40 protein-coding genes, 1 tRNA gene, 2 rRNA genes and 2 pseudogenes (2 of these 45 only partly in view) are annotated in these 45,518 nt (G+C 58.4%); 21 read left to right on the forward strand and 24 right to left on the reverse strand.

Annotation, left to right across the window (positions count from 1 at the left end; translation table 11 throughout):
- The 5 genes in view from R5N89_RS09610 to rfbD are tightly spaced (at most 47 nt apart) and all read left to right on the forward strand, a layout consistent with a single transcriptional unit that may run on beyond the window.
- Positions 1 to 478, forward strand: the 3' portion of a protein-coding gene (locus tag R5N89_RS09610) for an acyltransferase (RefSeq protein WP_110569139.1). It extends 698 nt beyond the left edge of the window; the window shows 478 of its 1,176 coding nt (coding positions 699–1,176); its start codon lies beyond the left edge, outside the window; the stop codon is at positions 476 to 478.
- On the forward strand, positions 462 to 1,820 hold the full coding sequence (locus tag R5N89_RS09615; RefSeq protein ID WP_244192172.1) for a polysaccharide polymerase: 1,359 nt from the start codon (positions 462 to 464) through the stop codon (positions 1,818 to 1,820). Before R5N89_RS09610 ends, R5N89_RS09615 begins: the two co-directional genes overlap by 17 nt.
- On the forward strand, positions 1,817 to 2,845 hold the full coding sequence (locus R5N89_RS09620) for a glycoside hydrolase family 5 protein (RefSeq protein ID WP_208624684.1): 1,029 nt from the start codon (positions 1,817 to 1,819) through the stop codon (positions 2,843 to 2,845). The genes R5N89_RS09615 and R5N89_RS09620 overlap by 4 nt, the downstream gene beginning before the upstream one ends.
- 43 nt (positions 2,846 to 2,888) lie before the next feature.
- A complete protein-coding gene (gene rfbC / locus R5N89_RS09625; protein WP_110569140.1) occupies positions 2,889 to 3,446 on the forward strand; it encodes a dTDP-4-dehydrorhamnose 3,5-epimerase in 558 nt (185 codons plus the stop codon).
- A 47-nt stretch (positions 3,447 to 3,493) separates the two neighbouring features.
- The gene (gene rfbD, locus R5N89_RS09630; RefSeq protein WP_110569141.1) at positions 3,494 to 4,378 is read left to right on the forward strand and encodes a dTDP-4-dehydrorhamnose reductase; all 885 of its coding nucleotides are present in this window, start codon (positions 3,494 to 3,496) and stop codon (positions 4,376 to 4,378) included.
- Between the two features lie 92 nt (positions 4,379 to 4,470).
- On the opposite strand, the gene R5N89_RS09635 is transcribed toward rfbD, so the two are convergent.
- Complete coding sequence (locus tag R5N89_RS09635) at positions 4,471 to 5,352, reverse strand: hypothetical protein (protein ID WP_244192173.1); 882 nt, start codon at positions 5,350 to 5,352, stop codon at positions 4,471 to 4,473.
- 359 nt (positions 5,353 to 5,711) lie between these two features.
- Here R5N89_RS09635 and R5N89_RS09640 point away from each other — a divergent pair, with 359 nt between their 5' ends.
- Both R5N89_RS09640 and R5N89_RS09645 read left to right on the forward strand, forming a co-directional pair.
- Positions 5,712 to 6,869, forward strand: coding sequence for a DegT/DnrJ/EryC1/StrS family aminotransferase (locus tag R5N89_RS09640; RefSeq protein WP_244192174.1), 1,158 nt, complete (start codon positions 5,712 to 5,714; stop codon positions 6,867 to 6,869).
- A gap of 44 nt (positions 6,870 to 6,913) precedes the next feature.
- Positions 6,914 to 8,296, forward strand: coding sequence for an aminotransferase DegT (locus tag R5N89_RS09645; protein ID WP_208624685.1), 1,383 nt, complete (start codon positions 6,914 to 6,916; stop codon positions 8,294 to 8,296).
- A gap of 62 nt (positions 8,297 to 8,358) precedes the next feature.
- Here R5N89_RS09645 and R5N89_RS09650 read toward each other — a convergent pair whose 3' ends face one another.
- From R5N89_RS09650 to R5N89_RS09675, 6 genes are all read right to left on the reverse strand, one after another.
- Positions 8,359 to 9,726: a sugar porter family MFS transporter gene (locus tag R5N89_RS09650; RefSeq protein WP_110569143.1), complete on the reverse strand. Its 1,368-nt coding sequence runs from the start codon at positions 9,724 to 9,726 to the stop codon at positions 8,359 to 8,361.
- A 55-nt stretch (positions 9,727 to 9,781) separates the two neighbouring features.
- A complete protein-coding gene (locus R5N89_RS09655) occupies positions 9,782 to 10,918 on the reverse strand; it encodes an L-dopachrome tautomerase-related protein (RefSeq protein ID WP_110569144.1) in 1,137 nt (378 codons plus the stop codon).
- 97 nt (positions 10,919 to 11,015) lie between these two features.
- Positions 11,016 to 12,485 carry a xylulokinase gene (gene xylB / locus R5N89_RS09660; RefSeq protein WP_110569145.1) on the reverse strand — a complete coding sequence of 490 codons (1,470 nt, stop codon included), beginning with the start codon at positions 12,483 to 12,485 and terminating at the stop codon, positions 11,016 to 11,018.
- A 298-nt stretch (positions 12,486 to 12,783) separates the two neighbouring features.
- The gene (locus R5N89_RS09665) at positions 12,784 to 13,926 is read right to left on the reverse strand and encodes an acetoin dehydrogenase dihydrolipoyllysine-residue acetyltransferase subunit (RefSeq protein ID WP_110569146.1); all 1,143 of its coding nucleotides are present in this window, start codon (positions 13,924 to 13,926) and stop codon (positions 12,784 to 12,786) included.
- Between the two features lies 1 nt (position 13,927).
- Positions 13,928 to 14,956 carry an alpha-ketoacid dehydrogenase subunit beta gene (locus tag R5N89_RS09670; protein WP_110569147.1) on the reverse strand — a complete coding sequence of 343 codons (1,029 nt, stop codon included), beginning with the start codon at positions 14,954 to 14,956 and terminating at the stop codon, positions 13,928 to 13,930.
- Positions 14,957 to 14,986: 30 nt separating this feature from the next.
- Entirely contained in the window at positions 14,987 to 15,952 is a 966-nt protein-coding gene (locus tag R5N89_RS09675) for a thiamine pyrophosphate-dependent dehydrogenase E1 component subunit alpha (protein ID WP_110569148.1), read from the reverse strand.
- Between the two features lie 214 nt (positions 15,953 to 16,166).
- On the opposite strand from R5N89_RS09675, the gene R5N89_RS09680 reads away from it, so the two are divergent.
- Positions 16,167 to 17,126 carry a helix-turn-helix domain-containing protein gene (locus R5N89_RS09680; protein ID WP_110569149.1) on the forward strand — a complete coding sequence of 320 codons (960 nt, stop codon included), beginning with the start codon at positions 16,167 to 16,169 and terminating at the stop codon, positions 17,124 to 17,126.
- A gap of 36 nt (positions 17,127 to 17,162) precedes the next feature.
- Here R5N89_RS09680 and msrQ read toward each other — a convergent pair whose 3' ends face one another.
- From msrQ to exbB, 6 genes are all read right to left on the reverse strand, one after another.
- The gene (msrQ, locus tag R5N89_RS09685; protein WP_110569150.1) at positions 17,163 to 17,795 is read right to left on the reverse strand and encodes a protein-methionine-sulfoxide reductase heme-binding subunit MsrQ; all 633 of its coding nucleotides are present in this window, start codon (positions 17,793 to 17,795) and stop codon (positions 17,163 to 17,165) included.
- Positions 17,796 to 17,797: 2 nt separating this feature from the next.
- On the reverse strand, positions 17,798 to 18,742 hold the full coding sequence (gene msrP / locus R5N89_RS09690) for a protein-methionine-sulfoxide reductase catalytic subunit MsrP (protein WP_110569151.1): 945 nt from the start codon (positions 18,740 to 18,742) through the stop codon (positions 17,798 to 17,800).
- A 112-nt stretch (positions 18,743 to 18,854) separates the two neighbouring features.
- The gene (locus R5N89_RS09695; RefSeq protein WP_265001317.1) at positions 18,855 to 18,977 is read right to left on the reverse strand and encodes a hypothetical protein; all 123 of its coding nucleotides are present in this window, start codon (positions 18,975 to 18,977) and stop codon (positions 18,855 to 18,857) included.
- Between the two features lie 212 nt (positions 18,978 to 19,189).
- Positions 19,190 to 20,071 carry an energy transducer TonB gene (locus tag R5N89_RS09700; protein WP_110569152.1) on the reverse strand — a complete coding sequence of 294 codons (882 nt, stop codon included), beginning with the start codon at positions 20,069 to 20,071 and terminating at the stop codon, positions 19,190 to 19,192.
- Entirely contained in the window at positions 20,071 to 20,505 is a 435-nt protein-coding gene (gene exbD, locus R5N89_RS09705) for a TonB system transport protein ExbD (RefSeq protein WP_110569175.1), read from the reverse strand. The genes R5N89_RS09700 and exbD overlap by 1 nt, the downstream gene beginning before the upstream one ends.
- 17 nt (positions 20,506 to 20,522) lie before the next feature.
- On the reverse strand, positions 20,523 to 21,263 hold the full coding sequence (exbB, locus tag R5N89_RS09710) for a tonB-system energizer ExbB (protein WP_110569153.1): 741 nt from the start codon (positions 21,261 to 21,263) through the stop codon (positions 20,523 to 20,525).
- Positions 21,264 to 21,726: 463 nt separating this feature from the next.
- Here exbB and R5N89_RS09715 point away from each other — a divergent pair, with 463 nt between their 5' ends.
- The 4 genes from R5N89_RS09715 to R5N89_RS09730 all read left to right on the forward strand — a co-directional run bounded on the left by R5N89_RS09715 (position 21,727) and on the right by R5N89_RS09730 (position 26,009).
- Entirely contained in the window at positions 21,727 to 24,030 is a 2,304-nt protein-coding gene (locus R5N89_RS09715) for a TonB-dependent siderophore receptor (RefSeq protein ID WP_208624686.1), read from the forward strand.
- 77 nt (positions 24,031 to 24,107) lie between these two features.
- Entirely contained in the window at positions 24,108 to 24,791 is a 684-nt protein-coding gene (locus tag R5N89_RS09720; protein ID WP_110569155.1) for a tetratricopeptide repeat protein, read from the forward strand.
- Positions 24,788 to 25,294: a hypothetical protein gene (locus R5N89_RS09725; protein ID WP_110569156.1), complete on the forward strand. Its 507-nt coding sequence runs from the start codon at positions 24,788 to 24,790 to the stop codon at positions 25,292 to 25,294. Before R5N89_RS09720 ends, R5N89_RS09725 begins: the two co-directional genes overlap by 4 nt.
- A gap of 31 nt (positions 25,295 to 25,325) precedes the next feature.
- Complete coding sequence (locus tag R5N89_RS09730) at positions 25,326 to 26,009, forward strand: Fe2+-dependent dioxygenase (protein ID WP_110569157.1); 684 nt, start codon at positions 25,326 to 25,328, stop codon at positions 26,007 to 26,009.
- A gap of 238 nt (positions 26,010 to 26,247) precedes the next feature.
- On the opposite strand, the gene istB (R5N89_RS09735) is transcribed toward R5N89_RS09730, so the two are convergent.
- On the reverse strand, positions 26,248 to 27,027 hold the full coding sequence (istB, locus tag R5N89_RS09735) for an IS21-like element helper ATPase IstB (RefSeq protein WP_110570286.1): 780 nt from the start codon (positions 27,025 to 27,027) through the stop codon (positions 26,248 to 26,250).
- Entirely contained in the window at positions 27,017 to 28,540 is a 1,524-nt protein-coding gene (istA, locus tag R5N89_RS09740; RefSeq protein ID WP_110570287.1) for an IS21 family transposase, read from the reverse strand. The genes istB (R5N89_RS09735) and istA (R5N89_RS09740) overlap by 11 nt, the downstream gene beginning before the upstream one ends.
- Before the next feature lie 112 nt (positions 28,541 to 28,652).
- On the opposite strand from istA (R5N89_RS09740), the pseudogene R5N89_RS09745 reads away from it, so the two are divergent.
- Positions 28,653 to 29,126: pseudogene (locus tag R5N89_RS09745) on the forward strand (efflux RND transporter permease subunit); the annotation flags it as partial.
- A 17-nt stretch (positions 29,127 to 29,143) separates the two neighbouring features.
- Here the strand turns inward: R5N89_RS09745 and R5N89_RS09750 are convergent.
- Positions 29,144 to 31,480, reverse strand: a complete 2,337-nt coding sequence (locus R5N89_RS09750; protein ID WP_110570260.1) for a Z1 domain-containing protein — start codon at positions 31,478 to 31,480, stop codon at positions 29,144 to 29,146.
- A 278-nt stretch (positions 31,481 to 31,758) separates the two neighbouring features.
- On the opposite strand from R5N89_RS09750, the gene R5N89_RS09755 reads away from it, so the two are divergent.
- Genes R5N89_RS09755 through R5N89_RS09775 form a run of 5 tightly spaced genes read left to right on the forward strand, consistent with a single transcriptional unit; the run spans position 31,759 to position 35,263 of the window.
- Positions 31,759 to 31,938, forward strand: a complete 180-nt coding sequence (locus tag R5N89_RS09755; RefSeq protein WP_244192318.1) for a hypothetical protein — start codon at positions 31,759 to 31,761, stop codon at positions 31,936 to 31,938.
- The gene (locus R5N89_RS09760) at positions 31,931 to 33,079 is read left to right on the forward strand and encodes a DNA cytosine methyltransferase (protein ID WP_110570265.1); all 1,149 of its coding nucleotides are present in this window, start codon (positions 31,931 to 31,933) and stop codon (positions 33,077 to 33,079) included. Before R5N89_RS09755 ends, R5N89_RS09760 begins: the two co-directional genes overlap by 8 nt.
- Positions 33,076 to 33,939 (forward strand): hypothetical protein, encoded by an 864-nt coding sequence (locus tag R5N89_RS09765; protein WP_110570264.1) that lies wholly within the window; start codon positions 33,076 to 33,078, stop codon positions 33,937 to 33,939. Before R5N89_RS09760 ends, R5N89_RS09765 begins: the two co-directional genes overlap by 4 nt.
- The gene (locus R5N89_RS09770; protein WP_110570263.1) at positions 33,936 to 34,868 is read left to right on the forward strand and encodes a DUF4928 family protein; all 933 of its coding nucleotides are present in this window, start codon (positions 33,936 to 33,938) and stop codon (positions 34,866 to 34,868) included. Before R5N89_RS09765 ends, R5N89_RS09770 begins: the two co-directional genes overlap by 4 nt.
- A gap of 26 nt (positions 34,869 to 34,894) precedes the next feature.
- Positions 34,895 to 35,263, forward strand: coding sequence for a very short patch repair endonuclease (locus R5N89_RS09775; protein WP_354680714.1), 369 nt, complete (start codon positions 34,895 to 34,897; stop codon positions 35,261 to 35,263).
- 180 nt (positions 35,264 to 35,443) lie between these two features.
- Here the strand turns inward: R5N89_RS09775 and R5N89_RS09780 are convergent, their stop codons facing one another.
- Both R5N89_RS09780 and R5N89_RS09785 read right to left on the reverse strand, forming a co-directional pair.
- A complete protein-coding gene (locus R5N89_RS09780) occupies positions 35,444 to 35,962 on the reverse strand; it encodes a site-specific integrase (protein ID WP_354680677.1) in 519 nt (172 codons plus the stop codon).
- 91 nt (positions 35,963 to 36,053) lie between these two features.
- Positions 36,054 to 36,368 (reverse strand): annotated as a pseudogene (locus R5N89_RS09785) (transposase); the annotation flags it as partial.
- Between the two features lie 105 nt (positions 36,369 to 36,473).
- Here R5N89_RS09785 and istA (R5N89_RS09790) point away from each other — a divergent pair.
- The 3 genes from istA (R5N89_RS09790) to R5N89_RS09800 all read left to right on the forward strand — a co-directional run bounded on the left by istA (R5N89_RS09790) (position 36,474) and on the right by R5N89_RS09800 (position 39,819).
- Complete coding sequence (gene istA / locus R5N89_RS09790) at positions 36,474 to 37,997, forward strand: IS21 family transposase (protein WP_110570287.1); 1,524 nt, start codon at positions 36,474 to 36,476, stop codon at positions 37,995 to 37,997.
- Positions 37,987 to 38,766: an IS21-like element helper ATPase IstB gene (istB, locus tag R5N89_RS09795; RefSeq protein WP_110570286.1), complete on the forward strand. Its 780-nt coding sequence runs from the start codon at positions 37,987 to 37,989 to the stop codon at positions 38,764 to 38,766. Before istA (R5N89_RS09790) ends, istB (R5N89_RS09795) begins: the two co-directional genes overlap by 11 nt.
- A gap of 183 nt (positions 38,767 to 38,949) precedes the next feature.
- A complete protein-coding gene (locus R5N89_RS09800) occupies positions 38,950 to 39,819 on the forward strand; it encodes a hypothetical protein (protein ID WP_208624746.1) in 870 nt (289 codons plus the stop codon).
- Positions 39,820 to 40,042: 223 nt separating this feature from the next.
- Here the strand turns inward: R5N89_RS09800 and R5N89_RS09805 are convergent, their stop codons facing one another.
- From R5N89_RS09805 to R5N89_RS09830, 6 genes are all read right to left on the reverse strand, one after another.
- Complete coding sequence (locus tag R5N89_RS09805; RefSeq protein ID WP_146220242.1) at positions 40,043 to 41,131, reverse strand: hypothetical protein; 1,089 nt, start codon at positions 41,129 to 41,131, stop codon at positions 40,043 to 40,045.
- A 268-nt stretch (positions 41,132 to 41,399) separates the two neighbouring features.
- The gene (locus R5N89_RS09810; protein WP_035362675.1) at positions 41,400 to 41,741 is read right to left on the reverse strand and encodes a hypothetical protein; all 342 of its coding nucleotides are present in this window, start codon (positions 41,739 to 41,741) and stop codon (positions 41,400 to 41,402) included.
- A gap of 297 nt (positions 41,742 to 42,038) precedes the next feature.
- The gene (locus R5N89_RS09815; protein WP_244192317.1) at positions 42,039 to 44,267 is read right to left on the reverse strand and encodes an ATP-dependent RecD-like DNA helicase; all 2,229 of its coding nucleotides are present in this window, start codon (positions 44,265 to 44,267) and stop codon (positions 42,039 to 42,041) included.
- Between the two features lie 202 nt (positions 44,268 to 44,469).
- Positions 44,470 to 44,546, reverse strand: a tRNA-Met gene (locus R5N89_RS09820).
- A 20-nt stretch (positions 44,547 to 44,566) separates the two neighbouring features.
- A 5S ribosomal RNA gene (rrf, locus tag R5N89_RS09825) occupies positions 44,567 to 44,682 on the reverse strand.
- 116 nt (positions 44,683 to 44,798) lie between these two features.
- Positions 44,799 to 45,518, reverse strand: a 23S ribosomal RNA gene (locus R5N89_RS09830); it runs 2,021 nt beyond the window's last position.

A 45,518-nucleotide genomic window follows, 5' to 3' on the forward strand; every position in this document is an offset into this window, starting at 1 on the left:
ACTGTATGCGCTGGTGGCACTCATCGTGCTGCTGTATGACCGCTACGCGCTGGCGGGCCTGCACCTGCCCGAGCGCATTGCCGACATGATCGACACCCTGGCCGCCTTTGTCGTGATCCGCGACCTGTATGCATCGGGGCGGCAGTACCGCATCCTGCTCAGCAGGCCGGTCATTGTGGTGGGGGAACTGTCCTATGGCATCTACCTCATGCACCTGCCGGTCATGCTGATCGTGTTCACGATCGCAGGCCACCGCATGGGCACGGCCACGCTGCTGGCCCACCCGTCGATGACGCAGTTCACGCTTGGTGTCGTGACGGCGGTGCTGACCACGGCGCTGGCGGGGTTCACCTACCGCGTGCTTGAACTGCCGCTGCACAATATCGGGCGCAGGCTGGGTCGGAGCATCCTCGATGTAGCGCCAGCCCGCCCCCTCCCCACCACGCAGGATGCGGATACCCATGCCTCACGGATCTGATACATTCTCTTTCCTGCCAGCCAGCGCGCCTGCATTCCGGGCAGCCCCCGAGGTCAGCGCGCGTGCGCCCGCGCTGTCGCGGGCCGATGGCATATCGTGGCTGGTGGTGGCGGGCGCCGTGTTCAACCTGGTGCTGTGCTTCATCAACACCCGGCATGTCGTCACCGTTCATAATTCGGAAATCGTGCTGTGCGAGCTGTTCATCATTTTTCTCGCCTTCCTTGAGGTCCGCAACACAATCTCGCCCGCCGTGGTGCGCATTACCGGGGTGATGGTGTGTTTCGAGGTGGGGGCAAAGCTCATCAATCCTGCCCTGGACATGAAGATCCTGCACGATCTAGCCATTGCCTATGTATTCTACCAGCTTGGCACGCGCTCCACCCTGCGCGCGGGCGAGCGGACGATGTGGGTGATGATGGCGATCATCCTGTTCATCGGGTTTTTCGAGCTGATGTTCACCAACCTGTTCGGCATGGTGTTCGATGTCTGGACCTATTACGTGAACAAGGGCGTCATCGCCAGCACCACGGTCAATTACAGCAACACCAACCTTTTCATCAGCGGCAATCGCGGGGCTGCGGCCTCGCGCACGTTCTTCCAGTCCATATTCGGCTCACACCGCGTATCCTCCATTTTCCTTGAGCCGGATTCGCTGGGCAATTTCTCGGCCATCGGGTTTGCATGGTGCCTGAGCACCCATCTCGGCTCGCGGCTGCGCCATGCGTGCCTGTTCTTCCTTTCGGCCCTTTGTTTCGTGCTGGCTGATTCCCGCTTCGCCTCGGGCTGCACGGTGGCGATGGTGCTGCTGCGGCTGACCCCGCTGTACCGCTCGCGCTTCGTGGTGTTCGCCATGCCGGTGGCGGTGATGCTCGGCCTGATGATCCAGGGCGCCAACCACGAGATGCCGGGCATCCTGCCCTCCATCATTGGCGACAATTTCTCGGGTCGCCTGCTGTTTTCGGGCCGGCTGCTTGACTACTGGAACCTGCCGCAATGGTTAGCGCTCGCCCCCTCGCAGGTCTATACGGCGGATACGGGCTATGCCTACATCATCAACAATCTTGGCCTGCCGCTGACCCTGTTCCTGCTGGCGCTGTTCACCATGCATCCTGCCCGCACCGAAGCCGCGGTGTCGATGAAGGCGATGATCTCGCTCTACTTCTCGACCTCGCTGTGCATCGGGGCCTCGGTTTTCACCATCAAGACGGCAGCGCTGCTGTGGTTCCTGTATGGCACGACCAATAGCGTGGCCCCGATGGCGGAGACCGTGCGCCAGGTGCCCGCGCGCCTGAAATCCTTTCGCTTCAACCGCTTCTCCCCTTCAGCGGAGCATGTGACATGACAGTTTCCCCCTCTTCCTTCCGCTGGCCTGCATGGGCAATGGGCTGCATTGCGGGGGCCGGGCTGGCAATGGCCTCCTCCACACCGGCAGCGGCGCAGACCTATCGGGGCGTGAACCTTGCAGGGGCGGCCTATTCCTCCAACAAGCTGCCGGGGCGCTATGGGTATGACTATCTTTACCCCAAGCCTGCGGAGGTGGACTATTTTACGCAGGCCGGCATGAACACCTTCCGCCTGTCGGTACTGTGGGAGCGGCTGCAACCAACGCTAAGCGGCCCGCTTGATGAAAAGGAACTCCAGCGCGTCAGCCAGTTCATTGCCTACGCGCAGGCCCATAATGCCTCGACCGTGCTCGACATCCATAATTACGGGCGTTACCGGGGGCAGGAAGTGGGCTCGCCCGACGTGCCTGACGCGGCCTTCGCCGATTTATGGGCACGGCTGGCGCAGGCTTTTGGCAACAACACGCATGTGCTGTTCGGCCTGATGAACGAACCGCAGCAGCACGCGGCCGATGACTGGAAAAGCGCCGTGCAGGCCGCGATTGACGCCATACGCAAGGCGGGCGGCCACAACCTTATTCTGGTGCCCGGCATTGGCTGGGATGGCGCGCACAGCTTTACCAAACTCAACGCTTCGGCCCTGAGCCAGCTCCATGACCCCGATAACAAGCTGCTTTATGAAGTGCATGAGTATTTCGATACCGATGCCTCGGGCACGAAACCGGGATGCATTGCCCCTGACAGGGCGGTTGACCGCCTGCGCGGCTTTACCGACTGGCTGCACGCCAACCATGCCCGCGGCTTTCTGGGTGAGTTCGGGGTCAGCCGCCAGCCCGAATGCGTGAAGCTGCTCGACCCCGTCCTGTCGCATCTGCGCGACAATGCCGATGTATGGGCCGGATGGACCTATTGGGCGGCAGGCCCGCTGTGGGGCAACTATATGTTTACCCTTGAGCCCGACCATGGTACCGACCGCCCGCAGATGACAGCCATCAGGCCCTTTCTTGCAGGCGGCACGCACTGAGCATTTATTGCAACTGCATAACCGGAATTTCAGGAGCCTGTTCATGGATATAAAGACCTTCAACATCGCGGGCATGATGCTGATTACCCCGCCCCGCTTTGGCGATGAACGCGGTTATTTTTCCGAAACTTTCAATGCGGCCCGCATGAAGGAAGCTGGCATTACCGACGCCTTCGTGCAGGACAATCACAGCCTGTCGCGCCAGCGCGGCGTAGTGCGCGGGCTGCACTGCCAGCTGCCGCCGCACGCGCAGGGCAAGCTGGTACGCTGCACGCGCGGCAGCATCTGGGATGTGGGCGTGGACATCCGCACCGGCTCGCCCACCTTTGGTCAGTGGGTGGGCGTGACCCTGTCGGAGGAAAATGGTTCCCAGCTATGGATTCCGCCTGGCTTCCTGCACGGGTTCTGCACGCTGAGCGAAAATGCCGAAGTGCAGTACAAATGCACCGATCTGTGGAATCGTGAATGCGAACGCTCCGTGCGGTGGGATGATCCGCTGCTCAACATTGAATGGCCGGTCGCCCCGGGCGCCGCCATCCTGTCGGCCAAGGATGCGGCGGCGGAAGCGTTCTCCAACGTCAATGACTGGTTTCACGTCTAGAACGCCCCTCGCCCACCCTTTCCCTCCCGCAAGAGAAAACGCTCACGATGCTCAAATCGATCCTTGTCACCGGTGGTAGCGGCCAGCTTGCCAGCGCCCTTGCCGCCCAGGGCGATGTAAAACGGGCTGGCCGCCCCGGTTTTGATTTTGAACGGCCTGACACGATTGATGCCGCCTTCCGCGCGGCAGCGCCCTCCATTGTCGTCAATGCCGCCGCCTGGACCGCCGTTGACGCCGCCGAGACCCACGAGGCGGAAGCCGAACGCGCCAACAATACCGGCCCCGCCCATCTGGCCGCCCTGTGCCATGAACGGGGCATTCCCTTCATTCATATCTCGACTGACTACGTGTTCAGCGGCGACAAGGGCAGCCCCTATGTCGAGACCGACCCGGTTGACCCGCGCTCGGTCTATGGCCGCACCAAGGCGGAAGGCGAGCAGGCCGTGCTTGATGCCCACCCTGACAGCATCATCCTGCGTACGGCCTGGGTCTATTCGCCCTATAACCGCAATTTCGTGCGCACCATGGTCAATGCCGCTGCACAGCGCCCGGTTCTGCGCGTGGTGAGCGACCAGAGCGGCAACCCCACCAGTGCCGACCAACTGGCTGATGTCATTTTCAGGATCATCGCCCGCATTGAGGAAAACGGCTGGAAAGCGGAATACGCCGGTATTTTCCATGCCGTGGGCGAAGGGGCGACAAGCTGGTACGAACTGGCCCGCACCGCCATTACGGCTGCCGCCCGCCGGGGCAACCCATTGCCCGAGATCGAGCCTATCACTACGGCGGACTGGCCCACGCCCGCCCGCAGGCCGCCCGATGCAAGGCTGGACTGCACGCGCCTCAAGCAGGTCTTTGGTTGCGCTCCCGGTCCGTGGGCACCGGAGGTGGACCGGGTTGTGGGCGAGATCATGAAGCAGGAACAGAAGTAAAAACATTTCCGCGTGCCGCCTTTTTCAAGGCGGCATTTTTCTCAGCATCCTGAAAAAAGCTTTACCAAAACTTCTTACATTTTCAGGTACGGCTACAGGCCGCCACGGGCTATGTGCAGCCGCTGGACCGCGCGCTTAAAGGCCGCGCGGTAAAGTTGGCTGCGCGATACCGCACCGGGAAAGCGCCTGAGTTCGCGCCGCAGGTGACTACCGGGCATGAAGTAATGCCGCACGAAATGCGTCTGCCGCAGCAGGCTGGCAATATAGCGCTTCTGGTCCAGAACAGGGTGCACGAAGGTATGCCCGCCTGCAGGCAGCACCAGATCGGCCTCAAGAATGGGGGGAAACCATGTATAACGCGAGACATCGCCATACCGGCCAAGCGGCACGAAACTGAACCCCGCCTTTTCTATTTCCGATGCCACGAAGGCTTCGCCCAGCGGCCAGAATTTGATTCCCGCCCCCGGTGCCGACATGGCGCGCCGCCGGGCCGCCAGATGCACAAGCGCCCTGCGGGAAAAGAAGGAAATGCAGTTAAGCGAAGCGCGTAGCTGCCCATTGGGATAGATCCCGGTATGAAACGCGGTCCAGTACCATGACAGGTCAGCCACAATGGGGTGCGCCACGAAATCGGCCCCATCGGCGATCATGTCAGCAAGCAGGCGGTTGCCGTTGCCACCGATGCAGGCATCATATTCAACAAACAGATAATACGCATAATCGGGAATGCAGGCCTGCACCTGATAATGGGTGTAATCGGCATTCCACCACAGCAGGCTGCCTTTTTCAAAACGGTTGGCAAACCCTGCTTTCACCATATCGGCATTGCAGGTGCGCAATACGTTGGGGTGCGGAATATTTCCTGCAAAGCCGCCTGTCTCATCAATGGAAATGAAAATGTCCGTATCAGGAAAAGTAGCCTGCAGGCGCTGCAACTGGCGCTGCACGAAACTGTCCCACGCATAGGTTTTCATTACAATAGCGCATGTTCGTGCAGCATTCATGTCAGTCACGTTCCCTGATTCATTCGTATTATGACCTAAATTGACCGAAGGATATTTCAGTTTTCCTATTTTTTGTGAATATATCCTATAGGATAAAACACGGACAATTTTTTTTCCGTGCATGAATTTTTATTTTCTTTTTCATTTATCGTATACTTCAGCCATACATACGATCACTTAAACGTGTGGTAAACGATATGCCCCTGTGCGCGTTAAAAATGTACATGGTATGTAATTTTCCAGACACCCCGACGGCAGATGCCATAAAGCACTGCATTCAGAACAATGCTTGTACTAATCACCGAATTCAGTAAATCGGAATGTAAAAAATGACAGAAATGTCGCTCCCGGAAATATCGTTCATCCGATCCAACATTCCGAAGATCAGCCAGTTATCCGAGAGCGTCATCGCAATGGAAAACTCGGGCATCTATACCAATTATGGCCCGATCAACCAGAAGTTCGAAAAACGCCTGGTCGAGCAGATGTTCGGTGGCGTGGGCCAGTGCGTAACGGTATGCAACGCCACCATCGGCCTCATGATGGCGCTTAAATACGTCACGCGCCACACCGACCCCGAGCGGCAGCGCTACATCATCATGCCATCCTTTACATTTGCCGCGGCAGCGCACGCCGTGCTGTGGGCAGGGTTCATACCGCTATTGTGCGATATAGACCAGCAGGACTGGATGGCATCGCATGATGCGGAACAGGCACTATTGCAACAGTACAAAGATCAGGTTGCTGCAATATTTCCCTACGCCACCTTCGGCAATGCAGCCGATCTGGCATACTATACGGAACTCGAACGGCGCACCGGCATTCCCGTCGTGATTGATGCCGCAGCCTCACTTGGCGCGCGCGATGGGCAGGGCAACGGCTTTGGCCAGGGCTCGCCGCATGCCATTATCTGTTCTCTTCACGCAACAAAAACAATGGGGATTGGCGAAGGCGGATTCATTTACGCCAACAACCCCGAGATGATCGAAGCCCTGCGGGCCATGGGCAATTTCGGTTTTGGCCAGGTCCGTCATGCCACCATGCCGGGCCTCAACTCCAAGCTGCCTGAAATCGGAGCGCTGCTGGCCCTGTCGGGGCTGGAGCAGCTTGATGCCGTGGTCGAGAAAAAATGCAGCATAGAACGACTGTATTACGACCTGCTGCCCGAATTCACGTTCCAGCGCCAGCACGGCACGCGCACGGCCTATCAGTTCCTGCCCGTGCGCCTGCCCGCGCAGTACGCGCCGCACCGCCGCGCGATACTGGAGCGCATGAAGCAAAAGCGCATCGGCACCTCCACCTATTTTTCGCCCCATCTGCATGAACAGAGCTATTTCGCCGCCAATAGCGTAGCGGGCGACCTGAGTGTGACCAGAGCACTGGCCGCATCCATCGTGTCGCTGCCGCTATGGCATGAAATGACCCCTGAAATGGTGCATTACGTATGCCGTGAATTCAGGGCCGCCTGCCATGCCCAGATATGCTGAGCCCCCGTCGTTCCCCCAACCACGGAAAAACGGACCCATGCCCCATGTCCACCCACGCGACAACGCCCATCCTCATTGCTGGTGGCGGCCCTGCGGGCATCGCCATCCTGCTTGCCGCCTCCCGCCTCGGCCAGTTGCCCCACCTGCTTGATGCGGGCGTGACCCTGGTTGAACAGGGCAGCACGATCGGCTCTGGCATGCTGGGGCGCTATGTCATCAATTCCGACAGCGCGGCCGAAACCTTTGTCGATGCCATTACAGCCAACCCCGTGCCCGAACTTGCCCGCCTGACCCACCACCCCCTGGTGGAAATGATCCGCAGCAAGGGCAGGCAGCCCCTGCCGCTACGCATCGTGGCGGATTTCCTTGATGTGGTGGGCCATGTGCTGACCGAGATCATCGCAGCCCATCCCGCCTCCCGCCTGCTCACCGGCTGGCGGCTTGAAACCCTGACCCGGCAGGCTGATGGCGGCTGGCTGGCCGATCTTGCCGCAACCCGTGGGGGGCACAGGCAGCAGGTAATTACGAGCAAGGTGGTGCTGGCCCTTGGCGCCTGCCAGCCCGAAGCACGCCTTTATACCGAGAACGTGGCGGGCCGCCCCCTGCTGCCGCGCTACGAGGGGCATATCGTGCAATCCGATGCCCTGCTGGCCCCCGAGGGCATGCACACCCTGCGCGCCATGCTGGCCGGATGCGAAAAACCCAGGATCACCATTATTGGCGGCGCGAGCAGCGCCCTGTCATCGGCCAATGTCATTCTGCGCGACATGGGCGAGCGGATCGCGCCGGGGCACCTCACACTTCTGCACCAGTCCCAACTCAAGCTGTTCTACCGCACGGCGGAGGAGGCACAGGCCGACGGGTATGCCGATTTTACGGCCAGCGACATCTGCCCGGTCAGCCAGTTCGTGCATCGCTTTGGTGGGCTGCGTTATGATTCGCGCAATCTGGCCATGCGCCTGATGGGCATTGCGGGCGCCCCGCCCGAGCCGCGCCTGCACGCGCTGCGCATGACACCGGACAATAACACGCAGATACAGCACCTTCTGGATCACTCAGATGCCATTATCGCCTGCCTGGGCTATAGCCCGAAGCGCGTGTGCGTGCAGGACACCAACGGCCAGCCCATCGCCCTTGCGGCAGACCAGCCCCAGGGCGCCCTGACGGGTGCGCATTGTGGCATTCTCGATCAGGCGGGGCATGAAATTCCGGGCCTGTTTGGCATTGGCCTGGCCTCGGGCTTCAGGCCATCGGGGGCCATGGGGGGGGAAGCCAGCTTCCGCGGGCAGGTCAACAGCCTGTGGCTGTGGCAGAACGCCATCGGGGAAAGAATACTGGCGCATATCCTGCCCCCTGCGGCCCGCGCACGTTCCTCTCCCGTGCCGACGCGGCCGTTTGACCTCGCGCGCGGGCATGTGCATCTTTAAAAAATCAATGTTTTTTCCAGAGTGCCGCCTTTTACAAAGGCGGCGTTTTTCATACCGCCAGTTCAGCGCAACCGGTCGAAGGTGCCTGCCTTGAGGGCGGTCTCGATTTCCTCAAGCGAGCGACCACGGGTTTCGGGCACGTAGCGCCATACAAACACGAAAGCCAGCACGTTCAGCCCCGCATACATCCAGAACGTGCCCGCAGCACCAAGCGCCTGCACCAAAGAGAGCGTGGTGAGCGAGATCAGCAGGTCCGCCGTCCAGTGTGTCGCGGCCACAAGGCTCATGCCCTTGCTGCGGCATGAGAGCGGATAGACCTCCGCACCGACCAGCCAGATCGCCACCGACAGGCTGCCCACGTTGAATATGGCGTAACAGACCACAGCCGCTGCCGTGATCCATGTATTGATGCCATGCGTCGCCCCCTGGGCAAACATCGCCGCCAGCACCATGAGCGATACCGCAGCCCCCGGCACCAGCCGCAGCAGCAGCCTGCGCCGCCCCCACGCATCAACCGCCCAACTGCCAAAGGCGGTGGAAATGACCATGGCCACGCCAATGGCGATCGAGGTCAGCAGCGCCGAACCCTCGCCAAACCCGACACCCGCGAAAATGGTGGGCGCGTAATACAGCACCGCGTTGATGCCGGTAATCTGGCAGAACAATGCCACACCCACCGACGCCACCACCGCAGGCCGCACCCAGGGCTGCAGCAGGGCCGACCACGGGGCCTGCTCATCATGCATGGCCACGATGGCATCGAGTTCCGCGCGCGCGGCCACCGGGTCGCGCCGCAGGCGCTGCAATACGTCAAACGCGCTTTCCAGCTTGCCTTTCATGGCCAGCCAGCGCGGGCTGCGCGGCAGGAGCGACATGCCACCAAACAGAATGACCGCCGGAATGATGCCAAGCCCGAACATGAGCCGCCATGACTGCGCGCGGAACAGGTAGCCCACAATAAACGAGACAAGAATGCCGGTCACAACAGCCAGCTGGAACAGCACGACCATCTGGCCGCGTTTTTCACGCGGGGCGATTTCCGCGATATAGACCGGCACGATCTGCGAGCACATGCCCACGGCCAGCCCCAGGATGAAACGCGCCGCGACCAGCACCTCCACCCCCGGCGCAAACGACGCCACCAGCGTGCCGACAATAAAGACAAGGGCCGCGAACATGATCATGTAGCGCCGCCCCAGCCGGTCCGACAGGGGGGCAGCCATCAGGCACCCCGCCAGCGCCCCGGCCACAATCGCCGACGTCACCACCTGCTGCCCCAGCGTGCCCAGGGCAAAGTCCGGGGTGATCTGGAGCAGGGCGGCGGAAATGATGCCCGTGTCATACCCGAACAGAAGGCCGCCGGTCGCGGCCACGCCTGCGATCAGGTTGACAATGCCGGAGCCGGAAACCGTTTGACTGTGATGCGCCATTATTATGCGTTCTTTCAGCTGTGCCGGGTCAGGGCGGGGCGGCGGGCGCCCGGGGTTATTGCAGCGGTATCTTCACCACCAGCCAGGGGCGTTCTTCCATGTCGTGCCCATCATGGAACACGGGCAGCCGCCCCCACTGGCCCACGGTCAGCCACAGCGCGTTATCCTTGATGGTCAGGCCATCGGGCGCGATCAGGCGCGGGTCATGGGCCACGACCGAAAGCTGCCCATCAGGCAGGCGGCGCAGCACGGCGTGGCGTTCGATATCGGTCAGGTAAAGGGAATTGTCCGGCCCTGTGGCCATGCCGTCCACCACGGCGTCCTCTCCTTCATCACGCACGGCATGTTCAAGCTGCGCGGGCTTGGTGGCGGGGTTGGCCAGCAGCGCGGTTGGCGCGCTGTACAGCCTGCGGCTGGACAGGGGCTGCCAGTACAGCGTGCTGGAATCAGCGCTCAGCGTCACGCCGTCAATGCCGCCCTGCCCCATGGCCGGATGCGCCATGTCATAACGCAGCATTTTGCCATCGAGTTCCATGGCGAAGCCCTGCTCGGCACTGACGGAAGGCGCGTTTTCAAGCACGCGGCGGGCATGACCGGTGGCGATATCGACCACGATGATGGCCGGGTGATCCATCTGCGAGGTATCGCTGATGAAGGCCGTGCCCTTCTCGCCATGCGTCAGGTCAACGCGCACGTCATTGACGTGGCTGTCCGTGCGCGTGGCGCCCGTATCGGGGCCGAGCGCAATGGTGGCGATGATCTGGCCACTCTTGGGGTCCAGCCCGATCAGCGCCGGGGTGGCGGGCGCTGCCTGCCCGGCCACGGTGCCTTCATCCACGATCCACAGGTGGCCCGCTGTATCCACCGTCATGCCGAGAGGAGAAATGAAACGCGCCTGCGTCGCCTCATCGGGGAAAGGAATGGCCTTGCCCTTGACCAGCTGGCCAAGGCGCGGCCCCTTGTGGTCAGCAGCACTGCGGGGGAAAGCGATGACCAGCCGCCCATCGGGCAGGGCCGCGATGCCAGAGGGCTGCATGTCGGCAAACCGGGCCACCACGGTGACATTGCCGCTGGGTGCTGCGCCATGGTCCACGCTGTCTTTGGCATGGGCGCCAACGGGCGCGAGCAGGGCCAGCAGCGCCGCCCCACAGGCATAATGATGGAAAAGACGGGAGAACAGGCGTGTTTTCATCAAACTATATCCATTTCCTTATTCTTGCCCGACATGCGTAACATGATCGTCATAGGGCCATAACCGTATTTTTCCACACCCTGACCCGCCCGTGCCCTCAGGCCGGGAGAGCGGCCATCGCCCCGCGCAGGGCGGGATAGAGCGCGCGATAACGGGCAAGCGGGGCGGCATAGGCTGCGCTCATGTCCGCATCGGGCATGAGCGTCTCCTCACGCGGTTGCGGCTGGCACACCGCGCCCACCGCCTCCGCCGTTACCGCGATCCGTGCAAGACGCGCCGCGCCAAAGGCCCCGCCCTGCGCCCCATGCGCCAAGCGGTGCAGCGACAGCCCCGTGACATTGGCAATGATCGAGACCCACAGGCGGCTGTGCGAGCCACCGCCAATCACGTCCGCTCCGGTCAGGACAGACCCGGCATCGGCCAGCGCATCGACCACATCGCGAAACGAGAAGGCAACGCCTTCAAGCACCGCCTGCGTCATGTCCGCCCGCGTGGTGGCATCCGACAGCCCGGCAAAACCACCACGGATCTGCCCATCATTATGCGGCGTGCGCTCACCTGACAGGTAGGGCAGGAACATGACGGGCGAAGGCTGCGTGATTTCGGGCGGCAGTTCGGCCAGCAGGGCGCTTTCCGTCATGCCCGTAGCACGCGCCCACCACGCCAGCGAGGACGCAGCCGAGAGCGTGACCCCCATCTGGTGCCACGTATCAGGCACGGCATGACAGAACGCATGGATACCGCCCTGCGGATGCGGGCGAAAACGGTCGGTCGTAACCCACAGCACGCCCGATGTGCCCAGCGACAGGAAGGATGACCCCGCCTGCACCGCCCCCAGCCCCACGGCACCGGCGGCATTGTCACCGGCCCCACCCGCCAGCACGGGGCGGTCCTTCATGCCCCACCGCCGGGCCAGATCGGCATGGAGCAGGCCCGCCCGTGCGGTGCCCTCCACCACTGCGGGCATGGCCTCACGCCCAAGCCCGGTGGCCGCCAGCGCCGCATCCGACCAGCGCCGCCCGCCAACATCGAGCCACAGCGAACCTGCGGCATCCGACATGTCATCAATCATCTCGCCGGTCATGCGGTAGCGCAGCCAGGCCTTGGGCAGCAGAACATGGCGGGTGGCGGCAAACACCTCCGGCTCATGTTCCGCCACCCAGATCAGCTTGGGCGCGGTAAAGCCGGGCATGGCGATATTGCCACACACCTGCCGGCTATCGGGAAAGCGACGCTCGAATTCAGCGCATTGCGCAACGCTGCGCAGGTCATTCCACAAAATGCATGGCCGCAGCACGCCCCCATCAGCGCCAAGCAGCACGGCGCCGTGCTGCTGGCCCGACAGGCCAATGCCCACGACCTGCGCCATTTCGCGCGGGTTCGCCGCCGCCAGTGCATCCATGGTGAGCACAAGCGCCTCCCACCAGTCCTGCGGGGCCTGTTCGCTCCAGCCCGGCTGGGGAGATGTCACGCGCAGGGGGTGGGCATGGCTTGCAACGACCTGCTGCCGGTCATCGACCAGCACGGCCTTGAGGGATGATGTACCCAGATCCAGTCCGACAAACATTATTGTTATTCCCGTGCCACAACTGGCATTGCAGTCGCGGCATTGCTGTTTTCTGCTTGTTCAGGACTTTACTCAAGACATACCATCCGCCTGGTGGCAAGCACCGGCCGGACACCTTATGGTGACCGGAATGCGGACTGGCACGGGAAATTAAAGTTGCCCGCCCGACGGTTGACGACGCTTTTTGAAAAAGGCTTCACCAAAAACTTTTTCAGAAATAGTTCGTGGATAAAATAAAAGTTTTTTGGGGTGCCGCCTTTTTCCCTAAAAAGGCGGCACTGTGATTGCAATACGGACTTTACGCAGTCGCCACTTCATGCCCGATGAAAGCTTCCACAACGTCATTGACGGCAGTGGCACTTTCAAGCTGCGGCATGTGCCCGATGGCGGGCAGGATGTGGCGGGTCACGCTGGCCGGCAGGCCATCGGCCTGCGCGACTGGCAGGATTTCATCCGTCTGCCCCCAGATCAGGGTCACCGGCACATCCGCGCCCGCCAGCACGGGGCGCAGGTCATCGCCCTGCTTTCCACCCGGAAAACACGCTTCCGCCACCTTGCGCAGGGCGGCTTCCGCCCCGTCGAGGCGCTTGTAGCGCAGCACGTCATCGGCCATGCGCCGCCCGATCAGCGCCTTGTCATGCACGAGGTATTTCAGCACGTCCTGCACGCCACGCACCCGGTCGGCCTCGATAAAGCCGTTGATGAAGTCCATGTTGATCTGCGGCCCCAGTCCGGCGGGCGCGATAAGGGTGAGCGACGCTACCTTCGCGGGCTGGGTCTGCGCCAGTGTCAGCGCAATGCCGCCACCCAGCGAATGGCCCATCACATGCACGCGCGAAAGATCAAGATGCGCCAGCAGTTGCGCCGTAACATCGGCAAAGAACGCCAGCGTGCCCGGACCCACATCCTTTGACGAGCCGCCATGCCCCGGCAGGTCGAACGCAATGACGCGCCGCCCGTGCGCAAGGGCTGCGTGATTGAGCATCCAGTTCTTGAGGTCGCCGCCAAAACCGTGAATGAGCACAAGCGGCGTCCCCTCGCCCGCCCCCCGGTCATGCACGCGCAGGCTGTGCGCGCCCACCTGCATCATCACCGGCTCATCGGCGGCCTCCGCCCCTTCAGATGCATCGGAGGCGGCTGCAAAATCAGCCTGAAAGCGGGTGATGAACGCATCGATGTCCGCATCAGCCACCGCCGCATCCGCCATGATGCCGATCAATGCGCCCACGGGCAGCATCTCGCCATTGGCCGCCACATGGCGGCGCAGCAGGCCGGCCACCGGGCTTTCAAAGGTATTGGTGATCTTGCTGGTCTCGATATCAACGAGTTCCTCACCCGTCGTGACCTCGGTGCCGGGCTCGACCAGCCAGCCCGCAATCTTGCCCTCCGTCATGGCAAGACCGAATTTGGGCATGGTGATGGGGGTGATGTCGGGGGTCATGTCACACTTTCTCCGTTACGCGGTAGTTCATGGTAGCGGTGACCGCAGCCTCGATCTTTTCAACGCTGGGCAGGTACAGCGTTTCCAGCACGGTGGCGAAGGGCACCGGCGTGTGCGGGGGCACCACGCGGCGGATGGGCGCGCGCAGGGTATCAAACGCCTCCTCCGCCACCAGGGCTGCAATATCGGTGGCCATGTTGCAGCGCGGGCTTGATTCATCAACAATGACCAGCCTGCCGGTGTCGGCCACGCATTCCAGTATGGTTTCGCTATCCAGCGGCGATGTGGTGCGCGGGTCGATGACCGTGCAGCCTATGCCCTTTTTGGCCAGCCTGTCGGCAGCCTCGTTAGCCATGCCCACCATGCGGCCAAAGGCCACGATGGTCACGTCATCGCCTTCGCGCGTCAGGTTGGCCTCGCCAAAGGGGATGGCGTAGGACTCATCGGGCACCTCTTCCTCCACGTCATACATCACCTTGTTTTCAAGGAAGATGACCGGATCATCATCGCGTATGGCTGAAATGAGCAGGCCCTTGGCCTCGTAGGGCGAGGACGGAATGACCACCTTCAGCCCCGGAATGTGGGTGAACAGCGGATACAGCGCCTGGCTGTGCTGGGCCGCGGCATTGAAGCCCGCGCCGTACATGGCCCGGATGACCAGCGGCGTGCGCGCCTTGCCGCCAAACATGTAGCGGAACTTGGCCGCCTGGTTCATGATCTGGTCAAGGCAGCACCCCACGAAATCGACAAACATCAGTTCCGCCACCGGGCGCAGGCCGGTCACGGCTGCGCCTGCCGCAGCGCCGATATAGGAGGCCTCGGTAATGGGGGTGTCGAGCACGCGGGTCTCGCCAAACTCCTCGTACAGTCCCTTGGTCACGCCCAGCACGCCGCCCCAGGCATCCTGCGTATTAGCCGAGCCACCACGGCCACCCGCCACGTCCTCGCCCATCAGGATGACGGTGGGGTCGCGGCGCATTTCCTGGCGCAGGGCCTCGTTGATCGCCTGGCGGAAGCTTTTCTTGCTCATTGCTTGTCTCCTTCGCGTTGGGGGGCCGGGTCAGTAGCGCACATACACATCGGCCAGCAGGTCGGCGGACTGGGGTAGCGGGTCATCCTTGGCCTGCAGCACGGCGGCCTCGATCTCGTCGGTTACGGCGGCATCGACCTCATCAAGCACGCTGTCCTCGAACAGGCCCGCCTGCGTCACGCGCTCGCGGAACAGCTTGAGGCAGTCATGGTCGCGCTTGGCCTCGGCCACTTCGCCCGGGGCGCGATAGGTCATGGCATCGCCTTCAAAATGGCCATACCAGCGCTGCAGGTGCACATGCAGCATGATCGGCCCCTTGCCCGCGCGCGCATGGGCAATGGCCTCGCCCGCAGCCTCATGCACCGCGAAGTAGTCCGAGCCATCGCATTCGATATACGGCATGCCAAAACCCGCAGCCCGCGCCTTCTGGGTGCCAGCACAGGCAAAGGAGGCCCCGGTGGCCTCGCCATAACCATTGTCTTCCACCACGAACACGGCGGGGAGCTGCCAGACGGAGGCGAGGTTGAGGCTTTCAAGCGTGGTGCCTTCATTCGAGGCGCCATCGCCATAGAACGCCACTGCCACGCCCCCATCGCGCAGGGTCTTGTGCGAGAGCGCGGCCCCACAGATCAGTGGCGGACCACCACCCACGATGCCATTGGCCCCCAGCATGCCGCAGGCAAGATCGGCTATGTGCATCGAGCCGCCCTTGCCCCGGCACACGCCGGTGCTGCGGCCATAGATCTCGGCCATCATGCCCGCCACTTCAACGCCCTTGGCAATGCAGTGGCCGTGGCCGCGATGGGTGCTGGCGATGGTGTCATTATCGGTCAGGTTGGCGCACACGCCCACGGCGGAGGCTTCCTCGCCGCAATACAGATGCACGAAGCCTGGTATCTCGCCGGTTGCAAATTCGACATGCAGACGCTCTTCAAACATCCGGATGGTGCGCATTGCCCGATACGAGCGCAGCAGCGTTTCACGCGCTATTTGCATGGGTCTTTTCCCTGTTTCTTCCCTGGTCCCGTCACGCATGCCACGCGGCATGCAACCGGGCTGTGGGCAGCACACACGCAAGCCCCCCGTGGGCGCAAGCACGCCGCCCCGGTGCTTCACGCCCATGTGACGGCGGCGGTACGAAGTGTCGCGAAACCGCGCCATGTGGCCGCGTGTTTAGCCGCCACTCCTCCCAATCTTGCAAAGAGACAGCATGCCGCACGGTTCCGGTTTCCCGCCTGCCTTTCCTGCACGGCCTGCCCCCTCCGTTATCGGAACAGGGCTTGAGGCCTCATGGCGGCGCTGCCAGCACGACTACGCGCTTGACCCCAGCACGCCCGCGCTGCCCGATGTGCTGTCGGGCACGGAACTGCGCCATGCCTGCCAGCACGCGGGCCGCATGCTGTATTTTGCGGGGCCGGAAATGACGCGCCTGCACCATGCGCTTGAACCCGTGGGCTACACCGCCCTGCTAGCCGATACCGCGGGCGTGGTACTGGCGCATAACGTGGCGGGGGCCTTGCAGCGCGGCTGCCGCCGGTGGAACCTGTGGCCCGGCGCCGTGTGGCACGAGCGCCATGCGGGCACCAACGGCATTGGTACCTGCCTTGCCGAACAACGCAGCATAAGCGTGCACCGCAATGAACACTGGCGCAGTTTCCTGCATGGGCTGACCGGCATTGCAACGCCGGTCTATGACGCGACGGGCCGCATGGCGGGCGCGCTCAATGCCAGTTCCTACCGCCCCTCGCCCGATGGCAGCCTTGGCGCGCTCATCGCATCAAACCTTCTGCAGGCCGCGCGCCAAATCGAGCAGGCTTTCTTCATGGATCTGTATCGTGGCCATACCATCATGCTGCTTGGCGCAGCACAGGAGGCATCGGCTTCCGTGCCCATGATGGCGCTCAACCGCGAGCGCCACGTAGTGGGTGCCACCCATGCCGCGCGCGCGCAGTTGGGCCTGCCGCCTGCCAGCGATGTCAGCCTGTGCCTGATGGAGGAGACCGCCCCGCGCGCCCCGTTGCGCGAGGCCCAGGCCATGGCCATCCGCACGGCCCTGGCCAGCGCGGGCGGCAAGGTGGCGGTGGCGGCAAGGATGCTGGGCATAAGCCGCTCGACCCTGCACCGTAAACTGCGTGCCTTAGCCGACACGCAGGCGACCATGCGGCCCTGACATTTCCCTACCCCGCACAAGCGACCATCCCGCGCCTTATGCCCTTGCACGCCCCATGCGGGTCCGGGCCAGGGAGACAGCGCGCCACAGCACCATGGCCATCAAGGCCGCCGCGTAGCTGACGCTGGTGGCGTTATAGGTCTTGAACGCCAGTAGAAAATGCACCGCAACCAGCACCGCAACGCCATAAACCAGCCGGTGCAACCGGCCCCAGCGCCGCCCCAGCCTGCGGATGGACCAGTCATTTGATGTGAGCGCGAGGGGCAGCAGCAGCATGAAGGCCGCAAACCCGAGCATGAGGAAGGGCCTGCGCGTGATGTCATGCCACAGCACAGCCAGATTGCCCTGCTGGTCGAGCGCCACGTAAACACTCACATGCATCAGCGCATACCAGAACGCCAGCAGCCCCAGCACGCGACGGTAGCGCAGCAGGCTGATACCGCTCACGACCCGCAGCGGCGTGACCAGCAGGGCCGCAAGCAGGAAGCGCACCGCCCACAGCCCCAGCCACCGCTCGAACACATTGACCGGGTCCGGCCCCAGCCTGTCCTGCGCGCCATACCAGAAATAGAGCGCCGCAGGCAGCAGCCCCACCGCCATCAGCGCCATTTTCTCACCACGCCATGGCAACAGCGTGCGGGTGCGCCCCGCCCCGGTCAGGCGCGGCATGCTCAGTAAAAGCTGCGCAGGTTCATGGTGCCATACAACCCGGCCACCTGCTCGCCATAGCCATTGAACATGAGGGTTTTCTTACGCCCGCCGCCAAAAAATCCGCCCGCGCCGATCACCCGTTCCGAGGCCTGGCTCCAGCGCGGGTGATCCACGTCGGGGTTGACGTTGGCGAAGAAGCCATACTCGGCGGGGTTCATCTGGTTCCATGTCGTGGGTGGCATCCTTTCCACCAGTCTGATGCGGGTAATGGACTTGATGCCCTTGAAGCCATATTTCCACGGCACGACCAGCCTGACCGGCGCGCCGTTCTGGTTGGGCAGGGTCTCGCCATACAGGCCCACGGCCAGCAGGGTGAGCGGGTGCATGGCTTCATCAAGCCGTAACCCCTCCACATACGGCCAGGCCAGGCTGTCGAGCCCACCCGTCTGGCCCGGCATCTCGGCCGGGCGCACGACCGATTCAAACGCGACATAACGCGCGCTGCCCAGCGGCTCGGCCAGAGCGAGCAGGCTGGCCAGCGGAAAGCCATCCCACGGGATGACCATCGACCACGCCTCGACACAGCGCATGCGGTAAAGCCGCTCCTCGATCGGCATAGCGGCGATCAGCGCATCAATGTCCCACACGCGCGGATGGGCCACCAACCCTTCGACCGACACGGTCCACGGCCGCGCATGAAACCGGCCGGAACGGGTTGAAGGATCAGTCTTGTCCAGCCCGAATTCATAGAAGTTGTTATAGTGGGTCACGTCTTGCAGCGGGGTGGGTTTTTCCGCCGCCTGAAAGGGGCCGGGCCGGGTGTGCAGGGGCTCGGCCAGGGCGCGTGGCGCGGCGCCGACCGCCATGCCCAGCGTTGCCCCCGCCAGCAGCCTGCGCCGCGACAGCCAGACCTCGCGCGGCGTAATCTCACCTGATGACAGACGCGGATAGGACCATCGGGCCATGCAGACCTCTCCTCATTGGGTGTTTGCAACACGTCAAACGCATCGCACCCTGCGCGGTATCCCGGCCATGCACAAGACGGGCCGCAGGACACGACCCGCCTGTTGCCTTCAGTCAGTCAGGATCAGGGCGCGGCATGGGCCGTGGCGGGTCGCCTGCGCATTTTTCCAGGCAGGACGGGCACAGGCAGGCTGACCCGGCCTGCGTGGGCACGGGGCGCACCGGCGGCAGCTTCATGCACCAGCAATCGCCATGCGGATCGCACCCGAACGGTGCCTGACAGAGGGCGCAGTAAGCCAGTTTCTCTTCCCCTTCCCCCACCGCGCAGGTTTTGCATGCCACGGACAGCGCCACGCCTGATGGAATATTTGAGTTTTGTGGCCCAAGAGCCATAGCACACCAACCGGGGCCGACAATGAAGAATGGAGAGGTGTTCTGGCCGCCCTCCCTCAACCTGCGCCATGAACTGCAAAAGACCGGTCCTGGCGCTGCTCCTCATCCAGATGGAATTCCACCGGCACGCTCAGCACGACCGGATCGCCTTTGACCTCGGCAGGGGGAACCGGCAGGGGTTCCGCCCGCCTGAGCAGGGCAAGCGTTTCCTCATCCAGCAGCGCATGGCCTGCGCTATGCCCGATGCGGGCCGAAAGGACATGGCCCTGCCGGTCCATGGAGAAATGCAGCACCGCAACGCCTTCCTGCCGCCCGGCCTGCGCTTGGGCGGGGTAGCGTTTGTAATGTTCAAGCCGTGCCAACAGCGCGGCCTGCCAGGTGGGCACGGCATGGGTGGCATGGGCCGGATCAGCCCCCGGCATGGGTGCCGCCTGCATCGCGGCTGGTGGTGCGACAAGGCTCGGCGGTGCCGTTGTTGCCGCGGCGGGGGGCTTACGGTCAGGCGGCGCGTCCCTGACGGGGGGCGTGGGCCGTTTCTTCTTTGGCGGGGGCTTGCGGTCTTCTGCCCGTGGCACGGCAACGGGCGGGTGGAGCGCGGGCGAAGGGGGCGCGCTGATCTCGGGTGGTGGCTGCGGCGTGGGATCAGGCTGCGAGAGAGACTGCATGGGGCCGGGCGGCGCATCGGTGGGGGGCATAGGGGTGGCTACGGGTTCGGGTGCCAGATCAATGGCAATGGCCGCAGGCGGGGCCTCGGGCATGGGCATGACCGTGGGCGGCTGCCGCATCACCCACCACGCAGCACCCGCCAGCGCGCCCAGAACCACCAGCAGCGATGCGCCCCATACCAGCCCGGCACGCCGGTCAGCCCGCCGCAGGCTGGCCGCGTGCCATAGGGCAAAGGAACCTGCGCCGTCATGAGGTAAAAAAACGGCGGGCATCAGGGGGCCACACTCCCCTCACCCGCATTGTGCAGGTTGACCAGGGCAACCTTCAGATAACCCGCGGTGCGAAGCCGGTCCATCACACCCATCAGCGTAGCGTAATCCACGGTTTTATCCGCCCGCAGGAAAATACGCCCGTCATGGTTGCCCTGCGTTGCGCCGGCAAGGGCTGCGGGCAGGCTGTCGGCTGTCACGTCATCCTCGCCCAGCGCCAGCCCGTGATCGGCCTTTATGGTGAGGAACACCGGCGCATCAGGGCGCGGCACGGGCTTTTCGGTCGAGGAAGGCAGATCAACGGGCACATTGACGGTGGTGAGCGGGGCCGTGACCATGAAAATCACGAGCAGCACCAGCATCACGTCAATAAAAGGCGTGACATTGATCTCATGTGCTTCATGCACACTGTCATCATCATGGCGGATACGATGCATTGCCATCACCTGCCCCCCTATTGCGCCGCCGCGCGGGCATCATGCAGGGCGTAGCCGCGCTGCACCATGCTGCCCTGCGCCGCACGCCCCAGATCACGCGAGACAAGGCGCATGACCAGCGCGGTCAGGTCGGCCACCTGCGCCCGGCACCCCGCCGACTGGCGCATGATGTGATTATAGATCACCACCGCCGGAATGGCGGCCACAAGGCCGAGGGCGGTTGCCAGCAGGGCCTCGGCAATGCCAGGAGCCACCACGGCAAGGCTCGTGGCCCTGCTGGCCGCAATGCCGGTAAACGCGGTCATGATGCCCCATACCGTGCCAAACAGCCCGATAAAGGGAGCGGTGGCGCCAATGGTGGCCAGCAGGCCGGTGCCGCGCATGAACCGGCGCCCTTCGGCGGCCTCCAGCCGTTCAAGATGGAGCACTGTGCGTTCCTTCACCCCCTCCGCATCACCCGCGATACCGTGCGAATGGCTGCGTTCGGCCTGCACCGCCACGAGCAGGGTGCGAGCAATGCGGCATGGGGGCGCGCCATCAGTTGCATCCGCCACCGATGCGCATGCCTCCAGCACGGTGGCGGCATTATGTAACTGCCTGCGGGCCAGCAGGAGTTCGACGGTTTTGGCAATCAGGATGGTCCATGTAACGAGGCTGCACGCCACGAGCACGAGCATGACGCCGCGCACCACGGAACCCGCATTCATGAACATCTCCCACGCAGAGAACGTCATGGGCGAAGGAAGGACTGGCGGCATGAATGAATCCTGGCTTTTTACTATATGGATACAATAACGGCATGTGCATTTTCTGTTCAGGCAACGCGATCATTCCTGACACACCCGAACAGCGCAGTTGTGCCCGCATGGGCATGCCGCACCAGCAGATGGCAAATTCCTGCATTTTATGCAAGTGATAATCAATATCATAAATGTTGGCGTGGTGGCCCGCGCCCCGTCCCGCCGCAGCCAGCATTGCTGTACTCCTTTGATAAGACAGGCTGCTTTACGCCACACACTGCTTGCATGACTATATAATTACATATTATTTCATATTTATTATTGATGATATTACGTTGCCCTCAAGCAACACCCAGTTCTGTTCTTTGTTATAATAATGATAATCATTTGCGTTATGTGTTGCGAGCAATTATCAACACCCTGTTTCCGCCATAATAATCAGACAACGCACCCGCCTTCAGGGTGCAGCAGGAGTGGTGAATTGAGCCAGCCAGAACTGTCCCCCACCAGAGCACAAGGGCACGGGCTTCGCGTTGCCGTGGCCCTGGGCATGTCGGTCGGCCTTGGCGCGGGGGCGGATGAAGCCCATGCCGAAGCCCCGCCCGAACCGACCGATACAGCCGACAGCACCATCAAACTCTCTGCCGTGCGCGTGGGCGGCCAGGCCCGCACGGCAGATGCCGGCATTGAAGCAGGCAACACCAACAGCGAGAGCCTGCATATCGCACGCATGCCCACCAGCGTGCGCGATACGCCGCAGACCATTACCGTCGTGCCACAGGAACTGATCAAGCAGCAGCGCGCCTTCACGCTCGACCAGGCGCTGGCCAACGTACCGGGCATCACCCTTTCCACCGGCGAGGGCGCGGGCGGCCTGAATGGCGACCAGTTCCGCATTCGCGGGCTGCAGGCGCGTCAGGATATCTATACTGATGGCCTGCGTGATTTTGGCACCTATACGCGCGATACGTTCAATACCGAGAGCGTTGAAGTCATCAAAGGCCCGTCGGGCGAGTATTTCGGCGCGGGCAATGTAGGCGGCGTCATCAACCAGAGCCAGAAGCACGCCCATGCGGGCAACAGCTACAGCTATGACCAGACTTTTGGCAGCGGGCCGCTTTTTCGTGGCGTGGGCGACATCAACTACCAGATCAATGAGGACATGGCCATTCGCATCAATGGCATGTTCAATAAACAGGATGTGGTTGACCGCGACAACGTGACATCGAACCGCTACGGCGCCGCAGTCGATTTTGGCGTAGGCCTGCGCAGCAAAACATCATGGCACCTGACATGGCAGTGGCTGAACACCAACAGCAAGCCCGATTACGGCGTGAGCATGCTCAATGTGGGCGGCATCTATCGCCCCATTACCGATTATGGCGTGGCGCGCAACACCAGCTACACCCGCAATTTCGACTTTGACCGCTCCAGTATCCACGCCCTCACCTCCGCGCTCAGATCAAACATCACGCGCTGGTTCACGCTCACCAATGACACGCGGCTGAGCCTGTACGAACGTGATTATACCGCCACCACGCCCGCTGCCTGCTCGGGGGCGTGCGCTGCCGCCATCCTGTCGGGTGGCAATTACGCCCTGCCCTATGGCGCGGGCGGCGGTGTGGCTTACCGGCAGCAGGGCTGGGGCGTGCAGAATGTCATCATGGGGCGCGCGCGTTTTGACACCGGCTTTGTCCATCATGACCTCAAGGCGGGAGTGGACATCAACTACACCAGTGATTCACGCTGGCCGGGCAGTTTCACCAACCGCGACAAAAACCAGACCATCCGCAACCCGCAATATGCCTATCCGGGCACGTCGCTCAGCTTTCCCGCATCGGGCTACGGCAATGCCAATGCACGTGACCTGGGGCTGTTCCTCGCCGACCGCATGCAACTGACCCGACAGCTTTCGCTGTTCGGCACGGCGCGGTGGGATTCGTTCAGCAGCACGTATTACAAGCAGTCAAGCGCAAACGACGGCCGCGCCGAGCAGAAATCCGACCGCTGGAGCCCCTCGGGCAGCATCATGTATTCGCCGCTGAAGGACACATCGTTCTACTTCACCTTCGCGCGCTCGTACAAGCCCGTGGGCACCGATGTTTCCTCGCTGGTCACGGTCAAGCCGCAGGTGGGCGACGTGGCGCAGAAGGGCATCAACCTCTCGCCCCAGCGCAGCGACCTGTTCGAGTTTGGCAACAAGTCAGACTTCTTTCACAAGCGGCTGGGCACCACGGTCGCCTTCTTCCAGATCAGCGAGAACAATTCGCGCTATTATGACGTGAATGGCGACATGAAAACCGGCTTTGCCGATTCCGGCAGCGGTCGCCGCATCCGTGGCGTGGAACTCAGCGCGAACGGCAAGATCACGCGCGACTGGCAGGTCTTTGCCTCCTATTCCTACATGGACGGGCACGTGACCCACAGCAACACCGGCGATAACGGCAAAACCGCGCCACAGGTGCCGCACAACAACATGTCGGTGTGGAGTTCGTATGACCTCTCGCGCCTGCTGCTGCGCCCACAGTGGGGTGACCTCAAGATTGGCGGTGGCGCACAGTATTCATCAGGCTACTGGGCCGGGCCGGACACGACCAATACAGCCCGCATGCCCTATACCTTCAACCTCAACGCCATGGTTTCGTGGGATTACAGGCACTACCATGTCTCGTTCAACGCCAACAACATCACCAACCGGCTCAACTATGCCTCCTCGTTCTCCGGGTCGCGGGCGGTGCCTTCGCCGGGGCGTTACTTCCTTGGCAGCATTGGCGTATCATTTTGATACTTCTGCATTATTGAACAGAACAATACCGTTCTGAAATGAACGAAAGCGGACAGGCCGCCCCCAGTAGCCGCCCCATGCCCCAGCAGCCCGGCGTGGTGGAGACGCAGCTCATGCTGGGGCAGATCCACCTTGATCAGGGCCGGATGGATGAAGCCTTCACCATGTTCGAGGCCGCCGCGCGCAGCAACGACCCGCGCGCGGTGAACATGCTCGGCCGCGCGCATGAGCGCGGCTGGGGCACCACGCGCGACCCGGCCACCGCAGCCCTCTATTACACCCATGCGGCGGATAGCGGGTATGGGTGGGCGCTGTTCAATCTGGCTGACCTGTATCTGGCAGGCCAGGGCGTGCGGGCCGATCCGCATCGCGCCCATGTCCTGTATGTAGCCGCCGCCCGGGCGGGAGTCGCCAAGGCCTTGAACATGCTCGGGATCATGGCGGAGCAGCGCATGGTGCCTACTGCCTCGCCTGCAAATGCACCCATGTTCTTTCATGCTGCCGCAGCGGCGGGCGACTGCTGGGGCTGCGTCAACCTCGCGCGGCTGCATCTGGCAGCAGGCCAGACAGCGCAGGCCATTCCCTGGCTGCGCAAGGCGCTGGACCATGGCTTTGGGGATGTCTTTACAGCCATTGCCACGCTTCTGGCGGCACGGCCCGCCCCCTTGCTGCACCCTCTGGCGCGTGAGGCAACAGAACGGATGAAGGCCGGATGTTTGCCCGACAGGCTTTTAACCCCGACACGATCGCATGACACATGAAACCGATGATAAAAAAATACGCCACGCCACTCATTACCGGCCTGTTCCTGGTCTCGGCCATTTCCGGCACGGCCCTGTTCTTTCACTGGATGCCGGGCATGTTCCACTCCATGCATGTCTGGCTGAGCATGGTGCTGCTGCTGCCTTTCGTGCTGCATATGTGGCGCAACTGGCCACAGTTCCTGCTTTATTTCCGCACGCCTTCCATGCTGCTGGCCTGCGGCCTGTCGCTGGTGGCGGCCATTGCCTTCATGCTGACCACGGGGCATGCGGGCGGCAACCCGGCGCGCCAGCTTTTTCCCCTCCTGACGCATGCGCCACTGAACACACTGGCCCCGGTGCTGCACATGGCGCCTGACGCGCTGGCCGAACGCCTGAGCCATGAAGGCTGCATGGTCCATTCCACTGGCGAGACGCTGGATGAAATCGCGGCCAGTTCCGGCCAGAAATCAAACGACCTCCTGCTGCGCCTGCTGCCGCATCATAACGATCACAGGCATTGAGCACGATGATCCAGCCAACGGGGAATTCCTTATGCTGATCCATATTCCCGGCGTGCTGAGCCGCCATGACGTGGCCCACTGCCGCGCGGTGCTAGGCCGCTCACAGTGGGTTGACGGACGCGTTACAGCGGGCGAGCAATCCGCCAAGGCCAAGTTCAACCTTCAGATTCCACATGACAGCCCGGAAGGGCGTGACCTGGCCGATCTGGTGCTGCAACGCCTGGGGTGCAATGCCACCTTCAACAGCGCGGCCCTGCCGCTGCGCGTGTTCCCGCCCCTGTTCAATCGCTATGATGCGGGCATGTGCTTTCACACCCATATCGACAACGCCATCCGCCCCCTGCCCGGCACGGGCCACCGCCTGCGCACCGATGTTTCATCCACGCTGTTCTTGAGCGAACTTGATGAATATGACGGCGGCGAACTGATGATACAGGACACCTATGGCACGCAGAAGGTGCGCTTCCCCGCAGGCGACATGGTGCTCTACCCCGCCACAAGCCTGCACAGCGTCAGCCCCGTTACGCGCGGGAGCCGCTGGGCGTCGTTTTTCTGGTCACAATCCATGGTGCGCAATGACGTGCAGCGCACCCTGCTCCATCAGTTCGACCAGTCCATCATTGAAACCCGCCGCTCCCTGCCTGACAACCATCCTGCCGTGCTGGGCCTGACCGCCACCTATCACAACCTGCTGCGCCAGTGGGCGGAACTGTAGCCGTAGCGTCCTGACGTGGACGTGTCACGGTTTGGTTCCGGACCGTAGGTTATCTGTTAAGCGGCATTGCTCTCATGATCCAGAGGGCTTTTCCATTGGAGTGTAGAATGCAGCCTCTGCGGGTTGTAGAAATCGTTAATGTAGCGCGTGATTGTTGATTTTCACTGAGAACTGACCCGGGTTTTTCATCAGGAATTGACCCAGCCAGATGCTATTTCAGGCATAGTGAGGCGGGCGGTCAAGAAGAGGATCTGTCCTTTTTGTTTTTTGACGCGGCGGTGCTGGCGCGGAACCTGTAGCTGTCATTTCCTGTCTCGAGGATATGACAGTGATGGGTCAGCCGATCGAGGAGCGCCGTCGTCATCTTCGGGTCACCAAAGACATCACCCCATTCACTGAAGCTGAGATTGGTTGTGATGATGACACTGGTGCGCTCGTAGAGGCGGCTGAGCAGATGGAACAGCAGGGCGCCCCCTGATGCACTGAAGGGGAGATAACCGAGTTCATCAAGGATCACGAGATCCAGGCGGAGCAGCCTGTCGGCAATCTGCCCGGCCCGGTTGGTGATCTTTTCCTGTTCGAGCGCATTGACCAGGTCGACCGTTGACCAGAAGCGCGCCTTCTTGCGGTGATGGGTGATCGCCTGGATGGCCAGCGCGGTCGCCAGGTGGGTTTTCCCGGTTCCCGGGCCACCGATCAGCACGACATTTTCAGCACGCTCGATGAAGTCCCCGCCATGGAGCTGGCGGATCATGGGCTCGTTGACCTGCGTATCGGCAAAGGAGAACCCGGACAGGTCCTTGTAGGCGGGGAACCGGGCGGTCTTTGTCTGGTAGGCGATGGAGCGGACTTCGCGTTCGGCCAGTTCCGCCTTCAGGAGCTGCGAGAGGATGGGGATGGCCGCCTCGAAGGCGGGCGCGCCCTGCTCGATGAGGTCGGCCGTGGCCTGGGCCATGCCATACATCCGCAATCCACGGAGCATGACGACAAGTGAAGCAGCAGCAGGATCATGACGCATGGCGGCTGTCCCTTCGCAGGATGTCATACCGCCCTGTATCGGCGCACGGTTCGTGTGCGAGCACCAGGGCCTGTGGGGCATCAAGCCGGGGAACCACGGTTCTCTTGGCATCGATCAGGCGATGAAGCGTATTGAGAACATGGGTCTTGGTCGCCACGCCGTCTTCAAGTGCCAGTTCAACCGCGCAGAGGACAGCCTGCTCATCATGCTGCAGCACAAGGGCCAGGATTTCAGCCATTTCCCGGTCGCCTCCAGGCCGCCTGAGCAGTTGATCCTGCAGGGTCCGGAAGGCGGCTGGCAATTCGGTAAACGGCGCGCCATTGCGCAGGGCGCCCGGTTTGCGCTGGATGACCGCCAGATAATGCCGCCAGTCATACACCGTGCGGCCTGGCACACCATGCGAACGCGTGATGATCCGGTCATGCACGCACAGAACCTGCCCTTCGGCGATAATGCGTAGCCTGTCGGGATAAACCCGCAGGCTGACCGGACGATTGGCAAAGGAGGCCGGCACGCTGTAGCGATTGCCTTCGAACTGGATCAGGCAGGTTGGTGAGACGCGCTTGGTCTGTTCGACAAACCCGTCAAAGGGCCGCCCCGGGATCATGAGGTGGGGACGTTCGCTGGCATGGACCTCGGAGACGCTGTGCGGCAATTCAGCATGCTGCAGCCGTTCCCAACAGTCCAGGCAGCGGGCTTCCAGCCAGGCGTTCAGCGCCCCCAGATCAGGAAAGGCAGGCAGATCCTGCCAGATCTGGCGCCGGGCATCCTGCACGGTCTTCTCGATCTGCCCTTTCTCCCATCCGGCTGCCGGATTGCAGAAGGTCGCCTCGAACAGATAATGGCTGGCCAGGGCCATGAAGCGCAGATTGACCTGACGTGCCTTGCCCGACCCAATCCGGTCCACGGCGGTCTTCATGTTGTCAAAAATACCCCGCCGCGGCACGCCACCGAGCACGCGGAAGGCCTCGGTAAGCGCATCGAAAAGCATCTCGTGGGTCTGCAGGGGATAGGCCCTGAGTATGAAGGCCCGGCTGAAGGACAGTTTGGTGTGGGCAACCTGCAGCTTGACGCGATGCCCGGCAATCACCGCCCAGTCCTCGCCCCAGTCGAACTGGAAGGCTTCCCCGGGCTGGAAGCACAGGGGCACGAAAACACCCCGACCCGTTGTCTGGCGTGCCTGGCGCTGTTCGTGTTTCCACTGCCGGATGAAAGCGGCCACCCGTCCGTAGGACCCATCATAACCCAGCGCCACAAGGTCTTCATGCAGTCGTCGCGCCGTGCGCCGGTTCTTGCGGGGGCGAGCGGCTTCCAGGACCAGCCATCCCCTCAGCCTGTCAGCAAACGGGTCCAGTCGGCTGGGACGTTCGGGAACCTGAAACCGTGGTTCAATACTCTGTGCCCGGAGATATTTCCGGATCGTATTGCGTGACAGTCCCGTCCGGCGTTCGATCTCGCGGATCGGAAGATGATCCCGGCAGTGCCACCGACGGATCACACTCAGAAGCTCCATGTCAATCACTCCTCAAACCCCCAGCAGATGCTGCCGGGGAGTGTGAAGGCATGGGTCAAATCTCGATGAAAATTTCCGCCCTACCCGGGTCAGTTCTCAGTGAAAATCAACAGGCATGCTCTATGAAAGCGTGTGGCACCCGCTGACCATCCTTTCCACCATTCCCTCGGCCGGGATCGGAGCCATCATGGCGCTCGACCTGTTCGGGTTGCCGTTCTCGGGCATGGCGGTGATTGCCATGCTGCTGCTGACCGGCATCTCGCTGAAGAATGCGATCCTGCTGGTGGACTTTGCCATCCATGCCGAGTGCGAACGCGGCATGACGCCACGGGACGCCATTCGTGAGGCCTGCCGGCTACGTCTGCGGCCCATTGTCATGACGACTTTCGCCGCAGCCCTTGGGGCGCTGCCGCTGGTGCTGATGGGGGGCTACGGGATGGAACTGCGCCAGCCGCTCGGTATCGCGCTGATCGGTGGCCTGCTGGTCAGCCAGGCCCAGACCATGTTCACCACACCGGCGCTCTATCTGCTGGTGACGGTGTGTGCCGACCGGCTGCAGCGCCTAAAATTGCGAAAGGTCTCATAATTTAATAAGATTTGGCTTTATTCTGCAACTTTCGTCGCAAATATGCACGGCTCTGAATCGGTAGGGGCTGCAAACAACGGCCACCAAAATTTATGCGCCGTCCAACCAAGATTTCTCCCTCCTTCTTGCTGAAGTAGTATTAATGCTGGTTTTGAGCGCGGTTCGTCTAATACCGTTTTGCGGAGAGATGTACCTAAAATAGAACGACCGGATTTGTCACCCGATCCAGCGCGCGAGAGTTTTCTGCCTGTTTCTGCCCAGACGAGAATTTGATTGTCGCTATTTTTTGCTACATCCGTATAATAATCGATCAATCCTAGCATAGCATCCCACTCAAAGTTTACAGCGTCGAAAACCATAGTTTTTTTGATGATGTTAATGATTGCGACGATAGTTTCTCGATCTACAGAAACAAAACGGCCAATATCTCGCCAATCGATATTTATTAGATGATCAAGTTTTTTTTGTAATGCAGTCATGGTTGGTCCACCTTTAGTCTGGAAATCGCTCGGAAGAAGCAGATATTCAGGTGAAACTGTAACTACATTGCTGAGTAATACTTTGTTTGGTGCGCACGGGCGAACGCGGCGATCAGTGTCTGATTGAATAAAGACTACACCGGCATCATGGGCACCTTTTCGGAACGCGTTCCGAAGCGAGTTTTCAAGAGAATTAATCGTATAAAGTCGCTCATAAACAGCGCGCGAAGTGTAAAAGCGCGTGACGGCCAGATCTTTTCGATCACGATTGCCATACATACGTGAATGTTGAAGCACTGTGTCAGCCTGCATGGTTTTCGGATTGCGGCCATAATAAAATGAGATTAAATTAGGAATAGTTATGCCACGATCGAGAATATTTCCCCCGACCCAGATGTTGTAAGGTGTGCGTAATTTTAGTTCGGCATTAGTATCAAGAAGAGCCATAACATCTGTATCTGAATTTACTTTTTCAACCACTACGTCGTCGCTCTGGAGAGCGTCAATGAAAGCATCAAAGGCTTCAGCGCGAGGCGGCATATGTCCTTTGTTTGCAGATACTGAGGAGTTCAGATCATCAAATGCTTTATTAAATAACGGACGTAGAAGATTTGGATTCTTCTCAGCTGCGCTGACAATAGACGAGAATATCCAGTCAATGACTTGATCTTGCCAGGCATGAGCTGCTCGCTGGATATCATTATGAATTACCATGGCATATTTTTTAGGTCGATCTCCAGCTTCACGCTGTTGCCATTGCCGAACACCGACTGCAACTATGAACGTAATGATAGCGCGACGTAGGCCTGCTACGTTGTCATTTTCAAGGACGTTATGTTCGCTAATACGGCGTCTATCTGCTCGACGTAGAGCATCTTGCTCTTGTTCAGTTACTTCTACGAGAAGCTTGGAGCGTGGATCTTTTGTGCCAAAGGAACCGAAATAGTCATCGCCTCCGACGTATCCAGCATGAATCGGTAATAATTTTGTAAATGCAGGACGCTTGGGCTTGAATACATAGGTCGATCCATCAGTCGTATGTTCATACCCTTCGGGTTGCAGGTATAGGGAATATGGTGTGGCAGTCACTTGCAAAAAGGCAATACCTTGCGTCATCTGACGCAGTTGGTCTATCTGATCTGCGATAGCGCCCTGGCTAATATTTTGATCACCCTTTTTTCGGACGAAACGGACGCTGGCAAGATCAGCCTCATCATCAATTAATAATACTTTACGATTATGTAGGTCGTTGTGACTACTAATAAATTCTATCAAGCGATCGAGATTTCGCGATTGTTTCTTGGCGACAATCACAATTTTTCGGCGGAGTTCGCTTCGACGAAGCGTGCCAGGAAGTTTCATGATATCAAGGACAAGAAATTCATCATCTTCAATAAACTCCTTGAAGTCCGTTTCAAGGCGCCGAACGGTTTGAGCTGAAAGAGTTTTGGTGCCCTTCGTCAGTACTACGGCCATATCGAAACCTCGGTCAAAGCCGCGCGCAATAACGCCAACAAAGCAACGTGTTTTTCCTGACTGAATTTTACCGAGCAGCATGCCCGGACGGTCTCCAGAAGTTGCCTCCGTTTCAAGGGAAGTAACCGTTTCCTCAATACACCTTGCGAGTGCTTGGTCATCATCCCGGAAACTTTTGAGGCGATCGTAATAAGTTGAAAGAATTTTTGGAGATCCTAACTTACGTTTATTGCGCCTCAACCATGCTCGAATTTGCGAACAGCGAAAGATCGGTCCAGATGCGAGCTCTTTGAGGGGAAGAGGGAAATCGGATGAACGCACTCGCCAGTTAGCTACCGCTTGAGTTGTGACCTCAGCCATTGCTGCAATTTCGTTTATGCCTACTAAGTCGTCGCTCATAATTCCCTCACATCCGTTCGTGTTCCTGTCTCTGTGAATATCACTCACACATAGGTTGTCAATATATGTGATTGTCGTTCCCAAAAAATGAAATTCTAGGGTGCGGGTAGGTAGAACTATATGTAAGGTCCGTGGAATCGAGCGCTTTGTAATAACATGAATTCAATTCTGCGCTTAATTATTGAGAACATTTGAGAAACAAAGGTCTGGACAGGGGGGGCTCATGGCGCCATCATGGCGCCATGAGCCATGCTACAGAAAATTCGGGAGTTCGCGCGATGGACCGGATCAATCTGCGTCTTTCTGCGGAGACGTTTGGTGCGATTGATGACGCACGCGCAAAAAGGGCTGGAAGAGTGTCTCGTAACACTTGGATAGCGGAAGCGATTGAAGAAAAGCTCGCGCGTGAGGTGGTGTCGTTACCAGAAGATGCCGTCAGGTCTGCAGCCAATGCCTAGTTTTTACGAATTTTTTGCTGGCGGCGGGATGGCCCGTGCGGGACTGGGGGCCGGCTGGTCGTGTCTGTTCGCCAATGATTTTGATCATAAAAAAGGTCTGAGTTATCAGGCCAACTGGGGGACAGGAGGAGAATTGCGGGTTGGGGACGTCAATGATGTCCGTGTTGAAGACTTACCTGGTGTTGCGGATCTCGTATGGGGTTCATTCCCATGCCAGGACTTGTCGTTGGCTGGAGGGGGCGCAGGTCTCAAAGGAGAGCGTTCTGGCACGTTCTATCCTTTCTGGAATGTCGTGAGAGCGCTCGTTTCAGAGGGAAGATCCCCGAAAATTATAGCTCTTGAAAATGTCATTGGCACGCTGACGTCTCATGAGGGGCAGGACTTCGACGCTATCTGTCGGACTTTTGTCGAGACCGGATATCGGTATGGAGCGCTCGTAATCAACGCCTCATTGTTTGTGCCCCAGTCACGTCCTCGCTTGTTCATGATCGGGGTGCATAATGATGTGGAAATTCATCCGTCATTGTTATCTCCTGAACCGCTTGACCCGTTTCACACCAATGGATTGAAGAGGGCTGTACAGGGAATATCAAAAAAGGCGCAAACTCAATTTTTGTGGTGGAATATCCCCACTCCATCGCATCGGCATACAACTTTCGCTGATCTGATTGAGGAAGCGCCTACTGGAGTGCCTTGGCATACAGCCAGCGAAACCGAAAGATTGATTTCGATGATGTCGGCCACCAATCTTGCCAAAGTAAATGCTGCAAAACGTGCGGGCAGGCGCATGGTGGGAGCCATCTATAGACGAACACGTCTTGATGAAAACGGGGCGAAGGTTCAGCGTGCTGAAGTGCGGTTTGATGATATCGCTGGTTGTCTTCGGACGCCGGCAGGAGGTTCAAGCCGTCAGACGATTATTGTTGTTGACGGCCGGAAGGTTCGGTCGCGGCTAATTTCCACTCGCGAAACAGCAAGGCTGATGGGGCTCGAAGATCATTACAAGCTGCCTAAGAATTATAATGAAGCTTATCACCTGACAGGGGATGGCGTAGCTGTGCCTGTCGTTCGTCATCTGGCGCAGCATATCTTGGAACCGCTACTTGGCATGGTTTCCGAAGGGAAACAGGAAGCGGCATGACAATTATTCCCTGTAAACAGAATAAGGGATTGCGCGATCAAATTGAGAGATTTGCCGAAACACTTAAAACAGAAGCGCATAAACTTGGCGACCATGGTTTAGGTGAGCGAGAGTTCTATCAGTCTGGTTTGTTCCGTGGTGCGATAGAGCGTGTCCGTGGCCAGTTTTCGGCCACTATGCGTGGCAAACGAGAGTTTGTTCAGCACGCGCTGAATCATATGGAAGACGGCGGTTTTATTGCTGGATGGGATCTGACAGATAATACGAACCGTAATGATTATATTGTTCGTCTAAATAGTGGACGTGTTGCTGTTATTGACCTTAAGGGCTGTCTTGATGGGAATAACACGAATATTTTTGAACGACCGCCACTCGCTGATGAGTTTGTAATCTGGAGTATCTGTTCCAATCCTGGTGCAGATCCTCAACGAAACGCTTGGTCGGGCATTCACACACGTCTTAGCGCTGAAATGATTGCGCGGAACCAGCGGGTGGACGGGGTGCTGTTGTGGGATATGGTTTGTGCGACAATTGGTAGACCTTGCCCAAAATCCGTAGATGGTGATCGGTTGACCAATCTTGGTCCTTTTTGTGTGCCTCCTCCGTGTATCTATCTGTTTCCTGAGAATATCCCTTCAATTTCTATTCCTTTCGTTAAAGGACGGGATATTAGAGAAGTTGAAATTCTCGCGGCCTTTAATGCTGCTTTTGGTGGATATGCCGAGGAAATCCATCATGTCGACTTTCGGATGGAAATGCGGGGAAGTGAGTTGATGCGTCAGACAGTTGTGCGACGTGCTGGCACGATAGAACAGGTCTCAGAAATGACGGCAATTCGACGAGTTGAGAAATATTTATGATGCTATCACAACGAGCAGTATTGGCGGCGTTTGACAACGATTATATCGGCTTGTCAAAAGGGTCTTTATCTCTTGCTTTGATCCTAACGAGGAATGCGGCATCGAAGCGGTTCCCGTTAGATAAAAATTCGTTCGTAACAACAAAAGGTGGGCAAGTCGCCGGATTGGGCGGTGGGGCGGTAAAGAAAATACTTAAAGACCATGGCATTGAGCGTATTCTCTCTAGTGAAGGGGGTAGAACAAGTCGAGGGAATATGGAGAGAATGAATGCATATATTGATGTTTTAAACGATCTGCATTCTCATAATTTATTGGACTTAGACGCTGCGGAGGAATATTGGGTAGAGCGTGCTCAGGCGTATTTTGACGCTCTTCCGTTTACTTTCAAACTTGATCCATCACGCTCTTTACGGGCTTGTGTAAGAGATCTTTTGGCGCAGGCCGTAGAACGTCAACGTGAGGTTTCCGGCACCATGTATGCAGGCGCTGTTATGCAGCATCTGGTCGGAGCCAAACTAGATGTGATCACAAAAGGTAGTATTCTTCATCACGGTTTTTCGGTTGCGGATGCGCCATCTAATCGCGCAGGAGATTTTTTGATCGGAGACGTGGCTATTCATGTCACAACTGCGCCTGGAGAAGCGCTTATTCGGAAATGCCAGGACAATCTTAGTTCCGGTTTACGTCCTCTTATTGTGACTACAGAAGATGGGGTAGGTGGCGCCAAAGCACTCGCCAAGCAGGTTGGAGCAGACGATCGCCTCGATATTATTGAAATCGAGCAATTTTTGGCGACCAATGTTTATGAGTGGAGTACGTTTGAACGGGATGCTAGGCAGACGGCAGTGAGGGATATTATCGAACGTTATAATAACATTATCGCTGAGTGCGAGAGTGATCCCAGCCTCAGAATTGAATTTGATGGATGAAAGTAGATCCTGTTCGCTCGCGGACTATGAGGGCAGTTAAGTCGAAGAATACGAGCCCAGAGTTGGTAGTGAGGAAGCTTATCCATGCAATGGGATATAGGTTTCGGCTTCATCGTAAAGATCTACCTGGCTCTCCAGATTTGGTTTTCCCAGGTCGAAAATTGGCTTTATTTGTGAATGGATGCTTTTGGCATGGGCATGGTTGTTTACGAGGAGCACGGATTCCGAAAAGCAACACAGAGTATTGGATAAAAAAAATTGAACGCAATCGCGTGCGAGATAAAGAGACGCTGATCGCATTGCAGAAGTTAGGTTGGCGTGTCCATGTTATATGGGAATGTGAAATTAAGGATAGGGATCGCCTTAAAGAAAATATTCAGGCGCTCATGGACTGATAGAAGGGATGGACACTTTGGAGGTATATTAGTGACGTATATTTTATATTTTAAGGTATTGTTTTCCTAATTCTATTCGTTCTGGTGCAAAGATGGCTTGATTGTTTCGTGAACGTCTGACAGAGGCTTGCACAGTCGGGGTATTATTGATCGTCTTGACACCACTTTGCGTGACGCAGGCTAATCAATCGTAGCCTCTAGTGTTTTTCTTGGTAGGGCAAGGGCAGCAGAAATTTTTAGGTCGATCCCTTTGACCGCGCGCTGGATCGGCTCTTTCTTGAGGTGGGCGTAACGTGCGGTCGATTTGAGATCCCGATGGCCCAGCAGTTTCCCGATCATGATCAGATCCTCGCCGAGTTCCAGCGCATCGGATGCAAAGGAATGGCGGAGATCATGAATGCGGACATCCTCCAGCCCGGCTTCCTTTCGGATGCGCCGCCACGGCTTCTCCAGATCGGTCAGGTGGCCACCTTCTTTCCGTCCTGTGATGACATAGGGATTACCCTCGACCCTTGGGATGCCTCCAAGCAAGCCGACCGCACTTTCGCCTAACTGAACCGTGCGGGCACCATTTTTGGTGTCCGGTAGCCTGATTACCCCTTCGTCCAGATGGACGTATTCCCATTTCAGGCGCTGGACTTCCCGCAGGCGACAGCCGGTCAGAAGCAGGAGCTGGAGCGCATTGACGGCCTCGGGCATCGTGGAGCGGGCATCATCGAGCGCTTGGCCCAGGCGCTGATGTTCTTCCGCCGTGAGGTAGCGCGTAACCGGCCGCTCTGGGCCGCCTTGATTATGCGGCCTGTCTGTGCAGTGTATTCACGGGTTTCCAGTTCCATGGCAACAGTTCGTGGAGCCGGTTGATCTTGTGCTCGTTGATACGGGCCAGGACGTCGGCGAGGTAATCGTGCGGATTAAGCCGGGAGAGTTTTGCGCTTTCGATAAGCGTCATGGCATCAGCGATGTTGTCGCCCCCGGTGTCGGATCCGGCAAAGAGATAATTTTTTCGCCCCACGCATACGGGCCGTATGGCGCGTTCGGCAGGATTGTTGTCGATGGCGACACGACCATCTTCGAGGAACAGGGTAAAGGCCTTCCACCTGTTGATTTTCACTGAGAACTGACCCGGGTAGGGCGGAAATTTTCATCGAGATTTGACCCATGCCTTCACACTCCCCGGCAGCATCTGCTGGGGGTTTGAGGAGTGATTGACATGGAGCTTCTGAGTGTGATCCGTCGGTGGCACTGCCGGGATCATCTTCCGATCCGCGAGATCGAACGCCGGACGGGACTGTCACGCAATACGATCCGGAAATATCTCCGGGCACAGAGTATTGAACCACGGTTTCAGGTTCCCGAACGTCCCAGCCGACTGGACCCGTTTGCTGACAGGCTGAGGGGATGGCTGGTCCTGGAAGCCGCTCGCCCCCGCAAGAACCGGCGCACGGCGCGACGACTGCATGAAGACCTTGTGGCGCTGGGTTATGATGGGTCCTACGGACGGGTGGCCGCTTTCATCCGGCAGTGGAAACACGAACAGCGCCAGGCACGCCAGACAACGGGTCGGGGTGTTTTCGTGCCCCTGTGCTTCCAGCCCGGGGAAGCCTTCCAGTTCGACTGGGGCGAGGACTGGGCGGTGATTGCCGGGCATCGCGTCAAGCTGCAGGTTGCCCACACCAAACTGTCCTTCAGCCGGGCCTTCATACTCAGGGCCTATCCCCTGCAGACCCACGAGATGCTTTTCGATGCGCTTACCGAGGCCTTCCGCGTGCTCGGTGGCGTGCCGCGGCGGGGTATTTTTGACAACATGAAGACCGCCGTGGACCGGATTGGGTCGGGCAAGGCACGTCAGGTCAATCTGCGCTTCATGGCCCTGGCCAGCCATTATCTGTTCGAGGCGACCTTCTGCAATCCGGCAGCCGGATGGGAGAAAGGGCAGATCGAGAAGACCGTGCAGGATGCCCGGCGCCAGATCTGGCAGGATCTGCCTGCCTTTCCTGATCTGGGGGCGCTGAACGCCTGGCTGGAAGCCCGCTGCCTGGACTGTTGGGAACGGCTGCAGCATGCTGAATTGCCGCACAGCGTCTCCGAGGTCCATGCCAGCGAACGTCCCCACCTCATGATCCCGGGGCGGCCCTTTGACGGGTTTGTCGAACAGACCAAGCGCGTCTCACCAACCTGCCTGATCCAGTTCGAAGGCAATCGCTACAGCGTGCCGGCCTCCTTTGCCAATCGTCCGGTCAGCCTGCGGGTTTATCCCGACAGGCTACGCATTATCGCCGAAGGGCAGGTTCTGTGCGTGCATGACCGGATCATCACGCGTTCGCATGGTGTGCCAGGCCGCACGGTGTATGACTGGCGGCATTATCTGGCGGTCATCCAGCGCAAACCGGGCGCCCTGCGCAATGGCGCGCCGTTTACCGAATTGCCAGCCGCCTTCCGGACCCTGCAGGATCAACTGCTCAGGCGGCCTGGAGGCGACCGGGAAATGGCTGAAATCCTGGCCCTTGTGCTGCAGCATGATGAGCAGGCTGTCCTCTGCGCGGTTGAACTGGCACTTGAAGACGGCGTGGCGACCAAGACCCATGTTCTCAATACGCTTCATCGCCTGATCGATGCCAAGAGAACCGTGGTTCCCCGGCTTGATGCCCCACAGGCCCTGGTGCTCGCACACGAACCGTGCGCCGATACAGGGCGGTATGACATCCTGCGAAGGGACAGCCGCCATGCGTCATGATCCTGCTGCTGCTTCACTTGTCGTCATGCTCCGTGGATTGCGGATGTATGGCATGGCCCAGGCCACGGCCGACCTCATCGAGCAGGGCGCGCCCGCCTTCGAGGCGGCCATCCCCATCCTCTCGCAGCTCCTGAAGGCGGAACTGGCCGAACGCGAAGTCCGCTCCATCGCCTACCAGACAAAGACCGCCCGGTTCCCCGCCTACAAGGACCTGTCCGGGTTCTCCTTTGCCGATACGCAGGTCAACGAGCCCATGATCCGCCAGCTCCATGGCGGGGACTTCATCGAGCGTGCTGAAAATGTCGTGCTGATCGGTGGCCCGGGAACCGGGAAAACCCACCTGGCGACCGCGCTGGCCATCCAGGCGATCACCCATCACCGCAAGAAGGCGCGCTTCTGGTCAACGGTCGACCTGGTCAATGCGCTCGAACAGGAAAAGATCACCAACCGGGCCGGGCAGATTGCCGACAGGCTGCTCCGCCTGGATCTCGTGATCCTTGATGAACTCGGTTATCTCCCCTTCAGTGCATCAGGGGGCGCCCTGCTGTTCCATCTGCTCAGCCGCCTCTACGAGCGCACCAGTGTCATCATCACAACCAATCTCAGCTTCAGTGAATGGGGTGATGTCTTTGGTGACCCGAAGATGACGACGGCGCTCCTCGATCGGCTGACCCATCACTGTCATATCCTCGAGACAGGAAATGACAGCTACAGGTTCCGCGCCAGCACCGCCGCGTCAAAAAACAAAAAGGACAGATCCTCTTCTTGACCGCCCGCCTCACTATGCCTGAAATAGCATCTGGCTGGGTCAATTCCTGATGAAAAACCCGGGTCAGTTCTCAGTGAAAATCAACAACCGGACATTCAAATGGATGGAAGCTATAAAGCTAAACTCAGACGTCAACTCATTGGATGATGATCTGACATTTTGATTGGATCTGCGGGGCACTTCATGACAAAGGTTACATTCGGGGGCCGACAAGCCATCAAGCTCTGCCAGATGTCTCAAAAAGACCGCCTCGCATTCTTGGCAGAAGGGCTGCCTATAATCGCTGAAAGCGCGGAAAGTTTTTGGTCAGCATCACGGCAACTCCAAGACAAACCTCGTGAGATGGGGGTGCTAGAAAACTTCGCGAATGAAGAGGCCGCCAAAGCTCTAATCTTGATTGATGCTGTGCGATGCCCTGCCAAACTCATATCGTCGAAACTAAACAAAGTGGTCGGGCATTTCTATGATCACCTGGCGCGGCTGATTTATGCTGAATCGCAGGATTGGAAGCCGATGCACATGAAGCAATTGAGGGAGTATGTCGACCAGGAGCGCAAAGCGCATTATCTCGAAGGTGACGGAGGAGAATATATCTTACCAAATTCGACAGTGGCGCGCCGGGAAAGCATTTTATATGCAGATATCGAAGCATATGAAAACGATGCTCTAGTTTGGAACATGCCGCACAGACTGCAGAATCAGTATGGATTTGACCAAAGGCCCGCAGTTTTAGACACCGTGGACGCGTTATTCGCTGTGGGCGCTTTTACTGAGACAGGCCTGAAGATCGTTTCAGAGATCTGGGGGCAGGTTGAATTTCAAGAAAGCGAAGATCACCAAGATGCCCAGACACTCACCGAATTGATGCTCAACCGCTTCATAGAGGCGGATATCCTGTTGGAGAGAGCGCACCAGAAGCATGTAAGCGCATTATACCATTCGTGGCAGATGCCGATGTATAATTTGGAATTCAAGCTGATCAATGTACCACTGGAAGAGCTTCAATTGGAGCGCGCGGCGATGGCTAGATCGGAATATGGCTGTGACCTATAAATAAAAATGTGAACAAATCATTAGTTTTGTCTGCTTTCAGCAATGGGGGAAGAGCAGACGGACGTATTAACCGAAGGCTTAAGTCGAAGCAGACACTTACTCATAATTAATATCAATATCATATAATAATTTTTATTTATGATATAATAAAATATAAAATTAATGCCATATCAATAAATATAATTTATTGTTTTTATTTATTAACAGAAATGTTTTCTCTTCCCTAAGAAGTAAAGCGGCGTTTTTCTTCAGGAGGTAGATTATCTATCATTTTTTGAAGTTGATAGGAAATATCATTCTTAGAGAAATGACTAGATTTTCTCCCATCAAAACCATCAACGGAAAATACAACAGCTTCAACATTCTGCCTTGTTTTTCCCTGACGATATTTTTTCGCATTTAAACTCAGTGCAAGCAGTGAAACACCCAAACATCCACCGAATAGAGCAATTAATACCGAAGCTGAATTTCCAATTCTAGAGAATACAATCGTATGCCTATTCGGAGCTAATTTTACCATTCCTGAAGAAATAAAAAGTTCTTTTGTTGTATCCACTTGAGGGCTACCTGTGACTCTAATATCGCTATTGTTTTTGGCATTTAGAGCTGAACGAAATTTATTCCCATCCGGTCCAAAAGTCCAAGCTGGGCCTAAAGTAATATGACCGATGCAAAGTGCAATTTTGAAAATAAATTTAGATAATATTTTATGATACTCGTCCAAGCTAAATCTGATTTCTCCCTGGAATTTACTCCCTCCCTCCTTTGGAGCGACATCAATAACAGCCTTTATATCTTCTTCTTTAGATATACTTCCATAGGGTGTTTTTAAAATGTCACCTTTTGACAAAGCCTGTTTAAGTCTTGCTTCAAGAATATATTTTACCCAATTTTCATCACCATGTATAATAAATTCTTCTTCTCCTATTTTATGTTGGATTTTCTCAAGATGGATCTTCATCTCTCCATTTTTATCAACAATCATCGTAGCATGGGGCTGAGAAGAAATATCCGTTATTTTACCGTCAATCTTAATATCAGGAACTGCCCCTCTATGACCAGTTAATTTGTATTTGTTTCTTTGCAAAGCGACTAAAAAAAGACAGCCAAATTCTTTGTCTATTCTTGCTCCTATAGTATTATTTGATTGCACTGAAACATCGCGCGTCACAAATGCATTCGATCCACCAACACTTAAAGGTATAATATGCTCAACGCTTTTTTTTAAATTTTTATCAGAATCCTCCATTTTAATTCCGCTATATATGCATCTTTCTTCTGAAATAAACTTTCGTTTCTTTTTTTCTACCATGATTTCTTCTTTTCATATATTTTTTATAGAACTGTTATTTTCTATAATATTCTAAGGCATTACTTCAATAAGACTTGATGGGACGCCATGATATTCATGCCTAAATTTATCTGAGAACATTTGCCTTTCAACAAGAGATTTATCATAACGTACGTCACAGATAAGGGCAAAACCGTCTATCTTTTCCTCATCAGGTAAAATTACCAAATTACCAAATTATCGATAAATAATTTGGTAGATGCGTATCATACATTCTAAAAGCGGTGCCTCAGAGCGCTCGAAATATCGATTCGACATCCGTTACCGGCGTGGTATTAGAAAACGTGTAGAGGATAGAACCGGTCTGGCTTCGATCCTTCAATTCAATAGTTTCGTCTGCGTGATTGTATCCAAGCACGTATCTCTTTCCATTGATCTCCAACCACAACATATTCGCCAGTCCTTTAGCACTTTGTCGGATACGAATAGTTCCCTTATCGGCACGCCAAATGATTGCTCCCATCAGTGCCAAGGCTATGGAACCGACAGTGTTGGCATGATGTTCGGCGCGAGTCATTACGCCTTGAGCGTATTGATGAAGCGTCGTTATGTCTTCGGCTTGAAGAGCCATTCTGGATTTCCTCTCTAGTTTAGAGTCAGCGAAACTACTAATATGTTATCATATCAATTATTCTAAATATAACTCACTTACAGACTATAAGAAGAACTTGAAGGCAAAGATGTTCATTTAAACAAATCTAAAAAATACACCTAATACTAATAACATTTATAGATTAACTTAATCAAGCTCAGTCACAGGTAGGCTAAATGCTCATGTCTGATATGCGGAAAGCAATATGAGAAACCGAATATCCGAAATGAGGGCGGAAGCCGACATGGAGACACACCCTTCACCCCCACCACTCCATCATGCGACGCTACCGGCCAGCCACTCCCTGAGCTTCGACCACCGTCGCCTGCCACCCTGATTGCGCACGGCGATAGCAAGCGCCTTCTTCTGGCCCACGAGCACGACGAGCTTCCGTCCCCGTGTGACGCCGGTGTAGAGCAGGTTCCGCGCCAGCATGGCGTAATGCTGCGTCACCAGCGGAATCACCACCGCCGGGTATTCCGAGCCCTGGCTCTTGTGGATGGTGGTGGCGTAGGCCAGCACCAGTTCGTCCAACTCGCCGAAGCCATAAACGACATCCCGTCCATCGAATGAGACCGTCAGTTCGCCCTCTTCCACATCGATCCTGCCGATAACGCCGAGGTCTCCATTGAAGACATCCCGGTCATAATCGTTGGCGATCTGCATCACCTTGTCGCCCGAACCATAGGTCCAGCCGAACCGCTCGACCTTCACCTCGTCCGGCGGGTTCAGCGCCTGCTGCAATTCGATATTCAGCGACCGCGCCCCAAGGCCACCCCGGTTCATCGGGCAGAGCACCTGCACGTCGCGAACCGGGTCCAGCCCGAACCGCGCCGGGATGCGATCCCTCACCACGGCCAGCAACTTGCGCAGCCCGACCTCGGGCTCGGCCGCCTCCACGAAGTAGAAATCCGATCCCTCTTCCGCGCTCAGTTCGGGCATCCTGCCCTCGTTGATCCGATGCGCATTGGTGATGATCCGGCTCTGTGCCGCCTGACGGAACACCTCGGTCAGCCGCACCACAGGGACAGCACCGGAGCCGATGATGTCGGCCAGCACCTGCCCCGGCCCGACCGACGGCAACTGGTCCACGTCGCCCACAATCAGCAGAGCCGCGCTGTCGGGCAAGGCGCGCAGCAGGGATCGCATCAGCAGCACATCGACCATGCTGGCCTCGTCCACGACCAGAAGATCGCAGGTCAGCGGGTTGGTATCGTCCCGCTTGAAGGTGCCACTGGCCGGATCCGTCTCCAGCAGTCGATGGATGGTCTTGCCTTCCAGTTCGGTGCTTTCCGACAGGCGCTTCGCCGCCCGGCCGGTCGGGGCGCAGAGCTGCACGTCCGTGCCCTTGGCGGTCACGATCTTCAGGATGGCATTGACCAGCGTGGTCTTGCCCACGCCGGGACCGCCGGTAATCACCAGCACCTTGCTGTGCAGGGCAAGGCGCACTGCCTCCTGCTGGCTGGGCGCGAGCGCAAGCCCGGTCTTCCGTTCCACCCAGGTCATGGCCTTTTCAGCGTCGATCTCGGGCCAGGGCGGACGGCCGACGGCACAGGCACGCAATCGCTCGGCGATGCTTTGCTCCGCGCGATAGAGACCCGCCAGGAAGATGCATCCCGTCTCGCCCACGCTGTCGGCAATAACGTCGCCCGCCTCCAGCTCCAGCGCGAGGGCTGTCTCGATCAGAGGGGTGGCGACCTCCAGCAGTTCGGCGGTGCTGATCAGCAGTTCCCCGACCGGGAGACCGCAATGCCCTTCATCCATCGCCTCGCCGAGCGCATAGGAGATCCCTGCCCGCACCCGGATCATTGCGTCGGGTGCGATCCCCATCTTCCGGGCAATCTGGTCAGCGGTTTTGAAGCCGATCCCCCGAATATCCTTCGCCAGCCGATACGGGTTCTCACTGATCAGTCTGACCGCGTCCTGCCCGTAGGTCTTGAAGATACGCACCGCCCGCGAGGTGCCGACGCCGTTGCTGTGCAGAAACAGCATGATCTCGCGGATCACCTTCTGGTCCGCCCAACCGGCGACGATCCGTTCGGCACGCTTGGGGCCGATGCCCGTCACCTCCCGCAGGCGTCCAGGTTCCTGCTCGATCAGATCGAACACCGCCTCGCCGAACGCTTTCACCAGCTTCTTCGCGTAGACCGGACCGATGCCCCGGATCATGCCAGAGCCAAGATAGCGCTCGATCCCCTCAACCGTGGTCGGCGGACTGGCTTTGAGAAACTCCGCCTTGAACTGCAACCCGTGGGTATGGTCGTTGAACCAGCGCCCCGACATCTGCACGAACTCGCCTGCCGAGATCATGGCGGCATGTCCGACAACAGTGACCAGATCGCGCTGCCCCCGCACCTTCACCCGCAGGACGCAGAAGCCGTTCTCGGCGTTGTGGAACGTCACCCGCTCTACGAGGCCGGCCAGCGCCTCAGACAATGCAGCCGTGCCATTCAACGGGACGCCCCTGTCAGCGCGGAATCGAGAGGGTCGGAAACCATGATCCATCGTAACACAGGATCGCGCTGCGGACCGTATCGCCGGGCTCCAACACGCCTGACACGCTATCGTGATAATGACCCGATTTCAGCCCAACCTACGCTGGAGTTTCACTCCCATCTGCATCCTATGTGCATCCTGCGCGTATGTGCCAAACGCAGAAAGCCGCCCTTGCGGACGGCTTAACATGCTGATTATATTGGATAAATTTTGGTTGCGGGGGCAGGATTTGAACCTGCGGCCTTCAGGTTATGAGCCTGACGAGCTACCGGGCTGCTCCACCCCGCGGTTGTGGGGGAGACTGGAAGACCTGGCGGCGACCGACTTTCCCGTGCCTTAAGGCACAGTATCATGGGCGCTGGGGGTTTTCACGGCCGAGTTCGGGATGGGATCGGGTGGATCATTCCCCGCCATGGCCACCAGGTCATCGAGTCTCCCCGTATGGGGTTGGACTTGATGTGGATGGGTTGGTGTTTTTTGTATGACTATGTATTGAGAGTGGATGACTGCTGTGCATGTGTGTTGCCACGATTGTGGCGATGGAATGAGCCTATTGGGCGATTAGGACCAGTCAGCTGCACGCATTACTGCGCTTCCACACCTGGCCTATTGACGTGATGGTCTATCACGGCCCTTGGGGAGACCTTGTTTTGAGGTGGGTTTCCCGCTTAGATGCTTTCAGCGGTTATCCCGTCCACACTTAGCTACCCGGCTGTGCCGCTGGCGCGACAACCGGTGCACCAGAGGTATGTTCATCCCGGTCCTCTCGTACTAGGGACAAATCCTCTCAAGTCTCCAACACCCACGGCAGATAGGGACCGAACTGTCTCACGACGTTCTAAACCCAGCTCACGTACCACTTTAATCGGCGAACAGCCGAACCCTTGGGACCTGCTCCAGCCCCAGGATGTGATGAGCCGACATCGAGGTGCCAAACCTCCCCGTCGATGTGGACTCTTGGGGGAGATCAGCCTGTTATCCCTAGAGTACCTTTTATCCGTTGAGCGATGGCCCTTCCACGCGGGACCACCGGATCACTATGGCCGACTTTCGTCTCTGATCGAGCTGTCACTCTCACAGTCAGGCGGGCTTATGCCATTGCACTCGACAGCCGGTTTCCGACCGGCCTGAGCCCACCATCGCGCGCCTCCGTTACACTTTGGGAGGCGACCGCCCCAGTCAAACTGCCCACCATGCAGGGTCCCGGACCTGGCTAACAGGCCTCGGTTAGACATCAGAAACAGTCAGGGTGGTATTTCA

The sequence above is a fragment of the Komagataeibacter sucrofermentans DSM 15973 genome (genome assembly GCF_040581405.1).
In the GTDB taxonomy this organism is placed as follows: domain Bacteria; phylum Pseudomonadota; class Alphaproteobacteria; order Acetobacterales; family Acetobacteraceae; genus Komagataeibacter; species Komagataeibacter sucrofermentans.

Excerpts from the sequence above, each read along its gene's own strand:
- R5N89_RS09620 (WP_208624684.1), top strand. The coding sequence starts at position 1,817 with ATGACAGTTTCCCCCTCTTCCTTCCGCTGGCCTGCATGGGCAATGGGC.
- R5N89_RS09760 (WP_110570265.1), top strand. The coding sequence starts at position 31,931 with ATGCCTAGTTTTTACGAATTTTTTGCTGGCGGCGGGATGGCCCGTGCG.
- R5N89_RS09720 (WP_110569155.1), top strand. The coding sequence starts at position 24,108 with ATGCCCCAGCAGCCCGGCGTGGTGGAGACGCAGCTCATGCTGGGGCAG.
- msrP (WP_110569151.1), bottom strand. The coding sequence starts at position 18,742 with ATGGCCCGATGGTCCTATCCGCGTCTGTCATCAGGTGAGATTACGCCG.
- R5N89_RS09725 (WP_110569156.1), top strand. The coding sequence starts at position 24,788 with ATGAAACCGATGATAAAAAAATACGCCACGCCACTCATTACCGGCCTG.
- R5N89_RS09755 (WP_244192318.1), top strand. The coding sequence starts at position 31,759 with ATGGACCGGATCAATCTGCGTCTTTCTGCGGAGACGTTTGGTGCGATT.
- istA (WP_110570287.1), bottom strand. The coding sequence starts at position 28,540 with ATGGAGCTTCTGAGTGTGATCCGTCGGTGGCACTGCCGGGATCATCTT.
- msrQ (WP_110569150.1), bottom strand. The coding sequence starts at position 17,795 with ATGCCGCGCCTGACCGGGGCGGGGCGCACCCGCACGCTGTTGCCATGG.
- R5N89_RS09680 (WP_110569149.1), top strand. The coding sequence starts at position 16,167 with ATGCCGCACGGTTCCGGTTTCCCGCCTGCCTTTCCTGCACGGCCTGCC.
- R5N89_RS09645 (WP_208624685.1), top strand. The coding sequence starts at position 6,914 with ATGTCCACCCACGCGACAACGCCCATCCTCATTGCTGGTGGCGGCCCT.
- exbB (WP_110569153.1), bottom strand. The coding sequence starts at position 21,263 with ATGCCGCCAGTCCTTCCTTCGCCCATGACGTTCTCTGCGTGGGAGATG.
- istB (WP_110570286.1), top strand. The coding sequence starts at position 37,987 with ATGCGTCATGATCCTGCTGCTGCTTCACTTGTCGTCATGCTCCGTGGA.
- R5N89_RS09750 (WP_110570260.1), bottom strand. The coding sequence starts at position 31,480 with ATGAGCGACGACTTAGTAGGCATAAACGAAATTGCAGCAATGGCTGAG.
- R5N89_RS09670 (WP_110569147.1), bottom strand. The coding sequence starts at position 14,956 with ATGAGCAAGAAAAGCTTCCGCCAGGCGATCAACGAGGCCCTGCGCCAG.
- R5N89_RS09640 (WP_244192174.1), top strand. The coding sequence starts at position 5,712 with ATGACAGAAATGTCGCTCCCGGAAATATCGTTCATCCGATCCAACATT.
- R5N89_RS09675 (WP_110569148.1), bottom strand. The coding sequence starts at position 15,952 with ATGCAAATAGCGCGTGAAACGCTGCTGCGCTCGTATCGGGCAATGCGC.
- R5N89_RS09665 (WP_110569146.1), bottom strand. The coding sequence starts at position 13,926 with ATGACCCCCGACATCACCCCCATCACCATGCCCAAATTCGGTCTTGCC.
- R5N89_RS09650 (WP_110569143.1), bottom strand. The coding sequence starts at position 9,726 with ATGGCGCATCACAGTCAAACGGTTTCCGGCTCCGGCATTGTCAACCTG.
- R5N89_RS09810 (WP_035362675.1), bottom strand. The coding sequence starts at position 41,741 with ATGGCTCTTCAAGCCGAAGACATAACGACGCTTCATCAATACGCTCAA.
- rfbD (WP_110569141.1), top strand. The coding sequence starts at position 3,494 with ATGCTCAAATCGATCCTTGTCACCGGTGGTAGCGGCCAGCTTGCCAGC.
- R5N89_RS09730 (WP_110569157.1), top strand. The coding sequence starts at position 25,326 with ATGCTGATCCATATTCCCGGCGTGCTGAGCCGCCATGACGTGGCCCAC.
- R5N89_RS09780 (WP_354680677.1), bottom strand. The coding sequence starts at position 35,962 with ATGCCCGAGGCCGTCAATGCGCTCCAGCTCCTGCTTCTGACCGGCTGT.
- R5N89_RS09615 (WP_244192172.1), top strand. The coding sequence starts at position 462 with ATGCCTCACGGATCTGATACATTCTCTTTCCTGCCAGCCAGCGCGCCT.
- R5N89_RS09635 (WP_244192173.1), bottom strand. The coding sequence starts at position 5,352 with ATGAAAACCTATGCGTGGGACAGTTTCGTGCAGCGCCAGTTGCAGCGC.
- R5N89_RS09805 (WP_146220242.1), bottom strand. The coding sequence starts at position 41,131 with ATGGTAGAAAAAAAGAAACGAAAGTTTATTTCAGAAGAAAGATGCATA.
- exbD (WP_110569175.1), bottom strand. The coding sequence starts at position 20,505 with ATGCATCGTATCCGCCATGATGATGACAGTGTGCATGAAGCACATGAG.
- R5N89_RS09655 (WP_110569144.1), bottom strand. The coding sequence starts at position 10,918 with ATGAAAACACGCCTGTTCTCCCGTCTTTTCCATCATTATGCCTGTGGG.
- R5N89_RS09775 (WP_354680714.1), top strand. The coding sequence starts at position 34,895 with ATGAGGGCAGTTAAGTCGAAGAATACGAGCCCAGAGTTGGTAGTGAGG.
- R5N89_RS09815 (WP_244192317.1), bottom strand. The coding sequence starts at position 44,267 with ATGGATCATGGTTTCCGACCCTCTCGATTCCGCGCTGACAGGGGCGTC.
- istA (WP_110570287.1), top strand. The coding sequence starts at position 36,474 with ATGGAGCTTCTGAGTGTGATCCGTCGGTGGCACTGCCGGGATCATCTT.
- xylB (WP_110569145.1), bottom strand. The coding sequence starts at position 12,485 with ATGTTTGTCGGACTGGATCTGGGTACATCATCCCTCAAGGCCGTGCTG.
- R5N89_RS09765 (WP_110570264.1), top strand. The coding sequence starts at position 33,076 with ATGACAATTATTCCCTGTAAACAGAATAAGGGATTGCGCGATCAAATT.
- R5N89_RS09770 (WP_110570263.1), top strand. The coding sequence starts at position 33,936 with ATGATGCTATCACAACGAGCAGTATTGGCGGCGTTTGACAACGATTAT.
- R5N89_RS09695 (WP_265001317.1), bottom strand. The coding sequence starts at position 18,977 with ATGAAGCTGCCGCCGGTGCGCCCCGTGCCCACGCAGGCCGGGTCAGCC.
- R5N89_RS09800 (WP_208624746.1), top strand. The coding sequence starts at position 38,950 with ATGACAAAGGTTACATTCGGGGGCCGACAAGCCATCAAGCTCTGCCAG.
- istB (WP_110570286.1), bottom strand. The coding sequence starts at position 27,027 with ATGCGTCATGATCCTGCTGCTGCTTCACTTGTCGTCATGCTCCGTGGA.
- R5N89_RS09700 (WP_110569152.1), bottom strand. The coding sequence starts at position 20,071 with ATGCCCGCCGTTTTTTTACCTCATGACGGCGCAGGTTCCTTTGCCCTA.
- rfbC (WP_110569140.1), top strand. The coding sequence starts at position 2,889 with ATGGATATAAAGACCTTCAACATCGCGGGCATGATGCTGATTACCCCG.